Source organism: Hymenobacter amundsenii (assembly GCF_002204745.1).
GTDB lineage: Bacteria > Bacteroidota > Bacteroidia > Cytophagales > Hymenobacteraceae > Hymenobacter > Hymenobacter amundsenii.
On record NZ_NIRR01000012.1, the window covers coordinates 57,549 to 103,623 of the forward strand.

The following is a 46,075-nucleotide window of genomic DNA, read 5'->3' on the forward strand; positions in this document are numbered from 1 at the left end:
CCGTAATTAAGGTAGGTAAGCCCCACCCCTATCCGGCCGGCTTTGGCTGTGTTGAACACGTACACGGCCGTGCTCTGCTTGATGTCGGCCAGATAATCAACAAACCCTAAAGCCAGTCGACCATCCATCTCGGCGTTGAGCAGAGCCGGATTGGCGTATAGCATAGTACCGTCGGCATCACGCGAGGACGTGTTTACGCCGCCCAACCCGGCCAGCTTGGCGCTGGTAGGCAAGTTGAGAAAACTAAAGGCCCGCTGGCCTCCAATCTGCGCCTGCGCCGCGCCCAGCGTAAGGCCCGAAACGGCAAAAACAACGGCAGTACGGCGTAGGAGTTGGTTCATCAACGGAAAGATAAAGCAGTTCCCCGACAGGACGTTGCGGCGGGCGGATTTATTGTGTGTAATAGGTGGCTTGCTCATCTGCCGTCCGCGCCGCCGAAGGATCTCTACCGCTTCGTTGGGGCCAACATGACTACCATTGCGGTAGAGATGCTTCGACTTCGCCTCCGGCTGCGCGGACGTCAGATGAGCATGACACGTTCTTTTTGGCGTAGCACATCCCTATTGCACCTCTACGCTTGGCCCCAACGGCGCGGGAGCTTCGTCGCGGACTTCCAGCTTCATCGGATAAGCCACTTTCTCGTCCAGCAAGGCCACGCGCAACACATCGTCGACGCGGTCGGCGTAGTGAATTGTGAGCCCTTTGAGATAGTGAGCGGCTATTTCGTCGATGTCTTTGCGGTTTTTGGGACAGAGGATAATATCGAGGATGCCAGCCCGGCGGGCAGCCAGGATTTTTTCCTTGATGCCGCCGACCGGCAATACTTTACCACGCAGGGTGATTTCGCCCGTCATAGCCAAGTGGCTGCGGATTTTGCGCTGCGTAAACACCGAGGCAATGCTCGTGAAGATGGCAATGCCGGCACTGGGGCCGTCTTTAGGCACGGCGCCCTCGGGGAAGTGAATGTGCAGGTCGTACTGGTCGAAGAGTCGGTAGTCGATGCCCAACTCCTCGGCCCGGCTGCGCAGGTAGCTCAGCGCCGTCACGGCCGATTCCTTCATCACGTCGCCGAGCTGGCCCGAGAGCGTGAGCTTGCCGCGGCCTCGGCTCAGCAGGCTTTCAATAAACAGGATGTCGCCGCCCACGCTGGTCCAGGCCAGGCCCGTGACTACGCCGGCCGTTTCGTTGTCCTGGTACTGGTCGCGGTCGAAAATGGGCGCGCCGAGGATGCGCTGCACATCGGCCGGGGCCAGGACCGCGGGGTATTTCTCGTCTAGGGCCTTGCTCTTGGCCACGTTGCGCACCAGTCCACCAAGCTTGCGCTCCAGGCTACGGACGCCACTTTCGCGGGTGTAGTCGTCAATCACGCGCTGGAGGGCCGCCGTGCTCACGCTGGCATCCTTGGGGCCGAGGCCGTGGTCTTCGAGCAGCTTGGGCCAGAGGTGCTTTTTGGCAATCTGGGTTTTCTCTTCCAGCGTGTAGCCCGTCAGGTCGATTATTTCCATCCGGTCGCGCAGGGCGGGCTGGATGGTATCGAGCGAGTTGGCGGTGGCAATGAACAGCACCCGCGAGAGGTCGTATTCCACCTCCAGGTAGTTATCGGTGAAAGTCGAATTCTGCTCGGGGTCGAGCACTTCGAGCAGTGCCGAACTGGGGTCGCCGCGGAAGTCGGTGGCCAGCTTATCGATTTCGTCGAGCACGATGACCGGGTTGGAGGCCCCGGCCTTCTTGATCTGGGCAATGATACGGCCGGGCATGGCCCCCACGTAGGTTTTGCGGTGGCCCCGGATTTCGGCCTCGTCGCGGACGCCGCCCAGACTCATGCGCACGTACTGGCGGCCCAACGCCTTGGCGATAGAGCGGCCCAGGCTGGTTTTGCCCACGCCGGGAGGACCGTAAAGACACAGAATCGGTGCTTTCAGGTCGTTCTTGAGCTTGAGCACGGCCAAGTACTCAATGATGCGGGCCTTCACCTTCTCCATGCCGTAATGGTCCTGGTCGAGGATGCGCTGGGTGCGTTTGAGGTTGAAGTTGTCCTTGGTGTACTCGCCCCAGGGCAAATCAAGCAGGTACTCGACGTAGTTGACGCTAATGGGGTACTCGGCCGCTTGGGGGTTGAGGCGGCTGAGCTTGTCGAGCTCCTTATCGAAGTGTTTGGCCACGGCCTCGGGCCATTTCTTGGTTTTGGCCCGCTGGCGCAGCTTGTCGGCGTCCTGCTCGGGGCCATCGAAACCCAGCTCGTCCTGGAGCACCTTGATCTGCTGGCGCAGGAAATAGTCGCGCTGCTGCTGGTCGATATCAGTATGGACCTTGGTGTGGATTTCGCGCTTTATTTCGAGGTGCTGAATTTCCTTCAGCATCAACTCCAACAGCTTGGTACCGCGCTCCACGCCGTCGTTGGTTTCGAGCAACTGCTGCTTCACGCTTACCTCCACGTTGATGTTGGAGGAGAGAAAGTGCGTCAAAAAAGCCGGCGACTCGATATTGTCGAGGGCCATTTGGGCTTCCTGCGGAATTTCGGGATTCAATTTGAGCATCCGGGCCGCTGCCTCCTTGAGCGACGATACCAGCGCCTTAAGGCCCTTGGAGCTTTTGGCCGGAAAGGCTTCCGGCGCGTAGCTTACCCGGGCCGTGATGTAAGGAGTACTCTGAATTTCCTCCTCAATTTTAAAGCGCGACTGGCCCTGAATAATGATAGTCGTATTGCCATCGGGCAGCACCAGCATTTTCAGGATTTTGGCCAGCGTACCCACCTGGTACATATCGGCCAGGTTGGGGTCGTCGCTTTGCCCGTTTTTCTGGGCCACCACGCCCACCAGCTTGTTGCCTTTGTAGGCCTTGCGTACCAGCCGGATACTCTTCTTGCGCGTGACCGTGACGGGCAGCACCACGCCCGGAAACAACACCGTATTGCGCACCGGCAGTAGCGACAACACCTCCGGCTGTTCGCCGGGGCTCATGGGCTGGTCGGGGTCAGCGGCCACGATAGATACCATTTCGGTGGAGTCGTCACTCATCAGCAATAGCGAGGATAGAGCAGATTTCGGTGGGTTGTAATAACTCATGCAGGGAAGAAAACGGGCAAAACAGGTATCCGGGTGCCACAATGACAGGCCCGGAACCAAACCGGCGCTCCAATAGGCGGGAGCTAAGCCGAAAGTACGGATTCGGCAAGCGCCGTGCCACGGCCGGGCCTTGCCACATCGGCAGAACAGTAGGCGGACCTCCCCAACGAAGGCACAACGCAAAAAAAGGCTTTGCGCCGCAACAGATACCGTGCGTACACATCCAAATTTTCCTATTTTTGATGCGGACCGGCCTCCCATCGCCGGGCTTCCGCATCGATATGCCCCGATTTACTTTTTTATCTCTTTGCTGCGGGTTGCTGCTGGCATTCGGCTGGCCGGTTGCGGTGCAGGGCCAGCAGAAAAACACCTTGCCCAACTCGCAGCGCCCGCTCTCGGCCAAGGTTATCCGGCAGATGCGCACCCGCCTCGATCAGACCCCGGTATTCCCGAACGTGAATCGGGTAGCCTATTTCAGCGACAAAAAGGCTCTACGCGAGATTCAGCGGGCCGAAAAGCGCAAGAACTGGCCCGCTGCCCGCAATCTGCTGGAGCTATACGTAGGCCAGTTCGGCATCGAGAACTTCTACCGCGACACGCCCATGCTCTGGCGCCTGGGCCAGCTATGGGACCGCACCGGCAATCCGGAACGGGCGAAGGCCTACTACCGGCTGGCCCTCAAGCACCGCCGCCAGAGCCTGACCAAAGTGCAACAGTACTACGACTCGCTCGAAAACAAGGACACAGACCTCTACGTGCCCCTCAAAACGTACTACGAGCTAGTAGATTACCGGAAGAACATCGCCACCTTCCGCCCTCCCAAGGGCGTGTACACCAGCATGGGCGATGCTATTAACTCCAAGAAGGAGGATTACGGCCCCACGCTGCGGGCCGATGCCGACCTGCTCATCTTTAGTTCGAAACGCAAAACCCGGGGCCGCTTGCAGGAGGTAGCAGATGAGGATTTGTACCAGTCGCGCCGCGAAAACGGGCTCTGGACCGAGGCCGAGCCTTTGCCCAAGCCCATTAACTCGTCCTATAACGAGGGCTCGGCCTGCATTAGCAAAGACGGCACCACGCTCTACTTTACCCGCTGCGAGTGCCCCACCTGCCACGGCAACTGCGACCTGTACGAAGCGCACTTCAAAGACGGCAAATGGAGCGTACCCAAGAGCCTGGGAGCCAACGTTAATTCTACGGCCTGGGATTCGCAGCCCACCCTCTCACCGGGCGAAGACACGCTGTATTTCGCCTCCGACCGGCTTGGCGGCTTCGGGCTGTCAGACATCTGGTTTACGGCTAAGGGCAAGAACGGTCAGTGGGGCCCGGCCCAGAATATGGGGCCGGTCGTGAATACCCGCGAGAGTGAGGTAAGCCCGTTTTACCACCCACTCTACCACGTGCTCTACTTCAGCTCCCGGGGTCAGCTGCTCAATTTCGGCGACTTCGATATCTACAAAACCTACCGGGTGGGCGGCCGCTGGCAGGAGCCCATCAACATCGGGCCGCTGGTAAACGGTAAGGGGTCGGAGTACTACTTCACTATCGATGCCGATTCGAAAGACCTCTACTATGCCCGCTCGGAACAGAAGGACCTGAAAAACCTGGACCTCTACTCGTTCCCGCTGCCCATGGAGGCCCAGCCCACCGCTACAACTCACGTCGAGGGCTCGCTCATCGACTCGGTGAGTCGCAAGCCGCTCAACGGCATTGTGAGCATCATCGATACCGATAACGGCATTGAGGTGGCCAGCAAGTACCTGCGCGATGATGGCTCATTTGATTTCGACCTCATGGAAGGCTCGCACTACGTGATGCTGATTCAGAGCCCCGACTTCTTCAGCGTCGAAAAAAGCTTCGCCCTCCAGGGCGACACGGTGATGAAGCTCATGACCAACGCCATCGACTACAAGCTGCCGCTGGTGTTCAAAAACATCGAATTCGACCAGGACAAGGCCACTATCCGGGCCAGCATGCACCCGATTCTCGACCGCATTGCCGTGTTCATGGTCGACCACCCGGCGTTCCGGCTCAACATTGCGGGCCACACCGACAGCAAGGGCGACTCCGACTTCAACCTCACCCTCTCCCAGGACCGGGCCGAGGCCATCCGCCGCTACATCGAGCAAAAGGGCAAGCTGCCGCCCAACCGCATCGAAAGCATGGGTTACGGCAGCACCCAACCCCTCAAAGACGAAGTAACCAAGGAAGACGCCCGCACCAACCGCCGCGTCGAGTTTCGCCTGCTCAAGCCCGACGGCAACAGCAGCGACGAGCCGTTCAAAGCCGACCCTTTCCCTAGCAGCAAGCCCGCCGCGCCCGGCAAACCCGAGCCTAAGCCAACTGGTGGCGACGATGGGTGGTAGGAACGAGGCGTGAACTGAACGCCATCGTGCCTACCACTTCAGTTCCTGTTCCTCATTCCCGCCCCGAAACAGGAAGCTTTGCTTCTGGCCGTTGGCGGTGAGGTTGACGATGTTCATTTGGTCGGGGAAGAGGCCCAGTAGCAGTTGATGGCGCAGCGTGACGCCGGTAGCGGCGGTGGGTAGCGGAGCCGTGAGGTAAAGCCAGTACGAATCGGTTTCCTTCTGCAGGCCCACCAGCGTGAGAGGCAGCGGCTGGCCGGGCTGAACGCTGAACTGCACCTCGCGCCGCAATAAAGCCAGCAGCAGCGGGTCGAGTTGGGCGCGGGAGAGCTGATCCAGGGTTACGGGTTTGGGTTGGTTATGGGAGACACCCTTTTCGAGGTCGTCGGTGAATACCTTGAGGGCTATTTCCAGCCGCTGCTTCGCGGGGTTGAAGCGCAGCTCCATGATGCTGGCGTGATAGGTATGAGCCCAGGCCGCGAGGCTGAGCAACATGAGCAGCAGCAATGGCACGATTCGGCGGATTCGGGGAGTGGGCATAGAAGTCAGGAGTTGTTTCCCGGAACGGAGCACGGGCAAGATACGGCGGCAAGAAAAAGCCGTGCCACCCCAACGGGCAGCACGGCTTTTTCGGCGCAAAACGACAACTTAGTTTCCGAAGGCCTTGATGAGCGGGTTGATGATGAGCGTGAAAGCCATCAGCCCCAGAATAATCATCATGCCCACCTTCTGGGCGTTTTCCATGAATGCGTCGGAGGGCTTGCGGCCAGAAATCATTTCGTAGAGCAGGAATACCACGTGGCCACCGTCGAGGGCCGGAATGGGCAGCAGGTTCATGAAGGCCAGCACCATGGACAGCAAGCCGGTGAGGGTCCAGAACCGCAGCCAGTCCCACTTGCCGCCGTACTGCTGGGCAATTTCGATGGGGCCACCCACCGATTTGCGGAACGAAGCCTCGCCCCGGAAGATCTTGGCAAAGGCCTTCATCTGGGTCGTGACAACCCCAAAAGCCTGCTTGGTACCCAGTGGCACGGCTTCCATAAGTCCGTATTCCCGGGTTTCAAACTTGAGCAGCGACTTGGGCAGGAAGCCGATTTTACCGTCGTCGTCGACCTTTACCTGGAGCGTAACGGGCTGGCTGGCTCGCTCTACTTTTACGGCAACGGGTTTGCCGGCGTGGGCCTTGAGGGCCTTTTGCAACTCGGGGAAAAAGCGGATGGACTCCTGGCCGACGGTCAGAATCCGGTCGTTGGGTTGTAGGCCGGCTTTGGAGGCCGGGCTGCCCGCTACTACCTGGTCGACGACGAACGGATCGAGGGGCTGCACGAAGCGCTGCTCGCCTTCGTCGGCGAGGCGGTCCATGAAATTGGTGGGTACCGGCACGTCCACGAGCTGGCCGGCACGGTCGACGGTGTAGTAGGCGTTGGAGCCCAAAATAACGTCGGGGCTGTATACGTCGCTGAAATCCTGGAAAGGCCGGCCGTTAATTTTCACGATTTTGTCGCCCTCGCGGAAGCCCATTTCCTTGCCCAGCTCGTTGGGCACGATGCCGTAGCGCACCTCCGAAGCCGGCAGATAGCTCTGGCCGTAGCTGAAGGTAAGCAGCGTGAAAATGACGATGCCGGTAATCACGTTCATGATAATACCGCCCAGCATCACGATCAGGCGCTGCCAGGCCGGCTTCGAGCGGAACTCGTTGGGCAACGGTTCGGCGGCTAGGCTCTCGGCGTCCTGGGTTTCATCGACCATGCCGTGAATGGCCACGTAGCCGCCCAGCGGGAACCAGCCCAGGCCGTACTCGGTCTCGCCGATTTTCTTTTTAAAAAGGGCGAAGTTCATCACCCCAGGCAACGGGAACAGAAAATCGAAGAAGATGTAAAACTTATCGACCCGGATTTTAAAGTATTTAGCGGCCGCGAAGTGTCCGAACTCGTGCAAGCCAACCAGTAGCGAAAGGCCCAGCAACAGGTTGCCGGCCATAATTAATCCTTCCAAAGGGGGTAGGGTAATGAGGTGATGGGTAGTGGGGTGAAAGGGCGAAAAAGCAAATTACCACACTTAGCTCAGCATGACATTCACTTTTTTCAACTATCCACGGCAAACAAACAACGCGCCGGGGGCGGTGGTTCGGCCAGCCTGTCAGGCGCGCACGGTCTGGAGTAGTTCGGTGGCCACGCGGCGCGTTTCCTGGTCGGTGGCCACGTAGTCATCGAGTGTTGGGTTGGCAAGGTACGAAACCCGCGCGAGGCTGGTTTCTACCACCTCCGACATCTGGAGGAAGCCGATTTCGTCGCGCAGGAAGGCCGCCACGGCTATTTCGTTGGCCGCGTTGAGGATGCAGGGCGCGTTGCCACCTTGGCGCATGGCCTCGAATGCCAGGCCCAGGTTACGGAAAGCGTTAGTATCGGCGGCCTCGAACGTGAGCTGCGGGTAATCGAGGAAGCTGAAGCGTGGAAACGCGTTGGGCAGCCGCTGCGGGTAGCCTAGGGCGTACTGGATGGGCAGCTTCATATCGGGCAGGCCGAGTTGGGCTTTGAGCGAACCATCTTCAAACTGGACCAGCGAATGCACGATGCTTTGGGGATGAACCACGACGTCAATCTGGTCGTTGCGCAGGCCGAAGAGCCACTTGGCTTCAATAACTTCGAGGCCCTTGTTCATGAGTGAGGCCGAGTCGATGGTAATTTTGGCACCCATGTCCCAGTTGGGGTGCTTGAGGGCCTGAGCGCGGGTTACCTGGGCCAGCTGCTCGCGGCTGCGGCCCCGGAACGGCCCGCCCGAGGCCGTGAGGATAATTTTCTCGATGGGGTTGTGCTCCTCCCCCGCCAGACACTGGAAAATGGCCGAATGCTCCGAATCGACGGGCAACAGGCGCACGTTGTGTTCGCGGACCAGCTCGGTAATGAGCTGGCCGGCAACTACCAGCGTTTCCTTGTTGGCCAGGGCAATATCGTGGCCGGCCCGGATGGCGGCCACCGTGGGCAGCAGCCCGGCGTAGCCCACCATAGCCGTGAGCACCACGTCGGTATCGGGGCGGCCGGCTACTTCGGTGAGGGCGGCCGCGCCGGCCAGCACTTCAGTTTCGGGCTGATTGGCCAGAGCATCGCGCACAGCAGCGTAGCGGCTTTCATCGCCGATAACCACGGCGGCGGGCCGAAACTCGCGGGCCTGGGCTACCAGCAGCTCGGCGTTGGACTGGGCTGAGAGGGCCGACACTACGAAGCGGCCCGGCTGGGCACGGAGCACGTCGAGGGCCTGGGTGCCGATGGAGCCGGTGGAGCCGAGCAGGGCAACGCGCTTGGGGGTTTCGGGGGGCATAGGGCGGGGTTGATGCGGGCGTAGTATTTATTCCCTATCGTTAGCTTGAGCAGCGGGGAGTAGCCAGCGGGGGAAGGGGCTAAACAAAAGTACGGCTTCCTGCCACTTGCCCCACTCTGCCGCGTTAATCAACCCTGCAGCCACAAATCCGCGTACTTTACCCCTCCACTCTCCTTCTGTTACCGTGACCCAACCCGACTTCACCGCCTTCGACAAAGCCCGTACCGGCCTCTGGACCAGCCTGCAAAAGCACCTGCAAACCATCTACGCCGCCGAAACCGACTTCCGGGCCGCCACCCGCTTCACCGACACGTTTCCGTTCCCGAACTCCGCCGCCACGCCCCAGCAGCTGCTCGACTACCAGCACCAACGGGCCGTATTGCGCGACCTGTTTATGGACGAAACCACCCAGCTCGACACGCTGGTAAAGGCCATCCGCACCAAAGACTACCCCGAAGCCGACAAGAAACTGCTAATGCTTATGCTGCTGGGCTACCTCGACCTGGCCGATACCGTGTTCAGCCTGCTCGACACCCACCGCCCCAGCCAGCAGGAGCCCGACGAGGAGCTTGACGAGGCCCGCGGCCGCTTCGAGCGGGTCCGCAACTTCGTGCGCCTCAACATCCGGGGCATCGCGGGGCTGCTGAAAGGAATGTGAGGCTGTTAACTGAATGAACGGAAAGCTAACAGCTAATAGCCATCAGCTAACAGCTATTACATGTACTGCCTTCCCGTTGAACATCACCACCTCTCCCACCCGCTTGCCGGCCAGCGCGGCCGCTACTGGCGCGGCGGCCGATACGGCGAAGTAGTCGGTGCCATCGAACGGGAGCTTGCCGGCGCTGATGCTGATGAAGAAATGGCCCAGGCTGGTATCCACCAGCGCGCCGGGCCGCACCGCGTCGCAGGCGAGTTCGGGGTTGATGCGCTGGATTTCGGTTAGTAGCTGGCGGGCCTGCTGGAGCTGCACCAGGTTTCGGTCCCGCTCGTTCTGGGCCATGGCGCGGCCGGTTTCGTACTTGTCGCCGGCGCTGCTCTTGGTTTCGGAGTTGGCCGATTCCTGGGCCGCGTTAATGGCGGCCTGAATGGCATCCAGGCGCTCCTGCACGTAGGCGAGGCATAGGGCGTGGAGGCGAGGTTTGAGCAGATTCATTAAGTTGGGTAGAAGCCTTAGTATAGGTTGTTGTGAAAACAGAACAGTTCTTCAGAAGTGGCGTTCTTACCACCGAATTATTTTACCCAATAACTCACCCGAATTTATTCTAAACGGTGCGGCTGACCAATACGCTCAGATTTCACATCTTTGTAAATTACGTGTAAAACGTTTATTCCATTCTTTATGGCCGACACGAAATACCCTTATTCCATCCTTATTTTCTTGTTTATTCTATTCAGTGGCTGCGGCAAAGAGGAAGAGATACCCCTGAATCTGGAAGGCGAATACCGGACGGGCAATACCCTGCTGGCCGCCAACCCCATCATCATGTACACCAGTAGCGGGCGGGTCGATAATCAAGCTGTAATCGACCAGTTTTTGAAGCGCGTTTATCCATCTAATCCTTCCTATTTTTCTCGCTCCAACGTCACTCTACCGCCTGACGGAGCCATTACCCTTGCTATCCGTGCTAATAATCGGGCAGTGCTGATGTTTAATTACCAAAATCAGTATGACCCCATCGAAACGGAAATAACTAGCAGAGAAGTCAACTATTTTGTCCTCACCAACATGGATTCCACCGGCTTCGGCCCAATAATCCAGGTGAATTCTTATCCTAACGCATGTGAACAGTTTGCACAAAGCGTTAATCTCGTCCATCCAGGTAGGCGGTGCCGACCTGTTTCAGTTGTTGCCGGTACTTTCGACAAGGTTTGTAAAGAACGTCCCGTACGAGTTATCAGAATCAGGGACCGAAAGTTATTTATTCCCCAGTTTAGCTGGCTGTTTACGAACACCTATATCTCCCCAAGTGGCGGCAAATCTTTGTGCGGGCAAGCACAATCCAACCAATGGAATCTGCTCGACCCGGCCGCGCCCGGTAAGCTCCGCAGCGGTGACACGCTGGTAGTGCAGGAGCGCCAGGTGGAGTTACTGAAGCAGTAGCAAAAAAACAGGGAAGCGCTGTTGCTTCACCATTATTCCCTCTGCACTCGCGTCGAGCTATCCTTTCGGCAAAGTCGGGAAATCGCCCACCAAAAACGTGTGCTTGCCTTTGGCGGCAATCTTGGTGATGGTTTCCAGGTACTGAAAGAAGCGCAGGCTGTCGTCGCCTTTCATCAGGTCGGCGGCGTTTTTGAGGGCGCGGGCGGTGGCCACAGCCGTTCGGGCGTTTTCTAGGTCGGCCTTGGCCCTGATTTTTGCTTCCAAGTGGCGGGAGAATAACTCCTGGATGTTCTTCGGAAAGGTAAGGTCGCGTAATTGGGCCTGTTCGATGACGACCCCCATTTCGGCCATTTGGGCCAGCAGCTCGGGCGTGATGAAGTCGGTAAGCTCGTCGCGGCGCTCGGGCAGCTCTTCGCTCTCGAAGCCGGCAATGCGGTTGCGGGCGGCCAGCTGCACGGCCTGATGGATGCGCTGCTCGGCTTCCTGGAGCAAAATGCCGGTCGGTCGGTTCAGCTCGAACTGACGGAGAAAACGCACACCGTCGGCAATGTGGTAGAACACCGTGAAGGAAAACCGCAGGGCAATACTGTCCTTGGTCAGTACTTCCTGGTTGGTGATGATAAGCAGGCGGCTGGTGGTCGGCAGCGTCAGGAGCACGGTGCGCCGCCGTAAGTCCCAGACATCGTAGCGCCCGGGTGGCAGCGTGCGTTCCAGCACGTTGTCGCGAAACAGGAAGCCTTCCTGGTTCGGTTTTACCTGATACGTGGTCTTGAGCAGTCCCATATAGAGAATAATACGAGTAAATAGGCTGCCGAGAAGGGCAGGAAACACGGCGAGGCGGGGAACCAGCCTTGAGCCCCCCAAATCGGCAGGCGGTATCCGGCTGGTTGCAAACCGCTCCGCCGCTCAGCTGCCGAAGCAGCCTGGTTCCCTGCCCTCCAGCAGACAGCTTTTGAGGCTGATCTTCCGGATAGGGAAGAGTACACCACGTCAAGCGGAGGGAGTCGAACCCTCTGACGGGGCCGCGCCGCAATACCCTGTTCGAGCAGCCCCGCCATTGTGTGAACAGGTGGCGGTTGGGGCGAAGATAGCAGGGCCGGCAGCAATCCACTGCAGCTACTTTGGCCTCACGCCACATTTTCACTCACATTACGCAACCGACCGGGGCCCGATTGCAGGGTGCGGCTGTAAGCAACAAACAGTATGCAGGCCTAACGCAGCTTTTCAGCCGGCACCTCTTCTGAAAGGCTGCATAAACCTATACCTGCTCTTTCCCACTTTGAAATATTCTCCTATTTTGAATAATATTTTCATTATTGCCTATAATTTCTTAACTACCAAGAACATATATTTAGCCCCTTGCCCATGTCCGCTATAACTCGGCGCAACAATGTGCACATCCTGGGCAGCGGACAACAAACCCTGCTGTTCGTCAACGGCTTCGGCTGCGACCAAACCATTTGGCGCTACATCACGCCCGCGCTGTCTGGCCAGTTCCGGCTGATTCTGTTCGACCATGTGGGCGCGGGCCTCTCCGACCTGGCGGCCTACGACCCGGCTAAGTATGACTCGCTGGAAGGGTACGCCGGGGATGTACTTGATATCTGCCGGGAGCTAGAACTGCGCGACGTGACGCTGGTGGGGCACTCGGTAGGGGCCATGATTGGTATGCTGGCAGCCATCCGGGAGCCTACCTGGTTTCAGCAACTGCTGCTACTCTGTCCTTCGCCCTGCTACGTCAACGAGGCCAACTACCACGGCGGCTTCGAGCACCAGGACATCCACGATATGCTGGCCTTCATGGATCAGGATTTCGTGGGCTGGGCCGATGAGTTCGCGCCCTTTATCATGGGCAACCCCGACCACCCCGCTCTTTCGGCGGAGTTGCTGCACAGCTTCTGCCAGAACGACCCGGCCATTGCCAAGCGCTTCGCCCGCGTCACGTTCCTCTCCGACAATCGCGCCGATGTGGGCCGCTGCCATACGCCCTGCCTGCTGGTACAATGCGCCCACGACCTGGTTGCCCCTCTCGAAGTAGGCGCTTTCCTGCACGACCATTTGCCCACGGCCCGGCTCATTACCCTGCCTGTTAGCGGCCATTGCCCCCACCTAAGTGCCCCGGTCGCCACGCTCGATGCCCTAGAAGCGTTCATGGCGGCGTACGCAGCACCTTGTCGGGGGTGATGGGTAGCTGGCGGATTCGCTTGCCGGTGGCGTGGTACACGGCGTTGGCTACGGCGGCCGAGAAGCCAATTAGGCCAATTTCGCCCATCCCTTTGGCGCCCATGGCGTTTAGGTGCGGGTCGGGCTCGTCGATGAAAATAACCTCGATGGCAGGCGTATCAGCGGCGGTGGGCAGGTGGTAATCGGCCAGGTCGGCGTTGGTATAGCGGCCGAAGCGGTGGTCCATGCGGGCTTCTTCCAGCAACGCCACCCCAATCCCCCACAGCACCGAGCCGTATACTTGGCTGCGGGCCGTAGCCGGGTTGAGCACCCGCCCCACATCCAGCGCCGACACCACCCGGCTCACCCGCACCATGCCCGTAGCCTCGTGCACGCGCACTTCCACGAAGTGGGCGGCAAACGACTTGCCCGAAAACTGCTCCTGCTGCGGGTCCTTGTCCACTTCGCGGGTCAGGTCGAGGCCCATCAGGCCGTTTTGGCGAAGCAGTTCGGAGTAGGTCAGAGGTGCTACAGCCGCTTTCTGCACGAGCCGTATGGTGCCGCCGCCGGCTGCTACGTCGGCGAGACCGGGACGGTACGCGGCCCAGGCTGGAGCGCGGCGAGCCAGATCCAGCAGTTGCTGGCGCACGGCCAGGGCCACGGCGTGCACGGCCGCACCTACCGAGGCTGCCGTGTGTGAGCCGAACTGCCCCGGCGCCGGTGGCAGGGCCGAGTCGCCCAGCTCGAAGCGGACATTTTCGATGGGCACCCCACTGGCATCGGCCGCAATCTGGCACATGATGGTGGCCGTGCCGGGGCCGGCGTCGGCGGTGGCGCTCTGCACCAGCAGGCGGCCATCGGCGAACAGCTGGGCGCGGGCGGCGGCTTTGGCGCGCTCGGCCTTATAAATGCCCATCGCCATGCCCGAGCCCACCCGCCACCCGTCGGCGTCGGGCGGGGTGGCGCGGGGCGCGGCGGGCCGGCGGCTCCAGCCGAAGCGGGCAGCCCCCCGCTCATAACACTGGCGCAGCTGGTTGCTCGACCAGGGCTTGTTGCCCACGGGGTCGGTGGCGGCGAAGTTCTTTAAGCGTAGTGCCAGCTGGTCCATCTTCAGGGCGTAGGCCAGCTCATCCATGGCCGATTCGAGGGCAAAGGAGCCGCTGGTTTCGCCGGGGCCGCGCGTCCAGGCCGGGGTGCTCAGGTCGAGGGGCACGAGCTGGTAGCGGCCCACCAGGTGGGGGCACTGGTAAGCCGATTTGGTGGGGTCGAGGATGCGCTCGGTGAACTCCTCGTGGCGCGAGGTCTGACCCAGCGCCTCGTGCACGATGCTTTGCAGCTGCCCGTCGGCGGTGGCCGCTAGGCTGATCTGCTGGCTGGACTCCGGCCGGTAGCCCACCGTGTTGTACATCTGGGTACGCTGCAGAGCAACTTTCACCGGCCGGTTCGTCAGCTTGGCCCCCAGAATGGCGGCTACTTCGTGAGGCCAGATGCGCGAGGAGCCGCCAAATGCTCCCCCCACAAACGGCGAGTACACCCGCACCTGTTCCTCGGTCAGGGCAAACATGCGCATCAAATCCTGCTGGGCCACCTTGGGCGCCTGGGTTTTATTGTAGACCAGCAGCCGCCCGTTCTGCCAGTGGGCAATGGCGGCGTGGGGCTCCATGGGGTTGTGCATCTGCACCGGCGTGCGGTACTGCTGCGCTACCCGCACCAGCGCCAAGCTGGCGGCGGGCTGGCCCCGCTGGTAATCAGCTGACCGCTTCGGGCTGATGGCCCGGCTCTGCTGGGCGGCCAAGTCAGTTTGAGGGGGCGTGGCTTCGTAGCGCACCTGCACTTTGGTGGCCGCTTCCTGGGCGCGTTCCAACGTATCGGCCATCACCAAGGCAATGGGCTGATGGCTGAAATGCACTTGGTCGTCGTAGAAAATGCGCACTTCCTGGCCTTCCACGCGGGGGTTGTGGTTGGTGGCGGGCTGCTGGTAGCCGGGCACGCCGGGCGAGTTGCGGTAGGTAAGCACGGCCACCACGCCCGGCAGCTTTTCGGCGGCGCCAGTGTCAAGTTCGGCCACGCGGCCCCGGGCGATGGCGCTGGTTACCAGCACGCCATACAGCGCGCCCGGCACGGCATGCTCGGCGGCGTAGCGGGCCTGGCCGGTTACTTTCAGGCGGCCATCAACCCGGGGCAGGGCCTGACCGATACTGGGTGAAACGAGCGGTGGATTTTCCATAGACACAATGCATAAGGCACACAGGGGACAAGACGCCTGCCTGCTTTTACGCCGGGCGCTGAACCCATGTTCCCGTCCCTGGCAAACAATGGAGTGAATGGCCCGGCAGCAAAAAGCCGACCCGTTGGGGTCGGCTTTTTGCCGTAGCGCTAAGGCCTAACCTCGCGTATCGTTGAATGATGTCGTGTGGACGTCGGCAGCGACACGCGAAGCGGAGTCTTCGCCTTGCATTTCGCGCTACTGGCTTTGGACCTAGCGGTTGTCGGCCTTGGCCACGGGCAGGGGTTTGCGGGGCAGCTTAGCGTTGCGCATGGCGGCCTGGTACACGAACGAGGCTACCACTACTGAGGCCTGTTTAAGGTCGTCGGCGGGTAGGCGCTCGTAGGTGTCCATGTTGGTGTGGTGGGTGCGGGTGCCGTAGTCGAGCGGGTCCTGGATGAACTGGAAGCCCGGCAAGCCCACCGCGTCGAAGGACAGGTGGTCGGTGCCGCCGGTGTTGCGCAGCGTAACGGTAGTGGCCCCCATATCGGCGAAAGGTTTCAACCAGTCGGCAAAGATAGGTGCGGCGGCCTCGTTGCCCTGGGCGTAGATGCCGCGGATTTTACCGGCTCCGTTATCAAGGTTGAAGTAGGCGGCCAGCTTCTCGTGGTCGGGTAGCAGCTGCATGGTGGCGGGGTCGGCGAAGTGGTTTTTCACGTAGCCCCGCGAGCCGAACAGGCCCTCCTCCTCCTCGCCCCACAGCGCAATCCGGATGGTGCGGCGCGGCTGCACGCCGGCCGCTTTCAACAGGCGCATGGCCTCCATCATCACGGCGCAGCCGGCGGCGTTGTCGGTGGCGCCAGTGGCGGCGTGCCACGAGTCGAGGTGGGCACCCAGCATCACTACTTCGCTCTTGAGCTTGCGGTCGGTGCCGGCAATTTCGGCCACTACGTTGTAGCCTTTCAGATCTTTGTCCTGAAAGTGGGTGCGGGTTTCCAGCTCAATTTCCACCGGAATACCGGCTTCCGAAAGGCGGATGAGGCGCAGCAGGTCTTCGGGCGCCATTTCCACCTCGGGCAGTACGGGCTTGGCGTCGGCGGCGTAGGGCGCGCCGTTGGAGGTGAAGAACGTGCCGTCGGAGCCGCCGCGGGTACTTAGGATGGCGGCGGCGCCTTCGGTCTGCACCATTTCCAGCAGCTTGGTGCGCAGGGCGAACTGGGCGCGGCGGTTTTTCAGCTGCTCATCGGCCTTGGGGTCGGCGGGCTTGGGCGTGGCGGCGGGGGCTTCGGGCTTGTAGTCGGCCATTTTTTGCAGCGCCTCATCGGTGTGGCGCCGGGCGTCGGGCTCGAAGGAGGGCTTGGGCGGGTTGGCCACGTCGAGCAGCACGATTTTGTCGCGCAGCTGGCCCTTGTACTTGTCGAGGTCGGCTTCGGAAGCCGCTTTCACCACCATCACGCGCTTTTTGAGCGCGCCGTTGGTGCTCGGCGTCCAGGCCTTGGGCGCCCCGATGAGGGCGTGGTAGTAGGGCGCCGTCATGGCCAGGTACGACTTGTCGATATCCCAGCCACGGCCGAAAGTACCCCACGCTTCCACGTTGGCCTTGGTCATGCCCCAGTCGGCGAGCTGCTTGCGGGTCCACTCATTGGCGCGGGCCAAACCGTCGGAGCCCGCCAGGCGCGGGCCGCTCACGTCGGTGAGGTAGAAGGCCGTTTCCATCACTTTGGAGCGGCTCAGTCCTTCATCTTTGATTTTGGCAAGCATGGCTGGGTCGGCTTTGGTGCCGGTGCCCGACTGGGCCAACGTGGGTGCGGCAACGGCCAGCGAACCGGCCAGCGCGAGGTAACGGAAGGTGTTCAGCATACAGGAAAGTGGAGATGGGAGAATTGGGAAGCAGCCCAAAAACCCCGAAAAAACGTCGGAGTTGCAGCGCGCTGGCGCCCGAAAACCGGCTGAAGATCGGGCGCGCGGCTGAATCAACAGCTCCCGCCCGGCAACTCCCGCCCCTCAGCCCGCGTCTAATCGGGTTCATGCTTACCCCGATCAGATGAGTCTTTGGGAAATTATCCGGCGCCTGTACCCCTACGTGCGGCCCTACCGCAACCTGGTAATAGCCACGCTGCTGCTCACGCTGGTTGGCTCGCTGGCGGCTCAAGTAAACCCCTTCGTGCTGCGCTACACCGTGGATACCGTGCAGGATTTGCTCGACCGCAACCAAGGCCTGGCCCAGGGCACGCGCCTACTGCTGCTGGTGAGCGGGGTGCTGCTGGGCAAGGAAATCATCAACACCTTCATCCAGTTCGGGCAGCGCTACTTCGGCGAGAAAATCCGCATCAGCGTGTCGGGCCGCCTGATGCATGAGGCTGTGCAGCGCGTGGTGAGCTATCAGCTGGGCTTCTATGCCGACAACGGCAACCAGACCGGCAAGCTCCAGACCCGCATTGACCGGGGCGTGGAGAGCCTGATGAAACTGGTGCAGAATTTCTTTATTGACATTCTGCCGCTGTTTGCCAACTCGCTGGTGGCGCTGGTGGTCATGTTCGTGGCCAACCTGTACGTGGGGCTGGTGGCCGTGGCGGTGCTGCCGGTGTACTTCTGGCTGAGCTTCCGGCAGGCCGACCGCCTCAACGGCACCCGCCGGGCACTGCGCGGTTTGCGCGAGGCCCGCAGCCAGGGCCTAGTCAACCTGATTGATTCGGCGGTGGTCATTAAAAGCTTTGTGCGCGAAGATTATGAGGTCAGCAAGCAAAACCAGCTCCAGGACGAGTTGCAGGCCGCCCAGCTCCAGACGCGCCGCACCAGCTTCCGCTACGACGGCCTGAAAACCTTCACCGAGCAAATCGGCGTGGTGCTCATCATCATCCTGACGGCCTACTTGGTGCTCGACCGGCAGATGTCCATTGGGGCCATCATGTTCCATATTCTGCTGTTCAACAACGTGTCGGCCCCCATCCGGCAGTTGCACCGCATTTACGATGAGATGAACGATGCCCTCACCTATTCCGAGGGCTTCTTCGAAATTCTCGACGCCCGGAACGCCGTGGAGCCCACTGGGCCGCTGCAACCGGCGCACCTGCGCGGCACTTTCGATATCTGCAACGTCGATTTCACGTATCCCAGCGGCATCCAGGCGCTGCACGACGTTTGTCTGACGATTGAGGCCGGCAAAACCACCGCCCTAGTGGGCCTGAGCGGGGCCGGCAAAAGCACCATCATCAACCTGCTCTGCAAATTCTACGCCCCCGACCGCGGCCAGATGCTGCTCGACGGCCAGCCCCTGGCCGATTACGACACCCACGCCTTGCGCCGGCAAATTGGGCTGGTGCTCCAGAAAAACCACATTTTCAAGGGTACCATCGAAGAAAACATCCGCTACGGCGTGATGGATGCCACGCTCGACCAGATTAAGCATGCGGCCCGGCAGGCCTACCTGCACGACCAGATCATGGAGTTGCCGAAAGGCTACCAGAGCGACGCCCAACAGCTGTCGGGTGGGCAGCAGCAGCGCATTGCCATTGCCCGGCTGTTCCTCAAAGACCCGCCCATCATCTTCCTCGACGAGCCCACCGCCTCGCTCGACGCCATTGCCACCGAGCAAATCAAGAACTCGCTCGACGCCATCAAGCAGGGCCGCACGGTGGTCATCATCTCCCACAGCCTTGCCCAAATTGTGGACGCCGACTGCATCTACGTGATGAAGCAGGGCCGCATGGTGGAAAGCGGCACCCACGAGCACCTCTACGACCTGCGCGGCACCTACCGCGAAATCTTCGACGCTTCGGCCCGCAGCCTCAATATCGAAAAATTGGCCCGCGTGCTGGTCGATGACGAGGATGAGGTGGGCGACACGGCGGGGTGAGACGAAAGCTGGCGACAGCCGGTTGACTTTTCGGCGGGCCAATTTATAAGGTCGGCTGTTGTAGATCCTCCCACTGCGTACATGGTGGGGCATACTGTACAAATCCAAACTCCGAAATATGAATAACTGTGCTTTAGTAGTCGGTGCCAGCGGCATCATCGGCAGCAACCTGGCCCGCGAGTTGCTGGCCCACGACTGGCCCACCTACGGCCTGTCCCGCTCGCCCCGCCCCGACGACGTACCCGGTCTGCAGCCTGTGGCCGCCGACCTACTCGACCCTGCTAGCCTGGAAACGGCTCTCGCCGGCCTCGCACCCACCCACGTGTTCATCACCACCTGGATGCGCCAGGAAACCGAGGCCGAAAACATCCGTGTCAATAGTCTGATGATTCGTAATCTGCTCGATGTGCTGGCGCCCCAGCAGTCGGTGCAGCATGTGGCACTGGTTACCGGGCTCAAGCATTATCTGGGGCCGTTTGAGGCCTATGTGAACGGGGGCACCCCACCGCCCACGCCCCTGCGCGAGGAGCAGCCCCGCCTGCCGCTCGACAACTTTTACTACGCCCAGGAAGACGAAGTGTACGCCGCCGCCGCCCGCAACGGCTTCACCTGGAGCATTCACCGGCCCCACACCATCATCGGCAAGGCCGTGGGTAACCTCATGAACCTGGGTACCACGCTGGCCGTGTACGCCTCTATCTGCCGCGAAACCGGCCGCCCCTTCCGCTGGCCCGGCTCAGAAGCCCAGTGGAACGGCCTCTCCGACGTAACCGACGCCCGCATCATTGCCCAGCAACTACGCTGGGCCGCCACCGCCGAAACCGCCCGCAACGAGGCCTTCAATATCGTGAACGGCGACGTATTCCGTTGGAGCTGGCTATGGCCGCGCTTGGCCGCCTGGTTTGGGATAGAAGCAGTGGGTTTTGATGGCACCATTCATCCATTGGAAACCGAAATGAGCGCCGACGCCCCCGTGTGGCGCGGCATAGCCGACCGGCACCACCTGGCCGAGGCCGACCTCAGCCGGCTGGCTTCCCCCTGGCACACCGACCTCGACCTGGGCCGCCCCATTGAGGTGATGACCGACATGACCAACAGCCGCAAGCGCGGCTTCCTGGCCTACCAGACCACCGAGGACTCGTTCTTCGACCTGTTCGCCCAGCTCCGCACCGACCGTTTGATTCCGTAAAGCCGGCGAAGCATAACACTGCACCATGGTGACGTCGCAACTGAGCTCCAATTTGCACGAATAGCCCCCTGTAAGCATGATGCACGGCCTATCGGCAATCGTCGTACAGCATTTGCAACCAAATCATCAACGCACCGGCCCACAGTCCCGATAGCAGATAGCCATGCCAGTTGCGGGTATCTGCTTGCGGGATTGTGGGCCGGCGCGTTGTCGGGCCCGCTGCTACTGCTGACTGCCCCGTACACCCGGCCGTATGACTCCATCTTGCTGTCAACCTACCTTTGTGCCACGCCGGACCAGCCGCGCCCAAAGCTGCTGTTTTGCACGCATTATTGCTTATGAACTGGCTTTTTACTTTCTGCTCGCTTCTGCTGCTCATCACAGTTGTTCAAGCCCAGCCAACGTCCTCACTCACGCGGACCATCCAGCTTCCCACCGAGTTGGCCAACCGTGAAAACCAATTCTCCGGGCTCTGCACCTACCGCGGCCAGTTACTGCTCCTCTCAGAAAGCCGCCTCCAAGAGCAGGCCGAAGCGAAAGTATACGGCTTGGCCCTTACCGACCTCGACCGGCAGCTGGCCGGTTCGACAGCGGCGCTGCCCTTCCGCAAATACACCATCCAAGGCCTCGACAAAGCCAAGGCTCAGATTGACAGCGCCAAGGCCATTTACGAAGGGCTGGAGGGCTTGACCCTGCTCCGCGACACGCTATATTTTTCTATTGAAACGGTTACGGCAGCCCCGAATTGCTACCTCGTGCGGGGCGTACTGGATGAAGCCCAAAACGTCATTCAACTCGACGGCAGTTACCTACTACCGCTGCCCAAGCCGCTGCTGCCCGACGGCACCCACGCCTACAACGCGGGCTTCGAGGCACTGGCAGCTTATCGAAACCGCGAGTTGCTGGCGCTGTTCGAGTACAACTACTTGCCCCGCGCCAACTACGCCTTGGCGCTGCGCCAACGCACTGCCCGGCTCGTGGCGCTGCCCCCGCTGCCCTTCCGGGTCACCGATATAAAGCCCGTTGGCCGCCGCCTCACGGCCATCAACTACTTCTTCAATGGCGCCTCCGATACCGTGTACCGCATGGCTCCGCCTGACCCCAACGCCCGCCTGATTCAGGACAGCATTGGCCATTACCAAAGCTACAGCCGCCTCATCAGCCTGCGCTACAAACGCCACGGCATAACGTGGAAGCCGCTGCTGACGTTACCCGCCGAATACCAGACCTACAACTGGGAAGGCCTAGCCACTTATAAACGTGGCTATTTCCTGGTCAACGACAAGTACGGCCCCTCGGGCCAGTCGACGCTGCTGTATTTACGGCGGCGATAGGGAATGGCCGATATAGAGTTGCTATTATTTCGACTGTAAAGTGCTGTTAAGCTTGCTCCTTTAAATTGAGCAGCCGTAGGTCTTCGGCATCCTTGGCCCGGCCGGTGCTTGCTTTATTCTTTCGCAAATCATGGATGCTGATAACCGCGACTGGAACACCATCCAGCACACTGGCCTGGCGGGCTGGATAGCAATCGGCAAATGCAACTCCCTCAATTGAAGTCAACAAGTCAATGCGCACCGGACTCACGCCAAGCTGAATAACAGTATCAGGCTCCAACAAATCGGAGGCACTGTAGCCGAGGCTGTTAAGACCGAAATCAGCCAGCACAAGCAACAAACGGGCGATATTTTCGGGGGTTTGGTTTACCCAGAAATCGATGTCGCCGGTGTTGCGTACGACGCCGTAGCGAGCCAGGGCGTAGGCCCCTACGACCAAGTATTCAACTCCACGGGCGTTTAAAAACTCGACAAACTCTTTGTAGTCGGGGCTGAGTTGGTTGGCTTGCATGAGCGGCGAAGTACGAGAAGGAGAAGCCTATCTGACGTATTATTTCTACGGCCGCCATACGCTCAGCAGGCATTTTGGTGAGCCAGTAAGCCACGTCCTCCGCATCTTGGTCGGCGTGCAACGTGGTTTTGCGGGTGGCAGTACGATCTAGACGAAACATAAGGGAAGATACGACTTTTGGACGGGCGGCTCAAAACAGCAACGCCCGACCATATTGGCCGGGCGTTGCTGTTTATCAGAAAGAGAGGCGAATTATTGCTTGGCGTTCGACATCAATTCCACGATTTCCTCCGAGATACCAGTGGTGCTGAAGCCGCCGTCGTGCATGAGGTTCTGCATGGTTACGTAGCGGGTCAGGTCCGAGAACAGACTCACCACGTAGTCGGCGCAAGCTTCGGCTGGGGCGTTGCCTAGGGGCGAAAGGCGGTTGGCGTACTCGTAGAACGCATCGAAACCGCTGATGCCGGTGCCGGCCGTGGTTTTGGTGGGCGACTGCGAGATGGTGTTCACGCGCACTTTTTTGAGTTTGCCGAGGCGCTGGCCGTAGCTGCGGGCAATGCTTTCGAGCATAGCCTTGGCCTGCGACATATCGGTGTAATCGAGGAAGGCACGCTGGGCGGCAATGTAGCTCAGGGCTACGGCCGAGCCCCACTCGTTGAAGGCGTCCTGCTTTTCGGCTACGGCCAGCATTTTATGAAACGAGAGGGCCGACACGTCGAGCGTCTTCTGGTACCATTCGTAATTCAGTTCGCCGTAGTGCTTGCCCTTGCGGATATTGGCGCTCATGCCAATGCTGTGCAGCACGAAATCGAGCTTGCCGCCGAGGTGCTCTTGAGCCCCCGAAAACAACTTTTCCAGATCCTCCATCGAGGTAGCATCGGCCGGGATAATCAGGGCCTCGCACTGCTCGGCGAGCTTGTTGATTTCGCCCATGCGCATGGCCAGCGGGGCGTTGGTGAGCACGAAACGGGCACCTTCGGCGTGGGCTTTCAGCGCTACTTTCCAAGCAATAGATTCTTCATTGAGCGCGCCGGAAATGATACCGACTTTGCCCGCGAGCAGGTTAGACATTGGTTTTTGGTTTATCGTTTTTAGTTTTTGATCAGCTCAACATCTTCCAAAGCATGCTGCTAGCAGCACTCCAGACCGCGTTTGAGAGCCCAAGTTTACAATATTACCACCAACCAAAAACCAAAAACTAAAAACCAGCCCTCTACCCCGCCATTTCCACGCCGCGCAAGGCCAGTAGCTCGCGGGCGCTCTGGGTGGCGTGCAATGTGGGGTTAGCACCGGAAATCATCTGGGCAATTTCGTGGATACGCTCCTCCTGGCTGAGCTGGCGGATGCGACTTACGGTGCGGTCGGCACGGTCTTCCTTGTACACGAAATAGTGGGCGTCGCCGGCAGCGGCCATCTGGGGCAAGTGGCTGATGGCAATCAGCTGATGCTTCTTGGCCATTTGCTGCATCATGCGGCCCACTTTGAGCGCAATTTCCCCGCTGATGCCGGTATCAATTTCGTCGAACACTATCGTCGGCAGGGCCGTTTTGTCGGCCAGCATGTACTTAATGCACAGCATGAGGCGCGAAAACTCGCCGCCCGAAGCGGCTTTGCTCAGCGTTTGGGGTTCGGCGCCTTTGTTGGCCGTGAACAGGATGCTGATTTCGTCGATGCCGCTGGCGGCGGGGGCACCGGCCTCATGCCGCACCACAATGCGGGTATGCGGCATGCCCAGGTCCATGAGCAACGCGGCCAGTTCCTTCTCGAACTTGGGGAATACTTTGCGGCGGGCTTCCGAGAGGCGCAACGCCTGCTTCTGCACCGTGGCCAGGGTGGCTTCCACATCGCGGCGCAAACGGCTAATTTGCTTGTCGAGGTTGAGCACCGAGCTGACCTTGTCGCGTAGGTCGGCGCGGACGGCCAGTAGGTCCACCACGTCGCGCACCTGGTGCTTGCGCTGGAGGCTGTAAAGCACGTTGAGGCGGCTCTGCAGCTCGTCGATGCGGGCCGGGTCGCCCTCGGTGCGGCGCTCCACCTGCTCAATTTCGTCGGTAATGTCGCGTAGCTCAATCAGGCAGCTGTCGAGGCGGTGGCGCAGGTCTTTTACGGGCTCCGAGTAAAGCGCAATCTGGCCCAATAGCACGGCCGCATCTTTCAGGGCGCCGGTGGCGCAGTATTCGCCCTCGCTCAGGCTTTGCAGGGCGTGGGTGAGCTTGTACTTGATTTCCTCGGCGTGCTCCAGCTCTTTTACTTCCTGCTCCAGCTCGTCCTGGCGCTCATTGTCGAGGTTGGCTTCTTCCAACTCATTGAGCAGAAAGCTATGGTAGTCGAGCTCTTTGTTGGCCTGGGCTACCTGACTTTCGAGGGCCGAGAGGTCGGTTTCGAGCTTGCGGTACTGGCGGTAGGCGCTGCTGTACTGAGTGCGGGCAGGCACCAGATTGGCGTACAAATCCAGCAGATTCAACTGAAATACGGCATCGCCGAGCAGCAGCGTATCGTGCTGGGAATGAATGTCCATGAGGTTGGCCCCGATGTTGCGCAGAGCTTCCAGCGTCACGGGCGTATCGTTCACGAAAGCCCGGCTCTTACCGGCCGGACTCAGCTCCCGGCGCAGAATGCACTGCTGGTCGTAGTCGAGGTCCTCGGCCTCAAAAATATCGCGCAGCTGGTAGCTACTAATATCGAAATGCCCCTCAATCACGCACTTCTTGTTCGTGTCGAAGAGCATCCGCGAGTCGGCGCGGTTGCCGAGCAGCAGGCCGATGGCGCCCAGCATAATGGACTTACCGGCACCCGTTTCGCCGGTAATGATGTTGAGCAGGGCCGAAGGTTTCATCTCCAGTTTCTCAATTAGGGCGTAATTCTGAATTCGTAAGTCAACCAGCATACCGAAAAACGTGAAGGCCGGAGCGCCGGCCGTGGCTACTAAGATGCAGCTACGGCCCCGTTTCAAACGGCCCGACCTAGCAGCGTTAGCAAAGCTACTAGTTCGGTTAGTCAGATGCTATTTATTTTCGCAATAAAGCCTAAACAAGCTGTTAGCCTTTAGCTGATAGCTATCAGCTGACGTTCATTGCAAGCTGATAGCTCACTCACACGCTACGGCTGCTGCATAATCGCCTGATACTTCGACGAGTTGGTGGGGTCGGTATCGGTGAGCAGCGTAACCAGATCGGCTTTAAGCTGCTGGTCGGTGCTGGTGCGGAAGACGTTGGAAATCTCACCGGCTTTGGTAGTGAAGAAGGCCCGGGCCAACAGCGTACCGGGGCGGCGCTGCACGGCTTTCTGCACCCCCTGCAACGCGGTAAACATGCTGGTGCGGGCCTCGTCGGGCTGGGTGATGAACACGTCCATACCCTTACGGTAGTAGGCGTACATGCCGCTGCGGAAGGCTTCCAGCTGGGGGTCCTGGAGGTTGTTGAGCAGCCAGTAGCGGTTGCCGTTGTTGTCGTCTTTCCAGCCGCCGTCCGACTCGTTGGTGATGTTCTGGGAAGCGGCGTTGGTGAGTACCGTGCGGGCTCGGTCGTAGTAGGGGCTGCCGCTCAGGGGCGCGAAGCTGTCCTGGTCCATGCCGATGATGATGTAGGCATAGAAAGTCAGCAGCGAGGAAAGGTTGCCGACGAACGTATTCTCGGAGTATTGCGGCGGGGTCTGGGGAGCATAGTTGAACGTCCAGCCCTTGTCGGCAAAACTTAGCACGTTGCTCTCGTAGCCAGTGCCGTACACCGGGCGGGTGCTCAGAATCCGGACGGTGGCCTGGTAGGTGCCGTTCTGCGGAATGGCCGTGATGCCTACGAAGAATTTACAGTTGATTTTCTCCTCGGGCCGGTACACGCGGTTGGTGAAGGCGCGGCCATTCAGGAACGTCTGCATGTCGCTCTGCATCTGCTTTACCAGTTGCTGATCAGAAATCGTGACGTTCTGCGCGGTCACATTCACCTCGGCTAGCAACTCCTGCGCCCGGGCCGGATGAATGAGCAGCAATAACGGCAGCAGCAACAACGAAAGCTTACGCATGGCGAAGAGTTAGGCGGGCGAGCACGGCGGCCACAATATCGCGGGCCACCTCGGTTTTAGGTTTCAACCCGAACGCCGTCACGCGGCCTTCGGGTTCAAGCAGGGTTACCTGGTTGGTATCGTGGCGGAAGCCAGCCCCCGCATTGCGCAGGGAATTAAGCACCACCAGATCGAAATTTTTGCGTTCGAGCTTGCCCAGCGCGTGGGCCTGCTCGTTCTCGGTTTCCAACGCAAAACCGACCGAAAATTGTTCGGCCCGTTTAGTTTTCCCGAGTTCGAAGGCAATATCCACGTTTTTTACCAGCTCCAGGGTAAGCGTGTTGCCGCTCTTCTTGATTTTCTGGGTCGCTACCTCAGCAGGCCGGTAGTCGGCCACAGCGGCGGCAAATACCCACACATTGGCCGCCGACGCGACGGCAGTAGCAGCGGCGAACATCTCGGCGGCCGTCTGCACCCGCACAGTGGTAATGCGCGGGTCCGTCGGGTTGGGCAAGTTGGTGGGGCCGCTGACGAGTGTTACCACCGCACCCTCGGCCGCGAAGGCCTCGGCCAGCGCGTAGCCCATTTTGCCGGTACTATGGTTGCCGATAAACCGTACCGGATCAAGTGGTTCGTAAGTCGGGCCAGCCGTAATGAGGACGCGCATGCTTGAGTAATGAGAAGGGAGAAGTGGGAATTCCGTCCGCACGGCTTCTGTATTCCCAATTATCAATTGGATGCAATCAGTTCTTAATTCTTAATTCCTTACCCAATTCCGCTATGATGGCTTCAGGCTCCAGCATGCGGCCAGGGCCGTTGAGGCCGCTGGCCAACTCGCCGGCCGGCGACTCCCAGACCGTGACGCCGTACTCGCGCAGGCGGCGCAGGTTGCCCTGGGTAGCCGGGTGCTGGTACATGTCGAGGTCCATGGCCGGAGCCACAAACACAGGGCAACGGGCCGAGAGGTACACCGCATCGAGCAGTGTGTCGCAGAAGCCGCCGGCTAGGTGGGCCAGGGTGTTGGCCGAGGCGGGGGCCACCACTAACGCATCGGCCCAGAGGCCCAGCTCCACGTGGTTGTGCCACTCGCCAGCCTGCGCATCTTTCAAAAAGCCCTGCAAGACTGGGTTTTTCGACAGCGTGGCCAACGTGAGCGGCGTTACGAAAGCAGCGGCAGCAGGCGTCAGAATAACCCGTACTTCGGCTCCGGCCTTCACCAGCAGCCGCACCACCAGGGCCGATTTATAGGCGGCAATACTCCCACTCACTCCCAGCAATATTTTGCGACCATGCAGCGTATCGGGCATATTATAGAATGAAGCTGTTTAGAAAGTCAGATGAACGTCATGCTTGCTCTGGCATCCGCTTGCCGAAGCATCTCTACCGCTTCGTAGCAGTCGTTCAACAAAGCGGTAGAGATGCTTCGGCTGCGCGGACGCTAGATGAAGCATGACGTGCTGATTGATTCCGGCGACTTTCTAAACAGCTTCAACGGCTTGAATGATGCAGGGCTGGGGCACCGAGCTATGGAGCGGCCCGAATATAAAACTGCCCCCCGGCAAACCTCTGGGGCGTAGGGCCTCCCCTGGCCCTACATGCCAAAGCCTCCCCGCCGCCCAATGCTCCGGCAGACGGGGCAGGCAACGGGGAGGCCAATAGTGGGCAATGCCGGTGGTTACGCCTCCTTTTCGGCTTCCTGCTCGGGCATACTGAAGTAGATTTTACCCTCCAGGAATTCTTCTACGGCGAGGTTGGTGGGCTTGGGTAGCCGCTCGTAATGCTTGGAAATTTCGATTTGCTCGCGGTTTTCAAACACTTCTTCGAGGTTGTCGACGGTCGTGGCAAACTCGGCCAGCTTGCCGTTCAGCTCTTCCTTCAGCTTCACGGAAATCTGGTTGGCCCGCTTCGAAATGATGGCCAAGCTCTCGTACACATTGTGGGTTTCATTGGTAAAATCCGTCATGTTGCGTGTCACGATGGAAGCGGGGACGCTGTTGGGAGTCTTCATATGGGTAAAATCAAAGGGTTCAGATTGAAAAAAATAAGCCAGCAGCCACCGGGTTTGTAAGGCCCGCCGACAGCTGTTACTTGGCCACGACCGTAGCGGCCGCCTTCATTTTGGCCACCTCGTCGCGGGCCGAGTCGTACATACGCTCGGCACTCTTGAGGTCTTTACTCTGGGGGAAGTTATCAATGAAGGTCTGGTAGAAGGCCAAGGCTTCCAGGTAGCGCTCCTGCTGCTTCTCCGGTACGCTTTCCTTAGCCATATCGTATTGGGCGCTCAGCTTCAAAAAGGCCGCCTGCTCGCCGTAGGCTGAGGCCGGGTATCCTTGCTGGAAGCCGGTAAATGCCGTTACGGCCGACTGGTAGTAGCGCAAATCGTAGTAGAGCTTGGCCGCCAGAAACGCCTTGTTCTCCAGCTTCTTCTGCAACTCCTGCGACATGCTCTCGGTCTCAACCCGAAACTTGCTCTCGGGGTAGCGGCGCAGAAACTCCTGAATCACTTCCAGGGCCGTGTACGTGTTAGTCTGGTCGAGCTGGAACGAAGGCGAATCCTTGAACAGCGACTTAGCCTGCATGAAGTAGGCCTCCTCGGCGTACTGAGAGTTGGGGTACGTGTCGTGGAAGTTCTTGAAGTAGTAGGCGCCGAGCGTGTAGTTGCGCTGGCGGTAATTGGTGTTGGCGAAGTAGAATTGGGCCTTCTCGGCCTCAGGACGGCCTTTGAGCAACGGAATCAACTCTTCGAGCAGCGTACCGGCCTTGAAGAAGTCTCCCTCCTCGTAGTAACGGATGGCCGCTTCGTACTTCTTATTCACATCGGTGCTCTTGAGCAGCTTCTGGTAGCCGGAGCAGGCGCTGAATAGCAGGGTAGTAAGCAGCAGAACGAAGAAAGCAGGACGGAATGACAGCATAAGGGCGCAAAGGTACGAATAATCGGTTGTCGGTTGGTTGGCTGTCAGCTGAAGGAACGTCATGCCGAGCGAAGTCGAAGTATGTCTACCGCAAGGGTAAACCTGTCGGCCACAACTAAGCGGTAGCGATGCTTCGATTGCGGCTGTGCCTTCGCGGACGCCGGATGAAGCATGACGTTCTTCAAGCTAAGTGCCAACTCATTTTCGGGTTGACTTGGCCGCGGGCTTCTTGGCCGACGCGGCTTTTTTGGTGGTGGTAGTCTTTTTGGGAGCCGGAGCGGCTTTCTTCTTGGGTTTGATCGGAAGCGGGAAATGTTTGCCTAGGGTTTGGCGGCGGGTGGGCCGGTCTTCGGGCCGCCACCGGAAATCCTTGAGTCGGGCTTCCTCAGCTTTAAGCTCGTTGGGCGGAATGAACTTGGCTTCGGGGTTAGTGATGAGGCTGATGGTTTGAAGCTTGCTGTCGGCGAAGCGCAGCGCCATGGTGGCCGAAAGCGACCTGTTGACGCCCGACACCGCCGTGTCACCCTCCAGAGCATAATAAAGGCTCTCGGCGTTGCCAAGCACATCAATTTTTTTTATCGCCTTCTCCCCGAAGTAGGCAATCATGGTGCGGCCCTTCACCTGGTTGAAATTGAGCAGTGTGTCTTGCCCGATGCTGAAGGCATGCCCGAACAGGCGGAGCTGGTCGACTTTGCCCCGGCGCTGCCGGATTTCCATCGAGTCGGCCGTGAGCTGGTTGTTCTTGTTCCACAGCACCGGGTCGTGGCTGAGGTAGATGATGGAATCTTGGCGGTCGTAGGTCAGCGAGTCGGCCCGGCCCTGCAAGTCGGAGCGGAAGATGCGGGCCTGGGGGTAGGCGTAGATGACGCCCGCCTTATTAAGCGGGGGCCGACCCTCGATGCTCACCAGCGTGTCGGCGGCCAGATAGAGCGTGTCCTGGCCATTGATGTTGCGCATCACCGGCCGGCCGCCGTACACTTTGGCGCGGCCCTGGGCCCGCCAGTAGCGCCCCACGTCGCCCCGAATTTCGAGGTTATCCTTCTTGGAAATCATCGACACCTTGCCCGTAGCCACACCGTACTCCGTCAGCTCGTTATAAAATAGCTGGTCGCCGCCGAGCAGGTAGTTGGGCGTTTCGATTTTAGCGTTGCGGCCGAAGTTGGCCACTTTGGTAGCCGTGTTATAGGTGCCGTTTTCGGCGTACAACGTTTTATCCTTGCCCTTGATGCGGGTGGGGCCAAAGAAGTAGGCCACCTTGCTGATGGTGTTGTATTGCAGCGTGTCGGTGTTGATGGTGTTTTCGGGCGTCAGCAGCTTTACGTTGCGCTTGAAGCTAAATACCTTGCTCACGGTGTTGTAGTAGCCGAACTGGCTGTCGAGCGTGTTTTTAGGGTCCTGGAGGTGGCCGCCGGTGCTATAATAGGCCAAGTTGTTGGCCAGGTTGTAATCGAGTAGCTGGGTGGTGAGCGTCATGCGCGGGTCGCGCAGGGTTACGTTGCCCGTCATGCGGGCCTTGCGGGTGTCGCCGTCGTAAGTGCCCCGGTCGCCGGTAATCGTGATGGTATCGTTCTGGATAATGCGCACGTTGCTGAACGCCTCAATGGCGTTGCGCTCCAGGTATTGGTACATCGAGTCGGCGTAGAGCAGCGTGGTACCCTGGCGCAGGCTCACGTTGCCCAGCAGCTTACGGATTTCGATGCCGTTGAATGTGCCGCCCTCCAGCGCGTTGGCCGTAATCAGCTCGATTGGCTGGCCTTTGGGGGGTGTGGTGGCCGGACGTTGCTGGGCGCGGCTCAAGGCCGGCAGCAAAAGCAGAAAAAAGAGAAAAACAGACTTGGAAAGCGACATTTCGGCGCAAAGGTACGGAAGAGGTGCTGCTAACGCGTTTCTTTGTGGAATAGTACGATTGGCCGTGGCTGGAACTTTCGAACTAGGGCTAAAAACTAGTTCCCTTCCTTGGAAGATTCCGCGCATCAAGCGGCGTGGGCTAGGGGTGGTTGACTGACGTTGAACAGTTACCCCCGAACAGCCCTGCCAAATCGTGCTGCCAGCATCAACCACCCCTAGCCCCTCCTTTCCAAGGAGGGAAACTAGTTTTTAGCCTTCTAGTTACCGACTCCATGCTCGACCGAATTCAATCCTTCATTCAGGAACAAGCCCTCTTCTCCCCCACCGACACCCTGCTGGTCGCCGTCAGCGGCGGCCTCGACTCGGTGGTGCTGGCCGACGTGCTGCACCGGCTGGAGCAACCGTTTGCGGTGGCTCACTGCCACTTTGGGCTGCGCGGCGAGGAGGCCGATGCCGATGAGGAGTTCGTGCGCAAGCTGGCCCAGCAGTACAAGGTGTCCTACTTCGCCGAGTTCTTCCAGACCAAAAAGTTCGCCGAGCAGGAAGGCATTTCGACCCAGATGGCGGCCCGGGCGCTGCGCTACGAGTGGTTCGAGCGGGTGCGGGCCCAGCAGAAATACGCCTACATCGCCACGGCCCACCACCAGCGCGACACGGCCGAAACCATGCTGCTCAATCTCACTCACGGCACCGGGCTGGCCGGACTGCACGGCATCCGGCCCAAAACCGGCCACTTGGTGCGGCCGCTGCTGGGCGTGAGCAAGCCCGATTTGTTCGATTACGTGGTGGAAAACCGCCTCATCTGGCGCGAGGATGCCAGCAACGACTCGCCGGTGTACCAGCGCAACCGCCTGCGCCTGGAGGTACTGCCGGTGCTCCGCGACATCAACCCCAACCTCGACCATACCATGAGCATCACGGCCGAGCGGGTGGGTGCGGCCGAGGAAATCGTGCGCCGCTACGTGGCCGATACCGCCGCCCAAGCCCAGCGTACCGAACCCGAAGCCACCTACCTCGATATCCGGCTGCTGCAAAAAACGGCCGCTACCACCCTGGTCCTGCACGAGCTACTGCGGCCTTTCGGCTTCTCCTACGTGGTGACCAAGGACATTGTGCAGAGCTTCGGGGCCGAGCCGGGCCGCCGCTTCGAGTCGGCCACGCACCTGATGGTCAAGGACCGGGAGCAACTCGTCATCACGCCGCGCCGGCTCAGCCAGTTCGGCACCCACCAGCTCCAAGCCGGTCAGGAAGCCCTCAAAATAGATGGCCTGCACCTGCGCACCGAGCTGCTCGAAGTGCCCGAAGGCTACGAGCCGCCCCGGGGTAAAGCCGTGGCCGCTCTGGATGCCGACGCGCTCAAGTTCCCGCTCACGGTGCGCGCCTGGCAGGAGGGCGACTGGTTCATGCCCATCGGGATGAAGGGTAAGAAGAAGCTGAGCGACTTCCTCATCGACCAAAAAGTACCCCTCAATCTCAAAGACAACGTGCAGGTGCTGGTATCGGCCGACGGCAAAATCGCCTGGGTTATCGGTATGCGCCCCGACGACCGGTATAAGGTGACAGCAGAAACGGAGCGGGTGCTGGTGGTGCGGCGGATGTAGGGTGGGGAAGTGAGAAGTGAGAAGTGAGAAGTGAGAAAAGGAACATCATTCTGAGCGAAGGCGCAGCCGCAGTCGAAGAATCTCTACCGCAATGGTAACCCTATTGGCTGCAACGAAGCGTTAGAGATTCTTCGACTGCGGCTGCGCCTTCGCTCAGAATGACGTGCTTCTTTTAGAGACGCGTCGCTCAAATTGAGGTCCTATTTCAACTTCTCCCCTCTGCTGCCTCACTTCTAAACTCTAAGCCGTAGCTTTACGCATCCCAATAATTCACACCCAAATTCCACCACTCAATGAAAGTTACCGTAGTTGGAGCCGGCAATGTAGGCGCGACCTGCGCCGATGTACTGGCCACCCGCGAAATTGCCAACGAGATTGTACTGGTTGACATCAAAGAAGGCTTCGCTGAAGGCAAAGCCCTCGATATCTGGCAGAAAGCCCCCGTTATTGGTTACGATTCCCGCACCGTAGGCGTAACCGGCGACTACAGCCGCACCGCCGATTCGGACGTGGTGGTAATCACCTCGGGCCTACCCCGCAAGCCCGGCATGAGCCGCGACGACCTGATTTCGACCAACGCCGGCATCGTGAAATCGGTGACCGAGCAGGTGGTAAAATACTCCCCCAACGCCATCATCATCATCGTCAGCAACCCGCTCGACGTCATGACTTACCAGGCCCACCTCACCTCTGGTCTATCCCGCACCAAGGTGTTCGGCATGGCCGGCATCCTCGACACGGCCCGCTACCGTGCCTTCCTGGCCGAGGCCCTCAACGTAAGCCCTAAAGACATTCAGGCAGTCCTGATGGGTGGCCACGGCGACACCATGGTGCCCTTGCCCCGTTACACGACTGTAGGCGGTATTCCCGTAACCGAACTCATCGGTAAAGAGGAGTTGGACGCCATCGTGCATCGCACGGCCGTAGGCGGCGGTGAGCTGGTGAAACTGATGGGCACGTCGGCCTGGTACGCGCCCGGCGCGGCCGCCGCGCAAATGGTGGAGGCCATCGTGCGCGACCAGCGCCGCGTGTTCCCCGTGTGCGTAAAGCTGGAAGGCGAGTACGGCATGGACGGCGTTTACCTCGGCGCACCCGTTATCCTGGGCAAAAACGGCATCGAGAAAGTAATTGAGTTGCAACTCAACGACGACGAGAAGGCCCTGCTCGAAACTTCGCGCGGCCACGTGCAGGAAGTAATGGACGCCCTCGACAAGATGAACCAGGCCAACGCCTAGTTTTTTGTGGCGTGATTAGGTGACAGCCTTTAGCTGTTCAGTTTCATTCTAGAACTCCAAAAAGCCAAACGGCCGCCCTGCATTGTGCAGGGCGCGTTTGGCTTTTCCAGTGTGGGCCATATAGCTACTTGCAAACTCTTGTGCTTGCATCAGCCCGAAAATCAATAACAGCACAACCAATCAATACAAAGTAGCTTCCAGAACGAATCAGTGTTATCTGCACCATCTGTAACATGTGTGATTTATTGCTGGCTGGCTTTGAACAGCTTCTGCTTTTCTTCCTTGGAGAGGCTTTCGTAGCCGGAGTGGGAAATCTTGTCGAGGATAAGGTCGATTTCGTCTTCGCCAGGCTTGGCGGGGGTGCTTTTGCGGCTGGCCGTAGCGGTTGGGGCCGCAGCAGAGGCTGTAGAGGAAGCACCCCGGTGCGTAACGCGCAGGTTGGGGCGGCCCGAGAATAGCCGACCCACCCAGTCGCCGACCGCTTGCACGGGGCGGCCCAGGTCGCGGCCCGCCTGGAGCTGGCGAATGAATACAAAGCCCAGCAAGGCCCCGCCAATATGAGCCAGTCCGCCCCCAGGGTTGCCCTGGTTGATGGCCAGTACGGAAAGCAGAATAACCACGGCGGCAATGTATTTGATGCGCACCGGACCCAGTAGAATCAGGCTGAACTGGTACTCGGGCATAAGCGTGGCGGCGGCCATAATAACGGCTGTAACGCCCGCCGACGCCCCAATCAGCGGGATGCCTAAGCTGGGTCGCAGGGCCGGAATCAGGTTGAAAGCCAGCAGGAACGCGACTGCCCCCGCCAATGCGCCCAGCACGTACACGCTCACCAGCCGCCGGTCGCCGAGGTACTCCCGGACCAAAGCCCCGAAAAAGTACAGGTTCAGCAGGTTGAACAGAATATGTAGGAAGCCTTCGTGGGTGAAGGCGTAGGTCAGGATAGTCCAGGGGTGGCGCAGCAGCGACGGCAGATCGGAGGGTAGCACGAACTGCCGGATGACGTTGGGATAATACTGTCCGTAGGTGCCCGTGAGCTTCATTATAGCTTCGGTGAGCACCAGAAACACGAACACCAGCACGTTGATTAACAGCAGCTGGTTGAGGGCATTGTCGCGGCGGCTGAAGGCCGTGCGAATATCATGGAAAACACTCATGGGGGCTGATTCGTTTTTGGTTACTCGCTTTCCGTTGCGGGGTTTCCGTAGTTCGACTGGCTCATCAAAACAAACTAACCTGGCCGACGGAAGCCAAGCGGCAGGAAGCAGACAACGAATTAATAAAACTGGGTTCGGTTCCGTTCCCAGAGCATAACCAGTACGAAACCCACGGCCAGCCCGGCCAAGTGCGCAAAGTGAGCCACGTTGTCGCCGGGGGCCTGATGAATACCACCGTACAGCTCGTAGAGCCCGTAAAGCGGCACAAAGTATTTGGCCTTGATGGGAATGGGCAGCGGGAAAATCATGAGCGTGGTGTTCGGGAACAGGTACGCAAAAGCGAACAGCAGCCCGAACAACGCCCCCGACGCGCCCAACATTGGCCCGTTGAGACTGCCCATGTACACTTCTTCCATCGAGGTAAGCACCCCCTGAATCAGGCTCTGGTCGGCGGGCGTGGCGTGGAGCTGGCGCACGATGGGCTCGAAGGCCGGGGCGTAGGGCTTGGCATTGTTGTCCACGAAATCCTGCAGGTTGATATCGGACGGGTCCTGGCGGAACACTTCGATATCCTGGCGCATGTTCTTGATTTCGTAGTAGCGCAGGCCCGAGTAGAGGATGCCCGCGCCGAGACCGCAGATCAGCCAGAAGGTGAGGAAGCGCTGCCCACCCCAGCGCTGCTCCAGCAACGGGCCGAAGGCAATCAGGCCAAACATGTTGGAGAAGATGTGCCCGATACCGGCGTGCATGAACATGTAACTCAGGTACTGCCAGGGCTGAAAATAGGCCGAGGCAATGGGATACAGCGCCAGAAAGCTGAGGTTGTTGGGTAGGTTGGTGGCCAGCAGGAAAATCACCACGTTGGCGATGAGCAGGTTGCGGACCGTCGGGGTCAGTTGAAACATAGAAACAAGAACAGCATACGGGGCGAAGCGCTGCTTCGCCCCCTCAAAGATGATACTACGAAACGAACAACCGCCCGGCAGGTTAAAAGATGTTTGGGCGGGAGGTAGTAGAAAAGTAGCGCGCGCCGAAGGACAGCGCTACTACCCAAATAGCTCCCGCAACTGGCCCAGTTCCAGCATTACAATGGTACGGCGGCCGTCGGGCGTGTAGTTAGGCACGGAACAGGCGAAAAGCTTATCGACGATGGTTGTCATTTCGCGCTCCGAGAGGCGGGCCCCGGCGGCGCTGGTGGCCACCCGGCGGGCCAGGGCCCGGGCCATCTGCTCGCGGCGGTCGAGCTTTACGGGGCCGCCGTTGCGGAACTGCTCGATGAGACCTTCCAACAGCTCCTTCTCGTCGCGGGCGGGCACATCGGCCGGGATGCCCTCCACGGCAATGGTGTGGCGGCCGAAATCGGTGAACCGGAAGCCCAGGGCTCGCAACGCCTCTTCCACTTCGCGCAGAATGGCAAAATCCTGGGGCGTGAAGGTGATGGTACGCGGAAACAGCAGCGTCTGGGAGGCACTCACGTCGCGCTCCAGGGCCTGGGTATACTGTTCGTAGAGAATCCGCTCCCGAGCCGCTACCTGATCAATCAGCATCATGCCCGACTTCACGGGCACCAGCAGAAACTGCTGGTGCAGCTGCAACACCTTGTTGCCCGGCCCGGTGCTCGACTCGCGTAGCGGCAGCTCGGGCGAGGCCGTGGCCGCCGTGCCAGGCAGCACTAGCGGCGCGGCTGCCTCCGGCACTTCGTCCATCGGGTCTGCCAACAATTCAGCCGAGGCGGTAGAGGCAGGCGCAACAACGTTGGCCAGGAGCATCTCTCCCGTTTCGGGGTCCACGTTGGCCGGCAAGGCTTCCAGAATTGGCACTTTGGGTACGCTCACGCCGGCGGCGGTGGCCTCGTGCTCCACGTCGGGCAGGCTCACCCGGCTCAGGCTGCGGTAAAAAGCTTCCAGTTCCTGCTTGGCCTCCTCTGTGGGCCGGGGCGTAAGGGGCCGCTCAAACGCGCTGCCGCCCCGGTTGGGCCGCGGATTCACGAGGTTATTGGCGGCATTGGCCGCGGCAGCCAGCGCATCGGGCCGGCCCGCGCTATCGGAGCGCGGGCGCTCGTTGCCCCCCATGCCCAGGGGCTGAATGGCCCCGAAGTTCACATCGCCCGCAAAATCGAGCGAGGGTGCCATGTTGTGCAGCCCCAGGCTCTGCTTCACGGCCGAGCGCACAATGGCGTACACCGTCTTCTCATCCTCGAACTTGATTTCGGTTTTGGTAGGGTGCACGTTGATGTCGATGCTCTTGGGGTCGAGCTCCAGAAACAGCACGTAGAACGGGTGGGTGTCTTTGGGCAGCAGGCCCTCGTAGGCCGTCAGCACGGCGTGGTTGAGGTAGGCCGAGCGGATAAAGCGGTTGTTGACGAAGAAAAACTGGTCGCCCCGGCTTTTCTTGGCCGACTCGGGCTTGCCAATGAAGCCGCGCACGGTCAGAAACGGTGTTTCCTCCTCTACTTGGGCCAACTGCTCCTTATAGCCGTTGCCGAGCAACGCCACAATGCGCTGCCCGAGCTTACCGGCCGGCAGGTTGAACACCTCCAGGTCGTTTTGAAACAGCGAAAACGAAATCTGCGGATTCGCCAGCGCCACGTGCTGAAACTCGTCGAGAATATGGCGCATTTCTACCGCATTGCTCTTGAGGAAGTTGCGGCGCGCCGGCACATTGAAAAACAGGTTTTTCATGCTGATGCTCGTGCCATCGGGGCAGGCTACGGGCTGCTGGCTGGTAATCTGCGAGCCCTCCACCAGCAGCAGCGTGCCGGTGTCCTGGTCGCGGGTTTTGGTGCGCAGTTCCACCTGGGCTACGGCCGCAATAGAAGCCAGCGCCTCGCCCCGGAAACCCAGCGTACGGATGCGGAACAGGTCCTCGGTCGTGCGGATTTTACTCGTGGCGTGGCGCTCCAAGCTCATGCGGGCATCGGTGGGGCTCATGCCAGCCCCGTCGTCCACTACCTGCACGAGCTGCTTGCCGGCCTCCTTCACGATGAGCTGCACCTGCGTGGCGCCGGCATCGACGGCATTTTCGAGCAGCTCCTTTACGGCCGAAGCCGGGCGCTGCACCACTTCGCCGGCGGCAATCTGGTTGGCCAGGTACTCGGGTAGCAGTTGGATGATATCAGCCATTCTTTGAGGTAATCTGTCTATACGTTACGAAAAGGCCATCGTGCGGAGCAGCAATAAAGCACCTGGGTTGCCCCGTTGCCGTGCCAGCCAGCCGATGGGTTTATAGGGCAGTGGCGTTGGGTTGGTGCTAGCTCCGCCTCCGCTTAGTACAATGGACTTTTCCACTTCTATTCCATTTTCAACCAGTACCAAGTCAACCCAGACTCGGCGGTAAAATCAACAAAATACGTTGGCCGAACCACCAAAATTTCCGGTGCTATCGGCCTGATAACAACCGGCGTCGGGAATTTCTCCGTAAGTTTGCGACCGACTTTTGGGTACGCTGGCCGAAATACAATTTCGGCCGACTCCGGCGTTGGGAAGGCGAAAGGTTGAGTCGTGAAGGTCCGTTGTGGCCGTCGACGTCAACTATAAACCGGCCCGGCACCTTTTTTGGAAGGGCAAAAATAGCGTTTTTCGGCTCGCCCTTCATTATCACCTCCTCTGCAAGAACCACCGGGCCTGATGCTCAAAGAATTTAGGATTGGTCTTTTTCTGCTAGTCCTGGCCCTGACTGGCCTGCTTATTTCCTCGGCCGTGCCCCGCACCGACATGGGCAAGCCCATGACGCCGGCCGAGCAGGGCTGGGTCGACAGCGTGTTCACCTCGCTCAGCCCCGACCAGCGCCTGGGCCAGCTGTTTATGGTGGCCGCCTACTCCAACAAAGACCGCAAGCACGTTCAGTACATCGATTTTCTGGTCAAGAATTATGGCATCGGGGGGCTGATGTTTTTGCAGGGCGGCCCGCGTCGGCAGGCCAACCTCACCAACCGCTACCAGGCCGAGTCGAAGGTGCCGTTACTGGTGGCCATCGACGCCGAATGGGGCCTCGATATGCGCCTCGATTCGAGCATGCACTTCGCCAAGGGCATGACCCTAGGCGCCATGGACGACGACGACTACGTGTACCAGATGGGCCGCGAAATCGCGCTCAACCTCAAAACGCTGGGCGTACACGTAAGCTTTTCGCCCGACATCGACGTCAACTCCAACCCCAGCAACCCGGTTATCGGCAACCGCTCGTTCGGCGAAGACAAGGAGCAGGTAGCCGCCCGTGGCATTCGTTACATCCAGGGCCTCCAGGACCACGGCATTATGGCTGTCGTCAAGCACTTCCCCGGCCACGGCGACACCGATGTGGACTCGCACGTGGCCCTGCCGGTTATCAACTCCGACCTGACCCGGCTCACCAACATCGACCTCTACCCCTTCCGCCGGGCCATTGCCGAGGGCGTGATGGGCGTGATGGTGGGCCACCTCTACGTGCCGCTGCTCGACACCGTAAACACCATGTCGGCCACTGTTTCGCCTACGCTCGTTACCGGGCTGCTCAAGGAGAAAATGGGCTTTCGGGGCCTTGTGTTTACCGATGCGCTCAATATGAAGAGCGTGTCGAACTTGTTTAAGGCCGGTGAGCTCGACGCCCTGGCCCTGGCCGCCGGCAACGACGTGCTGCTGTTTTCGGAAGATGTGCCGATGGCCATCCAAAAGATAAAGGAGGCACTGGCCAACGGCAAGCTCGACCAGGACGACATCGACCAGCGGGTGCGCAAAATCCTGCGCGGCAAGTACTGGGCCGGCCTCAACCACTACCGCCCCGTAGATGTGCCCAACCTGATGCAGAACCTGAACCGGCCCCTGAGCCGCCTGGTGCAGCAGCAGATTTATGAGCACGCCGTGACGGTAGTCAAGAACGAGGACGATATCCTGCCCTTCCAGCGCCTCGACACGCTGCGCATCGCCGCCATTACCATCGGTTCTGAGGCTGAGCCCTACCGCGACATCATGGGCAAGTACCAGAACGGGCCGGTGTACGCCGTGCCCAACCGCTACGCTCCCGATTCCACGTTCAGCCGCCTCGGCCGCCAACTTGCCCCCTACAACGTGGTGGTGGTAAGCCTGCACGGCATGAACAACACGCCGGTCCACAACTATGGTCTCGGCGACGGAGCCCTCAAATTCTTAAAAGAATTGCAAGCCAACCGCCGGATTAAAACGGTGGTAGTGGCCTTCGGTAACGCCTATGCGCTGAAGTTTCTGGAAGGCAACCGCAACCTGGTTTGTGGTTACGAAGATAACTACGCCTCCCAGCTCGTGGTGCCTCAGGTGCTTTTCGGGGCACTGCCAGCCAAAGGCCGCCTGCCGGTTACGGTATCGGAAAACCTGAAGGCCGGCCTGGGCCTGCCCACGCCCGATTTCCACCGTCTCCGTTACGGTACGCCCGAAGCCGTAGGCCTCGACTCGCGCATCATGACCCAGATCGACAACGTGGCCCTGGAAGCCGTGGCGTACGCTGCCGCCCCCGGCTGCCAGGTGCTGGTAGCCAAGGATGGGATGGTGGTGTTCGATAAAAGCTACGGCTACTACACCTACGACAAGGGTCAACCAGTTAATAAGAGCACGCTTTATGATCTGGCCTCGGTAACGAAGGTGGCCGGAACGCTTCAGGCCATTATGTGGCTCAAGGATGAGGGTAAAATCAACCTCGACGACAAAGTATCGGCCTACTTGCCAGAGCTCAAGACGACCAACAAAAAAGACATGACCGTGCGCGACGTGCTCATGCACCACGCCGGCCTCAAACCCGGCATCCCAACCTGGGAGCGGACCGTAACCAGCGCCGGCCCCAAGCCCGAGTTCTACGCCAGCACCGAATCACCGGAATTTTCGCGCGAGGTAACGCCCAACCTGTTCAGCATCAACTCCTCCGAAAACTCGGTGTGGACGTGGGTGCAGGAATCGGCGCTACTGCCCAAGGTACGGGGCCAGTACCCGGTAGAGTACTCTGACCTGAGCTTTATTGTGATGAAGCGCCTGGCCGAAAAGCTGCTTAACCAACCGATAGAGCAGTTTCTGGCCAAGCAGTTCTACGCACCATTGGGCCTGGGCTCGATGACCTACAACCCGCTCAACAAGTTCCCGAAGTCGTGCATCGCGCCCACCGAAAACGATACCTACTACCGCCATACCCTACTGCAAGGCAGCGTGCACGACCAGACCGCGGCGCTTGTGGGCGGCGTGGGCGGGCATGCCGGTTTGTTTGCCAACGCCAACGACCTGGCCGTGCTCATGCAAATGAACCTGCAGAACGGCCGCTACGGGGGCCAGCGCTTCTTCCAGACGCCGGTGGTAGCTGAGTTTGCCCGTAGCACCGACGCCGGCAGCCGCCGCGGCCTGGGCTGGGACCGGGGCGACCCAAGCAAGCCCGAGGGCCCCACCAGCAACCTCTCACCCGCCAGCACCTTCGGCCATACCGGCTTCACAGGCACCTGCGTGTGGATGGACCCGGAAAACAAAATCCTCTACATCTTTCTTTCCAACCGGGTGTACCCCGACGCTGGCAACAAAAAGCTGGTGCAGTACAACATCCGCACCCGCATCCACGATGTGATTTACAAGGCCCTGCAGAAAACATGAGCTGTTGTGTAGCTTTTCTGTTCCTTTGATTCCGCAACCGGCGGCGAGGCGCTCCTGAAGGAGCAACTCGCCGCCGGTTTTTTTAGTCCTTCGGTCCGGCAACCTTCCGCCTGTTTCGTAATCGGTAAACTGTTCTTTCTGCTCTCCGGCCCGTAGTGGGCCATTCATCGAGTGCCGGGCCCGCGCCTGACCTCCCTTCTCCCCCGCTCCCATGAACATCGGCATTGTCTGTTATCCCACCTTTGGCGGCTCCGGCGTCGTGGCCACCGAGCTTGGCAAGGCGCTGGCCCAACGCGGGCACCGGGTGCACTTTATCACCTACAGCCAACCGGTGCGCCTGGATTTCTTCAACGAAAACCTGTTCTACCACGAGGTTTATATCCCCCCCTATCCGCTGTTCCAGTTTCCGCCCTATGAGCTGGCGCTGGCCAGTAAGATGGTCGACATTGCTCAGAACGAGAAGCTTGACGTGCTGCACGTGCATTATGCCATTCCGCACGCCTCGGCTGCCTTCATGGCCAAGCAGATCCTGCTCACCCGCGGCATCCGCATCCCGGTGGTTACCACGCTCCACGGCACCGACATTACGCTGGTGGGCAAGGATGCCAGCTACGAGCCCGTCGTGACCTTCAGCATCAACCAGAGCGACGGGGTAACGGCCGTATCGGCCGATTTGCGGCGCGAAACCTACGAATACTTCGCAATCGAGAAGGAAATCGAGGTAATTCCGAACTTCATCAACCTAGAGCGCTTCCAGAAGCAGGAGAAAGGCCACTTCAAGTCGGCCATTGCCCCCGAGGGCGAAAAGCTGCTGGTGCATACCAGTAACTTCCGCTCGGTGAAGCGGGTCGACGACGTGGTGAACATTTTTGCCGGGGTCCGCAAGCAGATTCCGGCTAAGCTGCTGCTGGTTGGCGACGGCCCCGACCGCCCCCGCATCGAGAAACTCTGCCGCGACATCGGCCTCTGCCAGGACATCCGGTTTCTGGGCAAGCTCGAAGCCGTGGAAGAAGTGCTCAGCATCGCCGACCTGTTCCTGATGCCTTCCGAGAAGGAAAGCTTCGGCCTCGCTGCCTTGGAAGCCATGGCCTGCGAAGTGCCAGTCGTCAGCACCAACGCGGGTGGCATCCCCGAGCTCAACGAGCACAATATCACGGGCATGGTGAGCGAAGTAGGCGACGTGGCCGACATGGTGAAAAACGCCCTCTACGTGCTCAAAGACGAAAACTTACCCCGCTTCAAAGCCGCCGCCCGCGCCCATGCTGAAACCTTCGCACTGGAAAACATCGTGCCCCTGTACGAAGCATGTTACCAACGCGCTGTTGATTCGGTGATGAGCGGAATTGTAGGAGCTAAGGCATAGGTACGTAAGGGTTGGGATAGACAAAAAAAGGCTGTCATCCTGCGCGAAACGCGGGATGACAGCCTTTTTTTAGTCCTTCAACTTAAAACATAGCCACGGCCTCACGCTTCACGGCCAGGATAGCGGCGGCGGTAGGGTCGGTTTGCTCATCGCTCATAAGGCTTTCGAGGATGCGGCGGGCCAGCTCGGGGCCCCGGGCCTCCGTTGGGTTGGGCATCCCGCGAAACTGGGAGTTAATGAGGCCGCTCACGCTTTCCTGCGCCTGCTTAACGGCAGCCCAGGTTTCGGGCTGCATGTAGAGCTGCTGGCTGAGGTTGTGCTCCACCTCGGCCCGGATTTCCTGGAGCAGCTGGCGGTGGTAGTCGGGGGCCGAGAGGCCGGCACTACTCACGCGCACCAGCAGATTCGGTGGGCTCAGGCGCTCTAATAGCAGCGTTACGCGCTCCAGGGCCTGCAGACGGAGCGGCAACGTGGTTTTGCTGGCTTCCAGGCGCATCTCGATCAGGCGGCGCTGTTGCTCCTGCTCCAGAAACCGCTGGAACAGAAAATAAATGGCCCCGGCCACAACGAGGGCCGGCAGAATGATTTTGAGCAGGTCGAAAATATAGGCAGTGGAATCCATGCAACAGGTAAAGTGAGGGGGATAGCCGGCCCCGCAACGAAATGTGGCCGCAACCGGCGGGCAGGCAAAGATAAGGCGTGAACTGCGGGGCCCAAGCCGTTGTTGTACGACCAAACGACGCATCGTGGCGACGTAGTGTAGCGGGGCCTTTGCGAAGAATAAGCCCCGACTGCTACTGGCTTCGTACCTTTGTCGCCTTACACTCCTAAAATCGAACGCACTATGGCAACGGCCGTTTCCACCAAAATTGCTCCCATTAGCCTTACCTCCCGCGCTTTAGTGGAGGTTCGCAATATTCTGACTGAGAAGAATGTGCCCGGCGAATACGGCCTGCGCGTAGGTGTGCAGGGTGGTGGCTGTTCGGGCATGAGCTACCTGCTCGGTTTCGACAAGCCCAAGGAGCAGGACGAAACCTTCGACCTCGATGGGGTGCTGCTTATCATGGATAAAAAGCACGCCATGTACGTGCTGGGCATGGAAGTCGACTTCCAGGATGGCCTCAACGCCCGCGGCTTCGTCTTCAACAACCCCCAGGCTAAAAGCACCTGCGGCTGCGGCTCCTCGTTCTCGTCGTAAGCGCTAGCGGCCGTTAGTTTGGCCCATTCAGCCCACCTGCAGCATCCTGCGTACCCTATTTGGGTATCGTTGGCCTGACTACTACCTGCCAGTTTTATAAAAGAAGCCGTTTCGCCATTGGCGAAGCGGCTTCTTGCTTTAGGGTACCTGCGGTACGGCTGGCAGCAGGGCCTTGGCCAGATAAGCCCGCACCAGCCCCAGCCGGTGGCGGACCTGATTCTGCTCATATGCGCGGGTAAGCGTGGTTTCCGTGGCGCGCTCGATCAGGTCGCACTGACGGCGCAGGGCCTGGCGGCGTTTGTAGGAGCCCGTGCGGCGGCCAATCGTTTCGAGGGCTTTGAGCTGGCGTAGCAATATGGCCACGTTGTCGTCGCCGCTGCTGCGGATCTGGTCGAAGGCTAGCTTCACGAAATCTTCGAAGTTGCGGGTGTGGGCAATCAGGCGTACCTGGCCGTCGGCGGCGCGCAGGGGCTGGTGCAACTCGCGGCTGGCCAGGTAGGCCAGCATGGCTCCCAACCTGTCGACGCAGATAACGGCCGTGGTGGTGTCGTTGATGCCCGGCGACAGCGCTTTGAGGGCAATATCAACAATCTGGCGGAAGCCGAAAGCCACGTCCTGCTGGTCGATGCTGCGTTGGTTGTCGACGGTGAAATAGTCATTCAGCTGCTCCTGCTCCTTGTCGGTGGGCAGGCGGTCGGCAGCGTAATAGGCTACTGCCACCAAAGGCGTGTCGAGGGTTACGAAGTCGCCGAGGCGGTGTTCGAGTCGTAACACAGCGTCGTTTTCGGTGGCAAAGTCCAGCAACTCCTGACTAGCTACCCCCTGCATGTAGCCGGTGGCGGCGGCTAGCACCAGATGCCAGTTCAGGTCGGTGGTGCGTAGCGTTTCCTCCTCTTCCTGATCGGCCTCCTGGCCTACCTGCTTGGGGAAGATTTTGGTCATGCTGCTAATGGTTTCGTCGGCCGCTTCAGCAATAATATTGGCCGCCTGAATAGACGTAGCTATGTGGTGGATGAAGAAAATCAGCATCCCGATACTGACTAAGGCCATCAGCAGGGCAAACGACACGGCCAGCGGCGGCACAAACCCCACGTCATGGTCACTGCTGTCGCGGATAGTGCGCAGTACAATAAGGCAATACACGAAAATGCTTACGAAAAAGCCCATCACCACTTGGTTGGGCCGGTCGCGCATGAAGTTGCGCAGGATGCGCGAGGTGTACTGCCCCGACACGGTAGCCAGCGTGGAGAGCGTGAGCGAGAAAATGAGGGCCGCTACCGTAATGGCCGAGCCGGAAATCGACGAAAGCATACCCCGGGCCCCGCTAGACCCGGCTCCGAACAGCAGCGGATAGTTGGACGTCCATTTGTTGCTGGTGCTGTTATCGATCAGCACCAGCCCGTAGGCCAGCACCATCGACGAGATGACCATCAGGGTCGGCACGAACCACAGGCTCGCGTTGATGTTAAGCCACCAGCTTTTAATTTTATTCATGGAGGAAATGAGGGGATAACAGGCGTTGGACAGCCTTTGTGGAAGCCGGAGCGGCGCTTCGTTCCGTTACGGCTTAGGCACGTTTTTCAGCGCCGAATGCGGGGCGTCGGCAGATTCGTGCTGGAGGGCGTTGAGGGTACCGTCGTTTTCGAGTACTACGGCGGCAGCCTCGGCCAGGGAGGCAATGCCCCGCTCGCGCAGACTGGTCAGGATTTCGCCTTCCGTCACGCGCTCAGCCTTCATCTTGGCGTGCAGAAACTGGCCCTGGTACACGAGCAGCGTGGGTTCCGCCTTCACCAGCTTATCAACGGCCGAATAGCGCACCGACAGCCAGGTGATAACGTATTGCAAGCCAATAAGCATGCCCATACCCAGTAGTCCATCGGCCAGCGCCACGCTTTTGTTGAGCAGCGTAGACGCCAGCATCGAGCCCAAGGCTACCGTCACAATGAGGTCGAAGGCATTCATCTTCGAGAGCGTACGCTTGCCCGAAGTCCGCAGCAGCAGAATCAGGCCCACATAAACCATTACCCCAACCACAGCGATGCGGCCCAGGCTGGCCCAATTGGTAAAGAAAATTTGCT

General features: G+C 59.7%; 36 protein-coding genes (1 of these 36 running past the window's edge). 12 read left to right on the plus strand and 24 right to left on the minus strand.

Going from position 1 to position 46,075, the window contains the following annotated elements:
- Positions 1–341, minus strand: the start of a protein-coding gene (porQ, locus tag CDA63_RS09325) for a type IX secretion system protein PorQ (protein WP_088464185.1). 712 nt of this gene lie to the left of the window's left edge; 341 of the gene's 1,053 nt are visible here — the first part of the coding sequence; it begins with the start codon at positions 339–341; its stop codon lies off the left edge, out of view.
- Positions 342–560: 219 nt separating this feature from the next.
- The gene (lon, locus tag CDA63_RS09330) at positions 561–3,017 is read right to left on the minus strand and encodes an endopeptidase La (protein ID WP_088464186.1); all 2,457 of its coding nucleotides are present in this window, start codon (positions 3,015–3,017) and stop codon (positions 561–563) included.
- Between the two features lie 290 nt (positions 3,018–3,307).
- On the opposite strand from lon, the gene CDA63_RS09335 reads away from it, so the two are divergent.
- Positions 3,308–5,431 carry an OmpA family protein gene (locus tag CDA63_RS09335; RefSeq protein WP_242434621.1) on the plus strand — a complete coding sequence of 708 codons (2,124 nt, stop codon included), beginning with the start codon at positions 3,308–3,310 and terminating at the stop codon, positions 5,429–5,431.
- Between the two features lie 30 nt (positions 5,432–5,461).
- Here the strand turns inward: CDA63_RS09335 and CDA63_RS09340 are convergent, their stop codons facing one another.
- The 3 genes from CDA63_RS09340 to CDA63_RS09350 form a co-directional block, all read right to left on the minus strand.
- A complete protein-coding gene (locus tag CDA63_RS09340; protein ID WP_126546798.1) occupies positions 5,462–5,971 on the minus strand; it encodes a DUF6702 family protein in 510 nt (169 codons plus the stop codon).
- Positions 5,972–6,079: 108 nt separating this feature from the next.
- Positions 6,080–7,426 carry an RIP metalloprotease RseP gene (gene rseP, locus CDA63_RS09345; protein ID WP_088464188.1) on the minus strand — a complete coding sequence of 449 codons (1,347 nt, stop codon included), beginning with the start codon at positions 7,424–7,426 and terminating at the stop codon, positions 6,080–6,082.
- Positions 7,427–7,570: 144 nt separating this feature from the next.
- Positions 7,571–8,749: a 1-deoxy-D-xylulose-5-phosphate reductoisomerase gene (locus CDA63_RS09350; RefSeq protein WP_088464189.1), complete on the minus strand. Its 1,179-nt coding sequence runs from the start codon at positions 8,747–8,749 to the stop codon at positions 7,571–7,573.
- A 184-nt stretch (positions 8,750–8,933) separates the two neighbouring features.
- Between CDA63_RS09350 and CDA63_RS09355 the strand changes: the two genes are divergently transcribed.
- A complete protein-coding gene (locus CDA63_RS09355; RefSeq protein WP_088464190.1) occupies positions 8,934–9,407 on the plus strand; it encodes a hypothetical protein in 474 nt (157 codons plus the stop codon).
- 42 nt (positions 9,408–9,449) lie between these two features.
- On the opposite strand, the gene CDA63_RS09360 is transcribed toward CDA63_RS09355, so the two are convergent.
- Positions 9,450–9,902 (minus strand): 3-oxoacyl-ACP synthase, encoded by a 453-nt coding sequence (locus tag CDA63_RS09360; RefSeq protein WP_088464191.1) that lies wholly within the window; start codon positions 9,900–9,902, stop codon positions 9,450–9,452.
- A 186-nt stretch (positions 9,903–10,088) separates the two neighbouring features.
- Between CDA63_RS09360 and CDA63_RS09365 the strand changes: the two genes are divergently transcribed.
- On the plus strand, positions 10,089–10,850 hold the full coding sequence (locus tag CDA63_RS09365; RefSeq protein ID WP_088464192.1) for a hypothetical protein: 762 nt from the start codon (positions 10,089–10,091) through the stop codon (positions 10,848–10,850).
- A gap of 57 nt (positions 10,851–10,907) precedes the next feature.
- Here CDA63_RS09365 and CDA63_RS09370 read toward each other — a convergent pair whose 3' ends face one another.
- A complete protein-coding gene (locus CDA63_RS09370; protein WP_088464193.1) occupies positions 10,908–11,633 on the minus strand; it encodes a slipin family protein in 726 nt (241 codons plus the stop codon).
- A 582-nt stretch (positions 11,634–12,215) separates the two neighbouring features.
- On the opposite strand from CDA63_RS09370, the gene CDA63_RS09375 reads away from it, so the two are divergent.
- Entirely contained in the window at positions 12,216–13,034 is an 819-nt protein-coding gene (locus CDA63_RS09375) for an alpha/beta fold hydrolase (RefSeq protein ID WP_088464194.1), read from the plus strand.
- Here CDA63_RS09375 and CDA63_RS09380 read toward each other — a convergent pair.
- Together CDA63_RS09380 and CDA63_RS09385 are read right to left on the minus strand one after the other, a co-directional pair.
- On the minus strand, positions 13,000–15,240 hold the full coding sequence (locus CDA63_RS09380) for a xanthine dehydrogenase family protein molybdopterin-binding subunit (protein WP_088464195.1): 2,241 nt from the start codon (positions 15,238–15,240) through the stop codon (positions 13,000–13,002). The two genes, CDA63_RS09375 and CDA63_RS09380, sit on opposite strands and share 35 nt — an antisense overlap.
- Before the next feature lie 252 nt (positions 15,241–15,492).
- The gene (locus CDA63_RS09385) at positions 15,493–17,079 is read right to left on the minus strand and encodes a M28 family metallopeptidase (RefSeq protein ID WP_088464196.1); all 1,587 of its coding nucleotides are present in this window, start codon (positions 17,077–17,079) and stop codon (positions 15,493–15,495) included.
- A 184-nt stretch (positions 17,080–17,263) separates the two neighbouring features.
- On the opposite strand from CDA63_RS09385, the gene CDA63_RS09390 reads away from it, so the two are divergent.
- The 3 genes from CDA63_RS09390 (at position 17,264) to CDA63_RS09400 (ending at position 21,598) form a co-directional block, all read left to right on the plus strand.
- The gene (locus CDA63_RS09390) at positions 17,264–19,075 is read left to right on the plus strand and encodes an ABC transporter ATP-binding protein (protein ID WP_088464197.1); all 1,812 of its coding nucleotides are present in this window, start codon (positions 17,264–17,266) and stop codon (positions 19,073–19,075) included.
- 118 nt (positions 19,076–19,193) lie between these two features.
- Positions 19,194–20,264, plus strand: a complete 1,071-nt coding sequence (locus tag CDA63_RS09395) for an SDR family oxidoreductase (RefSeq protein WP_088464198.1) — start codon at positions 19,194–19,196, stop codon at positions 20,262–20,264.
- 338 nt (positions 20,265–20,602) lie between these two features.
- A complete protein-coding gene (locus CDA63_RS09400) occupies positions 20,603–21,598 on the plus strand; it encodes a hypothetical protein (RefSeq protein ID WP_088464199.1) in 996 nt (331 codons plus the stop codon).
- A gap of 46 nt (positions 21,599–21,644) precedes the next feature.
- On the opposite strand, the gene CDA63_RS09405 is transcribed toward CDA63_RS09400, so the two are convergent.
- From CDA63_RS09405 to CDA63_RS09445, 9 genes are all read right to left on the minus strand, one after another.
- Complete coding sequence (locus tag CDA63_RS09405) at positions 21,645–22,109, minus strand: nucleotidyltransferase (protein ID WP_088464200.1); 465 nt, start codon at positions 22,107–22,109, stop codon at positions 21,645–21,647.
- 252 nt (positions 22,110–22,361) lie between these two features.
- The gene (locus CDA63_RS09410; protein WP_088464201.1) at positions 22,362–23,180 is read right to left on the minus strand and encodes an enoyl-ACP reductase FabI; all 819 of its coding nucleotides are present in this window, start codon (positions 23,178–23,180) and stop codon (positions 22,362–22,364) included.
- Between the two features lie 142 nt (positions 23,181–23,322).
- Positions 23,323–24,996, minus strand: coding sequence for a DNA repair protein RecN (gene recN / locus CDA63_RS09415; RefSeq protein ID WP_088464220.1), 1,674 nt, complete (start codon positions 24,994–24,996; stop codon positions 23,323–23,325).
- A 212-nt stretch (positions 24,997–25,208) separates the two neighbouring features.
- Positions 25,209–26,126 carry a type IX secretion system protein PorD gene (porD, locus tag CDA63_RS09420; protein ID WP_088464202.1) on the minus strand — a complete coding sequence of 306 codons (918 nt, stop codon included), beginning with the start codon at positions 26,124–26,126 and terminating at the stop codon, positions 25,209–25,211.
- The gene (locus tag CDA63_RS21740) at positions 26,119–26,772 is read right to left on the minus strand and encodes a phosphopantothenoylcysteine decarboxylase domain-containing protein (RefSeq protein WP_088464203.1); all 654 of its coding nucleotides are present in this window, start codon (positions 26,770–26,772) and stop codon (positions 26,119–26,121) included. The genes porD and CDA63_RS21740 overlap by 8 nt, the downstream gene beginning before the upstream one ends.
- 76 nt (positions 26,773–26,848) lie before the next feature.
- Positions 26,849–27,412 (minus strand): flavoprotein, encoded by a 564-nt coding sequence (locus CDA63_RS21745; RefSeq protein ID WP_088464204.1) that lies wholly within the window; start codon positions 27,410–27,412, stop codon positions 26,849–26,851.
- Positions 27,413–27,780: 368 nt separating this feature from the next.
- Positions 27,781–28,113, minus strand: coding sequence for a DNA-directed RNA polymerase subunit omega (locus CDA63_RS09435; protein WP_088464205.1), 333 nt, complete (start codon positions 28,111–28,113; stop codon positions 27,781–27,783).
- Between the two features lie 76 nt (positions 28,114–28,189).
- Entirely contained in the window at positions 28,190–29,017 is an 828-nt protein-coding gene (locus CDA63_RS09440; protein WP_088464206.1) for an outer membrane protein assembly factor BamD, read from the minus strand.
- Between the two features lie 198 nt (positions 29,018–29,215).
- The gene (locus CDA63_RS09445; RefSeq protein ID WP_165768251.1) at positions 29,216–30,865 is read right to left on the minus strand and encodes an OstA-like protein; all 1,650 of its coding nucleotides are present in this window, start codon (positions 30,863–30,865) and stop codon (positions 29,216–29,218) included.
- A gap of 272 nt (positions 30,866–31,137) precedes the next feature.
- Here CDA63_RS09445 and tilS point away from each other — a divergent pair, with 272 nt between their 5' ends.
- Positions 31,138–32,466, plus strand: a complete 1,329-nt coding sequence (gene tilS / locus CDA63_RS09450; RefSeq protein WP_088464208.1) for a tRNA lysidine(34) synthetase TilS — start codon at positions 31,138–31,140, stop codon at positions 32,464–32,466.
- 293 nt (positions 32,467–32,759) lie between these two features.
- Positions 32,760–33,701, plus strand: coding sequence for a malate dehydrogenase (mdh, locus tag CDA63_RS09455; RefSeq protein WP_088464209.1), 942 nt, complete (start codon positions 32,760–32,762; stop codon positions 33,699–33,701).
- Positions 33,702–33,943: 242 nt separating this feature from the next.
- On the opposite strand, the gene CDA63_RS09460 is transcribed toward mdh, so the two are convergent.
- From CDA63_RS09460 to mutL, 3 genes are all read right to left on the minus strand, one after another.
- Positions 33,944–34,858: a rhomboid family intramembrane serine protease gene (locus CDA63_RS09460; RefSeq protein WP_088464210.1), complete on the minus strand. Its 915-nt coding sequence runs from the start codon at positions 34,856–34,858 to the stop codon at positions 33,944–33,946.
- A gap of 119 nt (positions 34,859–34,977) precedes the next feature.
- The gene (locus CDA63_RS09465) at positions 34,978–35,763 is read right to left on the minus strand and encodes a rhomboid family intramembrane serine protease (protein ID WP_088464211.1); all 786 of its coding nucleotides are present in this window, start codon (positions 35,761–35,763) and stop codon (positions 34,978–34,980) included.
- Positions 35,764–35,904: 141 nt separating this feature from the next.
- Positions 35,905–37,980, minus strand: a complete 2,076-nt coding sequence (gene mutL, locus CDA63_RS09470) for a DNA mismatch repair endonuclease MutL (RefSeq protein WP_088464212.1) — start codon at positions 37,978–37,980, stop codon at positions 35,905–35,907.
- Positions 37,981–38,484: 504 nt separating this feature from the next.
- On the opposite strand from mutL, the gene CDA63_RS09475 reads away from it, so the two are divergent.
- Both CDA63_RS09475 and bshA read left to right on the plus strand, forming a co-directional pair.
- A complete protein-coding gene (locus CDA63_RS09475; RefSeq protein ID WP_088464213.1) occupies positions 38,485–41,436 on the plus strand; it encodes a glycoside hydrolase family 3 N-terminal domain-containing protein in 2,952 nt (983 codons plus the stop codon).
- Positions 41,437–41,647: 211 nt separating this feature from the next.
- Positions 41,648–42,799 carry an N-acetyl-alpha-D-glucosaminyl L-malate synthase BshA gene (bshA, locus tag CDA63_RS09480; RefSeq protein WP_088464214.1) on the plus strand — a complete coding sequence of 384 codons (1,152 nt, stop codon included), beginning with the start codon at positions 41,648–41,650 and terminating at the stop codon, positions 42,797–42,799.
- Positions 42,800–42,881: 82 nt separating this feature from the next.
- On the opposite strand, the gene CDA63_RS09485 is transcribed toward bshA, so the two are convergent.
- The gene (locus CDA63_RS09485) at positions 42,882–43,421 is read right to left on the minus strand and encodes a DUF7935 family protein (protein WP_088464215.1); all 540 of its coding nucleotides are present in this window, start codon (positions 43,419–43,421) and stop codon (positions 42,882–42,884) included.
- Positions 43,422–43,643: 222 nt separating this feature from the next.
- Between CDA63_RS09485 and CDA63_RS09490 the strand changes: the two genes are divergently transcribed.
- Entirely contained in the window at positions 43,644–43,997 is a 354-nt protein-coding gene (locus CDA63_RS09490; RefSeq protein WP_088464216.1) for a HesB/IscA family protein, read from the plus strand.
- A 138-nt stretch (positions 43,998–44,135) separates the two neighbouring features.
- Here CDA63_RS09490 and CDA63_RS09495 read toward each other — a convergent pair whose 3' ends face one another.
- Both CDA63_RS09495 and CDA63_RS09500 read right to left on the minus strand, forming a co-directional pair.
- Entirely contained in the window at positions 44,136–45,491 is a 1,356-nt protein-coding gene (locus CDA63_RS09495; protein WP_088464217.1) for a DUF2254 domain-containing protein, read from the minus strand.
- A 66-nt stretch (positions 45,492–45,557) separates the two neighbouring features.
- Positions 45,558–46,075, minus strand: a 518-nt coding sequence (locus tag CDA63_RS09500; RefSeq protein WP_242434622.1) for a DUF421 domain-containing protein, incomplete at its 5' end; no start/stop codon positions are given.

Coding starts and splice junctions, on each gene's coding strand:
- tilS (WP_088464208.1), top strand. CDS start 31,138: ATGCTCGACCGAATTCAATCCTTCATTCAGGAACAAGCCCTCTTCTCC.
- CDA63_RS09335 (WP_242434621.1), top strand. CDS start 3,308: ATGCGGACCGGCCTCCCATCGCCGGGCTTCCGCATCGATATGCCCCGA.
- CDA63_RS09445 (WP_165768251.1), bottom strand. CDS start 30,865: ATGTCGCTTTCCAAGTCTGTTTTTCTCTTTTTTCTGCTTTTGCTGCCG.
- CDA63_RS09340 (WP_126546798.1), bottom strand. CDS start 5,971: ATGCCCACTCCCCGAATCCGCCGAATCGTGCCATTGCTGCTGCTCATG.
- CDA63_RS09395 (WP_088464198.1), top strand. CDS start 19,194: ATGAATAACTGTGCTTTAGTAGTCGGTGCCAGCGGCATCATCGGCAGC.
- CDA63_RS09465 (WP_088464211.1), bottom strand. CDS start 35,763: ATGTTTCAACTGACCCCGACGGTCCGCAACCTGCTCATCGCCAACGTG.
- CDA63_RS09490 (WP_088464216.1), top strand. CDS start 43,644: ATGGCAACGGCCGTTTCCACCAAAATTGCTCCCATTAGCCTTACCTCC.
- CDA63_RS09380 (WP_088464195.1), bottom strand. CDS start 15,240: ATGGAAAATCCACCGCTCGTTTCACCCAGTATCGGTCAGGCCCTGCCC.
- CDA63_RS09360 (WP_088464191.1), bottom strand. CDS start 9,902: ATGAATCTGCTCAAACCTCGCCTCCACGCCCTATGCCTCGCCTACGTG.
- CDA63_RS21740 (WP_088464203.1), bottom strand. CDS start 26,772: ATGCGCGTCCTCATTACGGCTGGCCCGACTTACGAACCACTTGATCCG.
- porD (WP_088464202.1), bottom strand. CDS start 26,126: ATGCGTAAGCTTTCGTTGTTGCTGCTGCCGTTATTGCTGCTCATTCAT.
- CDA63_RS09400 (WP_088464199.1), top strand. CDS start 20,603: ATGAACTGGCTTTTTACTTTCTGCTCGCTTCTGCTGCTCATCACAGTT.
- CDA63_RS09405 (WP_088464200.1), bottom strand. CDS start 22,109: ATGCAAGCCAACCAACTCAGCCCCGACTACAAAGAGTTTGTCGAGTTT.
- CDA63_RS09365 (WP_088464192.1), top strand. CDS start 10,089: ATGGCCGACACGAAATACCCTTATTCCATCCTTATTTTCTTGTTTATT.
- CDA63_RS09370 (WP_088464193.1), bottom strand. CDS start 11,633: ATGGGACTGCTCAAGACCACGTATCAGGTAAAACCGAACCAGGAAGGC.
- CDA63_RS09410 (WP_088464201.1), bottom strand. CDS start 23,180: ATGTCTAACCTGCTCGCGGGCAAAGTCGGTATCATTTCCGGCGCGCTC.
- CDA63_RS21745 (WP_088464204.1), bottom strand. CDS start 27,412: ATGCCCGATACGCTGCATGGTCGCAAAATATTGCTGGGAGTGAGTGGG.
- CDA63_RS09385 (WP_088464196.1), bottom strand. CDS start 17,079: ATGCTGAACACCTTCCGTTACCTCGCGCTGGCCGGTTCGCTGGCCGTT.
- mutL (WP_088464212.1), bottom strand. CDS start 37,980: ATGGCTGATATCATCCAACTGCTACCCGAGTACCTGGCCAACCAGATT.
- CDA63_RS09475 (WP_088464213.1), top strand. CDS start 38,485: ATGCTCAAAGAATTTAGGATTGGTCTTTTTCTGCTAGTCCTGGCCCTG.
- CDA63_RS09435 (WP_088464205.1), bottom strand. CDS start 28,113: ATGAAGACTCCCAACAGCGTCCCCGCTTCCATCGTGACACGCAACATG.
- bshA (WP_088464214.1), top strand. CDS start 41,648: ATGAACATCGGCATTGTCTGTTATCCCACCTTTGGCGGCTCCGGCGTC.
- CDA63_RS09350 (WP_088464189.1), bottom strand. CDS start 8,749: ATGCCCCCCGAAACCCCCAAGCGCGTTGCCCTGCTCGGCTCCACCGGC.
- CDA63_RS09495 (WP_088464217.1), bottom strand. CDS start 45,491: ATGAATAAAATTAAAAGCTGGTGGCTTAACATCAACGCGAGCCTGTGG.
- CDA63_RS09440 (WP_088464206.1), bottom strand. CDS start 29,017: ATGCTGTCATTCCGTCCTGCTTTCTTCGTTCTGCTGCTTACTACCCTG.
- recN (WP_088464220.1), bottom strand. CDS start 24,996: ATGCTGGTTGACTTACGAATTCAGAATTACGCCCTAATTGAGAAACTG.
- CDA63_RS09485 (WP_088464215.1), bottom strand. CDS start 43,421: ATGGATTCCACTGCCTATATTTTCGACCTGCTCAAAATCATTCTGCCG.
- CDA63_RS09460 (WP_088464210.1), bottom strand. CDS start 34,858: ATGAGTGTTTTCCATGATATTCGCACGGCCTTCAGCCGCCGCGACAAT.
- lon (WP_088464186.1), bottom strand. CDS start 3,017: ATGAGTGACGACTCCACCGAAATGGTATCTATCGTGGCCGCTGACCCC.
- CDA63_RS09375 (WP_088464194.1), top strand. CDS start 12,216: ATGTCCGCTATAACTCGGCGCAACAATGTGCACATCCTGGGCAGCGGA.
- mdh (WP_088464209.1), top strand. CDS start 32,760: ATGAAAGTTACCGTAGTTGGAGCCGGCAATGTAGGCGCGACCTGCGCC.
- CDA63_RS09390 (WP_088464197.1), top strand. CDS start 17,264: ATGAGTCTTTGGGAAATTATCCGGCGCCTGTACCCCTACGTGCGGCCC.